The 57626-nt window shown below is 73.3% G+C and carries 50 protein-coding genes, 1 pseudogene and 1 riboswitch (1 of these 52 only partly in view); of the genes and pseudogenes, 15 read left to right on the top strand and 36 right to left on the bottom strand.

Translation table 11 applies throughout. The features are described from left to right. Window positions 1-112 precede the first annotated feature (112 nt). Window positions 113-529, top strand: coding sequence for a CBS domain-containing protein (locus tag H958_RS0120740; protein ID WP_028060048.1), 417 nt, complete (start codon window positions 113-115; stop codon window positions 527-529). A gap of 187 nt (window positions 530-716) precedes the next feature. Here the strand turns inward: H958_RS0120740 and H958_RS0120735 are convergent, their stop codons facing one another. From H958_RS0120735 to H958_RS0120685, 10 genes are all read right to left on the bottom strand, one after another. Further along, window positions 717-1325, bottom strand: a complete 609-nt coding sequence (locus H958_RS0120735) for a SpoIIE family protein phosphatase (RefSeq protein ID WP_028060047.1) — start codon at window positions 1323-1325, stop codon at window positions 717-719. Continuing rightward, window positions 1313-1720, bottom strand: coding sequence for an ATP-binding protein (locus H958_RS0120730; protein ID WP_028060046.1), 408 nt, complete (start codon window positions 1718-1720; stop codon window positions 1313-1315). The genes H958_RS0120735 and H958_RS0120730 overlap by 13 nt, the downstream gene beginning before the upstream one ends. Next, window positions 1713-2084, bottom strand: coding sequence for an STAS domain-containing protein (locus H958_RS0120725; protein WP_028060045.1), 372 nt, complete (start codon window positions 2082-2084; stop codon window positions 1713-1715). The genes H958_RS0120730 and H958_RS0120725 overlap by 8 nt, the downstream gene beginning before the upstream one ends. A 3-nt stretch (window positions 2085-2087) precedes the next feature. Next, a complete protein-coding gene (locus H958_RS39175; protein ID WP_051324593.1) occupies window positions 2088-2996 on the bottom strand; it encodes an STAS domain-containing protein in 909 nt (302 codons plus the stop codon). Then, on the bottom strand, window positions 2996-4426 hold the full coding sequence (locus H958_RS43815; RefSeq protein WP_051324592.1) for a PP2C family protein-serine/threonine phosphatase: 1431 nt from the start codon (window positions 4424-4426) through the stop codon (window positions 2996-2998). Before H958_RS43815 ends, H958_RS39175 begins: the two co-directional genes overlap by 1 nt. 27 nt (window positions 4427-4453) lie before the next feature. Then, a complete protein-coding gene (gene ctaF, locus H958_RS0120710) occupies window positions 4454-4699 on the bottom strand; it encodes an aa3-type cytochrome oxidase subunit IV (protein ID WP_028060044.1) in 246 nt (81 codons plus the stop codon). Window positions 4700-4871: 172 nt separating this feature from the next. Next, window positions 4872-5771 carry a heme o synthase gene (locus H958_RS39165; RefSeq protein ID WP_037410910.1) on the bottom strand — a complete coding sequence of 300 codons (900 nt, stop codon included), beginning with the start codon at window positions 5769-5771 and terminating at the stop codon, window positions 4872-4874. A 5-nt stretch (window positions 5772-5776) separates the two neighbouring features. Beyond that, window positions 5777-7495, bottom strand: a complete 1719-nt coding sequence (gene ctaD / locus H958_RS39160; protein ID WP_231379327.1) for a cytochrome c oxidase subunit I — start codon at window positions 7493-7495, stop codon at window positions 5777-5779. A 9-nt stretch (window positions 7496-7504) separates the two neighbouring features. Continuing rightward, a complete protein-coding gene (coxB, locus tag H958_RS39155; RefSeq protein WP_051324591.1) occupies window positions 7505-8443 on the bottom strand; it encodes a cytochrome c oxidase subunit II in 939 nt (312 codons plus the stop codon). 65 nt (window positions 8444-8508) lie between these two features. Next, window positions 8509-9291, bottom strand: a complete 783-nt coding sequence (locus H958_RS0120685; protein ID WP_028060043.1) for an enoyl-CoA hydratase-related protein — start codon at window positions 9289-9291, stop codon at window positions 8509-8511. Window positions 9292-9332: 41 nt separating this feature from the next. On the opposite strand from H958_RS0120685, the gene H958_RS0120680 reads away from it, so the two are divergent. From H958_RS0120680 to trxB, 4 genes are all read left to right on the top strand, one after another. Beyond that, entirely contained in the window at window positions 9333-10073 is a 741-nt protein-coding gene (locus H958_RS0120680) for a gamma-glutamyl-gamma-aminobutyrate hydrolase family protein (RefSeq protein ID WP_028060042.1), read from the top strand. A 96-nt stretch (window positions 10074-10169) separates the two neighbouring features. Next, window positions 10170-11102: a phosphatase PAP2 family protein gene (locus H958_RS0120675; RefSeq protein ID WP_231379326.1), complete on the top strand. Its 933-nt coding sequence runs from the start codon at window positions 10170-10172 to the stop codon at window positions 11100-11102. After that, window positions 11099-12175 (top strand): lysylphosphatidylglycerol synthase transmembrane domain-containing protein, encoded by a 1077-nt coding sequence (locus H958_RS0120670; RefSeq protein ID WP_028060040.1) that lies wholly within the window; start codon window positions 11099-11101, stop codon window positions 12173-12175. Before H958_RS0120675 ends, H958_RS0120670 begins: the two co-directional genes overlap by 4 nt. 29 nt (window positions 12176-12204) lie before the next feature. Further along, window positions 12205-13224 (top strand): thioredoxin-disulfide reductase, encoded by a 1020-nt coding sequence (gene trxB, locus H958_RS39150; protein ID WP_081686109.1) that lies wholly within the window; start codon window positions 12205-12207, stop codon window positions 13222-13224. A gap of 618 nt (window positions 13225-13842) precedes the next feature. Here the strand turns inward: trxB and H958_RS43810 are convergent. Continuing rightward, window positions 13843-15465, bottom strand: a complete 1623-nt coding sequence (locus H958_RS43810; RefSeq protein WP_028060039.1) for a S8 family peptidase — start codon at window positions 15463-15465, stop codon at window positions 13843-13845. Between the two features lie 148 nt (window positions 15466-15613). Here H958_RS43810 and H958_RS46535 point away from each other — a divergent pair, with 148 nt between their 5' ends. Both H958_RS46535 and H958_RS46530 read left to right on the top strand, forming a co-directional pair. Next, window positions 15614-15868, top strand: coding sequence for a hypothetical protein (locus H958_RS46535; protein WP_028060038.1), 255 nt, complete (start codon window positions 15614-15616; stop codon window positions 15866-15868). Further along, window positions 15853-16287, top strand: coding sequence for an NAD(P)H-binding protein (locus H958_RS46530; RefSeq protein WP_028060037.1), 435 nt, complete (start codon window positions 15853-15855; stop codon window positions 16285-16287). The genes H958_RS46535 and H958_RS46530 overlap by 16 nt, the downstream gene beginning before the upstream one ends. On the opposite strand, the gene H958_RS0120645 is transcribed toward H958_RS46530, so the two are convergent. Genes H958_RS0120645 through H958_RS0120635 form a run of 3 tightly spaced genes read right to left on the bottom strand, consistent with a single transcriptional unit; the run spans window position 16284 to window position 18532 of the window. After that, entirely contained in the window at window positions 16284-16793 is a 510-nt protein-coding gene (locus H958_RS0120645; protein ID WP_051324590.1) for an NUDIX hydrolase, read from the bottom strand. The genes H958_RS46530 and H958_RS0120645 overlap by 4 nt on opposite strands. Before the next feature lie 56 nt (window positions 16794-16849). After that, window positions 16850-17284 (bottom strand): OsmC family protein, encoded by a 435-nt coding sequence (locus H958_RS0120640; RefSeq protein ID WP_231379325.1) that lies wholly within the window; start codon window positions 17282-17284, stop codon window positions 16850-16852. Then, window positions 17285-18532, bottom strand: coding sequence for a DUF1015 domain-containing protein (locus H958_RS0120635; RefSeq protein WP_081686107.1), 1248 nt, complete (start codon window positions 18530-18532; stop codon window positions 17285-17287). It abuts the gene before it with no gap. Between the two features lie 94 nt (window positions 18533-18626). On the opposite strand from H958_RS0120635, the gene H958_RS43805 reads away from it, so the two are divergent. The 3 genes from H958_RS43805 to H958_RS0120620 are packed head-to-tail and all read left to right on the top strand — an operon-like array spanning window position 18627 to window position 21979. Beyond that, window positions 18627-20336, top strand: a complete 1710-nt coding sequence (locus H958_RS43805; RefSeq protein WP_051324589.1) for a GGDEF domain-containing protein — start codon at window positions 18627-18629, stop codon at window positions 20334-20336. Between the two features lie 60 nt (window positions 20337-20396). After that, on the top strand, window positions 20397-20759 hold the full coding sequence (locus tag H958_RS0120625) for a YciI family protein (RefSeq protein ID WP_028060033.1): 363 nt from the start codon (window positions 20397-20399) through the stop codon (window positions 20757-20759). Further along, window positions 20756-21979, top strand: a complete 1224-nt coding sequence (locus H958_RS0120620; protein ID WP_028060032.1) for an RNA polymerase sigma factor — start codon at window positions 20756-20758, stop codon at window positions 21977-21979. The genes H958_RS0120625 and H958_RS0120620 overlap by 4 nt, the downstream gene beginning before the upstream one ends. Here H958_RS0120620 and H958_RS43800 read toward each other — a convergent pair. After that, on the bottom strand, window positions 21951-22571 hold the full coding sequence (locus tag H958_RS43800; RefSeq protein WP_156028114.1) for a CAP domain-containing protein: 621 nt from the start codon (window positions 22569-22571) through the stop codon (window positions 21951-21953). The genes H958_RS0120620 and H958_RS43800 overlap by 29 nt on opposite strands. A gap of 76 nt (window positions 22572-22647) precedes the next feature. After that, a riboswitch (cyclic di-GMP riboswitch) is annotated at window positions 22648-22722 on the bottom strand. Window positions 22723-22918: 196 nt separating this feature from the next. Between H958_RS43800 and H958_RS49145 the strand changes: the two are divergent. Beyond that, a pseudogene (locus H958_RS49145) lies at window positions 22919-23029 on the top strand (LuxR C-terminal-related transcriptional regulator); the annotation flags it as partial. 81 nt (window positions 23030-23110) lie between these two features. After that, a complete protein-coding gene (locus tag H958_RS39130; RefSeq protein ID WP_051324587.1) occupies window positions 23111-25999 on the top strand; it encodes an amidase in 2889 nt (962 codons plus the stop codon). On the opposite strand, the gene H958_RS39125 is transcribed toward H958_RS39130, so the two are convergent. The 14 genes from H958_RS39125 to H958_RS39110 all read right to left on the bottom strand — a co-directional run bounded on the left by H958_RS39125 (window position 25954) and on the right by H958_RS39110 (window position 41050). Then, complete coding sequence (locus H958_RS39125) at window positions 25954-26352, bottom strand: response regulator (protein ID WP_051324586.1); 399 nt, start codon at window positions 26350-26352, stop codon at window positions 25954-25956. The two genes, H958_RS39130 and H958_RS39125, sit on opposite strands and share 46 nt — an antisense overlap. 97 nt (window positions 26353-26449) lie before the next feature. Next, window positions 26450-27616, bottom strand: coding sequence for a sensor histidine kinase (locus H958_RS39120; protein WP_051324585.1), 1167 nt, complete (start codon window positions 27614-27616; stop codon window positions 26450-26452). After that, on the bottom strand, window positions 27613-28242 hold the full coding sequence (locus tag H958_RS0120590; protein ID WP_028060030.1) for a response regulator: 630 nt from the start codon (window positions 28240-28242) through the stop codon (window positions 27613-27615). The genes H958_RS39120 and H958_RS0120590 overlap by 4 nt, the downstream gene beginning before the upstream one ends. Window positions 28243-28351: 109 nt before the next feature. Next, window positions 28352-29074 (bottom strand): spherulation-specific family 4 protein, encoded by a 723-nt coding sequence (locus tag H958_RS48350; RefSeq protein WP_051324584.1) that lies wholly within the window; start codon window positions 29072-29074, stop codon window positions 28352-28354. Further along, window positions 29071-30336 (bottom strand): hypothetical protein, encoded by a 1266-nt coding sequence (locus H958_RS47740; protein ID WP_028060029.1) that lies wholly within the window; start codon window positions 30334-30336, stop codon window positions 29071-29073. Before H958_RS47740 ends, H958_RS48350 begins: the two co-directional genes overlap by 4 nt. Window positions 30337-30385: 49 nt before the next feature. Continuing rightward, window positions 30386-31852: a DUF3492 domain-containing protein gene (locus H958_RS0120575; protein WP_081686105.1), complete on the bottom strand. Its 1467-nt coding sequence runs from the start codon at window positions 31850-31852 to the stop codon at window positions 30386-30388. Next, window positions 31845-32171, bottom strand: coding sequence for a hypothetical protein (locus H958_RS0120570; RefSeq protein WP_028060027.1), 327 nt, complete (start codon window positions 32169-32171; stop codon window positions 31845-31847). The genes H958_RS0120575 and H958_RS0120570 overlap by 8 nt, the downstream gene beginning before the upstream one ends. After that, window positions 32168-34894 carry an Agd3-related carbohydrate deacetylase gene (locus tag H958_RS0120565; protein WP_156028110.1) on the bottom strand — a complete coding sequence of 909 codons (2727 nt, stop codon included), beginning with the start codon at window positions 34892-34894 and terminating at the stop codon, window positions 32168-32170. The genes H958_RS0120570 and H958_RS0120565 overlap by 4 nt, the downstream gene beginning before the upstream one ends. Further along, window positions 34891-35103 carry a hypothetical protein gene (locus tag H958_RS0120560; RefSeq protein WP_028060025.1) on the bottom strand — a complete coding sequence of 71 codons (213 nt, stop codon included), beginning with the start codon at window positions 35101-35103 and terminating at the stop codon, window positions 34891-34893. The genes H958_RS0120565 and H958_RS0120560 overlap by 4 nt, the downstream gene beginning before the upstream one ends. Window positions 35104-35298: 195 nt before the next feature. After that, window positions 35299-37323, bottom strand: a complete 2025-nt coding sequence (locus tag H958_RS0120555) for a GAF domain-containing protein (protein ID WP_196807474.1) — start codon at window positions 37321-37323, stop codon at window positions 35299-35301. A gap of 216 nt (window positions 37324-37539) precedes the next feature. Beyond that, complete coding sequence (locus H958_RS0120550) at window positions 37540-38187, bottom strand: response regulator (protein ID WP_028060023.1); 648 nt, start codon at window positions 38185-38187, stop codon at window positions 37540-37542. Window positions 38188-38230: 43 nt separating this feature from the next. Beyond that, the gene (locus H958_RS0120545) at window positions 38231-39139 is read right to left on the bottom strand and encodes a hypothetical protein (protein WP_196807473.1); all 909 of its coding nucleotides are present in this window, start codon (window positions 39137-39139) and stop codon (window positions 38231-38233) included. Window positions 39140-39201: 62 nt separating this feature from the next. After that, window positions 39202-40611, bottom strand: a complete 1410-nt coding sequence (locus H958_RS0120540) for a sensor histidine kinase (RefSeq protein WP_255325440.1) — start codon at window positions 40609-40611, stop codon at window positions 39202-39204. A gap of 82 nt (window positions 40612-40693) precedes the next feature. After that, window positions 40694-41050: a response regulator gene (locus H958_RS39110; RefSeq protein WP_051324582.1), complete on the bottom strand. Its 357-nt coding sequence runs from the start codon at window positions 41048-41050 to the stop codon at window positions 40694-40696. Between the two features lie 47 nt (window positions 41051-41097). Between H958_RS39110 and H958_RS39105 the strand changes: the two genes are divergently transcribed. Next, the gene (locus H958_RS39105) at window positions 41098-41493 is read left to right on the top strand and encodes a response regulator (protein WP_051324581.1); all 396 of its coding nucleotides are present in this window, start codon (window positions 41098-41100) and stop codon (window positions 41491-41493) included. Here H958_RS39105 and H958_RS0120525 read toward each other — a convergent pair. From H958_RS0120525 to H958_RS0120495, 6 genes are all read right to left on the bottom strand, one after another. Beyond that, window positions 41481-42458, bottom strand: coding sequence for a glycoside hydrolase family 18 protein (locus H958_RS0120525; protein WP_156028109.1), 978 nt, complete (start codon window positions 42456-42458; stop codon window positions 41481-41483). The genes H958_RS39105 and H958_RS0120525 overlap by 13 nt on opposite strands. 126 nt (window positions 42459-42584) lie before the next feature. Next, window positions 42585-44285: a glycosyl hydrolase family 18 protein gene (locus H958_RS0120515; protein WP_028060019.1), complete on the bottom strand. Its 1701-nt coding sequence runs from the start codon at window positions 44283-44285 to the stop codon at window positions 42585-42587. 8 nt (window positions 44286-44293) lie between these two features. Continuing rightward, on the bottom strand, window positions 44294-46141 hold the full coding sequence (gene glmS / locus H958_RS0120510) for a glutamine--fructose-6-phosphate transaminase (isomerizing) (protein WP_028060018.1): 1848 nt from the start codon (window positions 46139-46141) through the stop codon (window positions 44294-44296). Between the two features lie 2 nt (window positions 46142-46143). Further along, the gene (locus H958_RS43795; RefSeq protein WP_028060017.1) at window positions 46144-47127 is read right to left on the bottom strand and encodes a polysaccharide deacetylase family protein; all 984 of its coding nucleotides are present in this window, start codon (window positions 47125-47127) and stop codon (window positions 46144-46146) included. Next, entirely contained in the window at window positions 47124-48437 is a 1314-nt protein-coding gene (locus H958_RS39095; RefSeq protein ID WP_231379323.1) for a glycosyltransferase family 2 protein, read from the bottom strand. The genes H958_RS43795 and H958_RS39095 overlap by 4 nt, the downstream gene beginning before the upstream one ends. Window positions 48438-48493: 56 nt before the next feature. Further along, the gene (locus H958_RS0120495) at window positions 48494-49738 is read right to left on the bottom strand and encodes a nucleotide sugar dehydrogenase (protein ID WP_231379322.1); all 1245 of its coding nucleotides are present in this window, start codon (window positions 49736-49738) and stop codon (window positions 48494-48496) included. A 399-nt stretch (window positions 49739-50137) separates the two neighbouring features. Between H958_RS0120495 and H958_RS0120490 the strand changes: the two genes are divergently transcribed. Both H958_RS0120490 and H958_RS43790 read left to right on the top strand, forming a co-directional pair. After that, window positions 50138-53254, top strand: a complete 3117-nt coding sequence (locus tag H958_RS0120490) for an FtsX-like permease family protein (RefSeq protein ID WP_028060015.1) — start codon at window positions 50138-50140, stop codon at window positions 53252-53254. Next, entirely contained in the window at window positions 53247-54845 is a 1599-nt protein-coding gene (locus H958_RS43790) for an ABC transporter ATP-binding protein (RefSeq protein WP_051324580.1), read from the top strand. The genes H958_RS0120490 and H958_RS43790 overlap by 8 nt, the downstream gene beginning before the upstream one ends. A gap of 32 nt (window positions 54846-54877) precedes the next feature. Here H958_RS43790 and H958_RS43785 read toward each other — a convergent pair whose 3' ends face one another. After that, on the bottom strand, window positions 54878-57626 hold the 3' portion of the coding sequence (locus H958_RS43785; protein ID WP_196807472.1) for a GAF domain-containing protein. 383 nt of this gene lie beyond the right edge of the window; 2749 of the gene's 3132 nt are visible here — the last part of the coding sequence; its start codon lies off the right edge, out of view; the stop codon is at window positions 54878-54880.

Raw genomic sequence — 57626 nt, 5'->3', positions numbered from 1 at the left:
GGCGAAACTCGCCGGCGCGAGGTCTCGGGGCGAAGCCTCGGGCCGCGCCGTGCGTTTCGGTACGCTTGAGACGATCGTTGCAAGCTATCCGGTCAGGTCGGGTGATGCGAGCATGCAGGTACGTGAGGCGATGACCAAGGTGGTCCTCACGGTCGGGCCGGGGCACACGCTGCGCCGCGCCGCGGAGCAGATGGCGAAGCGCAACGTGGGCGCCGCCGTGGTGCTCGACCCCGACGGCATGGGCCCGGGGATCCTCACGGAGCGCGACATCCTGCACTCGATCGCCCGGGGACAGGACGCGGATTGCGAAGCCGTTGGCGACCACCAGTCCGGCGACCTGATGCTGGCAACGCCCGAATGGTCGCTGGAGCAGGCCGCGGCGGCGATGGTGCGCGGCGGGTTCCGCCACCTCGTCGTGGTCGAGCACGGCGAGCCGAGCGGGATCATCTCGATGCGCGACATCGTGCGCTGCTGGACCGACGACGGCGCGATCTGCGACGTCCCCGTCGTAACGTCGCACGCAGGTTGACGACCCGCCGAGCCCGGCGAGACGGTGGCGCCGCGGTCGGCAACCGGAGGGCGAAACCCGTTTTCAACGCAGGTTGACGACCCGCCGAGCCCGGCGAGACGGTGGCGCCGCGGTCGGCAACCGGAGGGCAAAACCCGTTTTCAACGCAGGTTGACGACCCGCCGGAGCCCGGCGAAGCCGGGCGGCGTCATCCGCGGAACCTGACGACGACGCACAGCGCGTCGTCTGAGCCCTTCGCGTGATCGTCGAAGATCCGCTCGGCGATCGCCTGCGCCGTCCCGCCGCCGTCGAGCGCCGCGGCGAAGCCCGCGTCGACGCCGTCGGTGACCATCACCAGCAGGTCGCCCGGGGTGAGCGCGAGCGTGGACGGGCGCACGCGCGGCACCTGGTGTCCGACGACGCCGCCGAAGACGAGCGCCACGTCGTGGCGGCCGCCCTCGCTGGGATGCCACAGCCGCGCGTCGACGTTGCCGACGCCCGTCCACACGAGCTTCGCGTCGGTCACGTCGAGCCACGCCAGCGTCATCACGGCGCCGCGCGAGCCTTTCAGCACCGTGTGGCAGCGGTCGAGCAGCTCCTGCGGCGGCGCCTCGGCGTGGTCGCAGATCACCTCCGCCGCGAGCGCCGACGCGTCGGCGGCCGGGCCGCCGTGGCCGAGCCCGTCGATCAAGCAGACGAGCCCGCCGCGCCCGGTCGGGGCGAACACGGCGAGATCGCCGGAGCGGTCCTCGCCTTCGAGCGCGGCCCCGGCGATCCCGCGTTCGAGCGCCTCGGGCCAGCCGTCTAGCGGGTCCATTTCACCAGCGTCACGGTGGTCCCGGCGCCGGGCGCCGTCTCGATCTCGAACTCGTCCACCAGCCGGCGCGCGCCCGGGAGCCCCAGCCCGAGCCCGCCCCCCGTGGTGTAGCCGTCCGTCATCGCGCGCTCGACATCGGCGATGCCCGGCCCCTCGTCATGCGCGATCACGCGGATCCCGCGCCGCCCGCGGCCGTCGCGGATCAGCTCCAGCAGCACCTCGCCGCGCTCCGCATAGGCGGTGATGTTGCGCGCCACCTCGGAGATCGCGGTCGCCAACAGCGTCTGATCGGTGCTCGGCATCTCCAGCCCGATCGCAAGCTGGCGCGCACGCTGGCGCGCGGTCACCACGTCGGCGTCGGACTCGATCGCGATCCGCTCCTGGGCCTCACCCACCACTCTCGCCCGGCTCCTTCCGGGCCTGCAGCAGCGCCAATCCCTCCTCGAGATCGAGCGCGGTCTGCACGTCCTCGAAGCTCATCCCGAGCTGGACCATCGCGAAGGCGACCTCCGGCTGGATGCCGACGATCACCGTCTCGGCCCCGCGCAGGCGCGTCATCTGCGCGATCCCGCGCAGCGAGCGAGAGACGAACGAGTCCATCACGTCGAGCGCCGTGACGTCGACGATGATCCCGCGCGAGCGGTTCTTCGTGACCTGCGCCATCACGTCGTCGCGCAGCTGGAGCACGTCGGTGTCGGTCAGCGCCGACTGGATGGACGCGATCAGGAACGGCCCCTGCTTGAGGATCGGGACGGCCAACGCCTACCCCCGGTCGTCGGCGGGCATCTCGACACCGCCGCCGATGACGGTGTAGCCGAGCAGCCGCTCGGCCTCCTCGATGCCGCCCTGGAGGTCGCCGACCGCGTTGACCTTGGAGAGGTCGACGCCGAGCGTGACGAGCGTCTGCGCGATCTCGGGCGAGAGGCCCGTGATGATCACCGACGCGCCCATCAGCCGCGACGCGTCGACGGTCTGGACGAGGTGGTTGGCCACCGTGGAGTCGATCGTCGGCACGCCGGTGATGTCGATCACGACCACGCGCGCGCGGTTGGTGCGGATGCCGCGCAGCAGCTGCTCGGTCAGCTGCCGGGCGCGCTGCCCGTCGAGCACGCCGATGATCGGGAGGATCAGCAGCCGCTCGCGCACCTGGAGGACCGGCGTGGAGAGCTCGCGGATCGCCTCCTGCTGCTGGCGGATGATGCGCTCGCGCTCCTGGACGAAGTTCACGCCCACGGTGTTGGCGATGCGGTTGGCGGCCGGCTCGTAGGCGTCGAGCACCTCGTTGAGGACCTGGAAGTCCGCCTGGTACTTCTCGAACAGCGAGCGCGCGAGCACGTCGCGCAGCAGCAGCACGATGCCGAGCACCTCGTCGGTCTCGACCCCGCGGGGGATGATGCGCTCGGAGAGGTTGCGCGCGTAGTCCTGCAGCGCCTCCACGGAACCGGTCTCCAGCACCTCGACGTAGTTGTCGTAGACCGATGTGGCCTCCGAGAAGATCTCGTCCTGCGTGAGCGCGGTCAGCAGTCGCGCCTCGCCGATCCGGCGGGCCCACTCCTGGCGCAGTTGGGTGCGGTTGTTGCGGAGGTGCGCGACGAGCTCGCGGAGGAGGTCGGCACTCGCGTCCTGGTGGCCGTCCGCCGCCGATGCGGCGGCTTCAGTGGGGTCAGCCATCAGTCTCCTTGGGGTTGTGGGGTGGGGCCGAAGGCGAGGATCGCGACGTCGTCGCGCAGCCGGCCCTCAGAAGCGGTGATCACGGCGCTCTCGATGCGGTCGGCGACGGCGTCCGGCGGCAGCCCGCCGCAGCGCTCGAGCAGGGCGACGAGCTCGCGGTGGCCGAACACCTCGCGCCGGCGGCGGCGGACCTCCGTCACGCCGTCGGTATACAGCACCAGCACGTCGCCCTCGGTCAGCTCGACGGCGACGTCGGTCAACAGCGGCTCGATGTCGGAGCCCAGCAGCGTCCCGAGCCGCCCGACGGGATCGACGCGGCCGTCGCGGTGGACGACCAGCGGCAGCGGGTGCCCGCCGCAGGCGAGCTCGACGCCCAGGTGCCGGCGCCCGACGCGCAGGTGCGCGTAGGCGACGGTGCAGAAGCGCTCGGTCTGCTGGTCGCGCAGGGCGCGGTGCATCGTCGTCAGCACGCCGCTGGGGCGGTGCTCGTAGACGGCGGCGGCGCGCATCGTGTGACGCGCCAGCGCCGTCACCGCGGCGGCGTCCGGGCCCTTGCCCTGGACGTCGCCGATCAGCGCCGTCCAGCCGCCGTCGGAGGACCCGAAGAGGTCGTAGAAGTCGCCGCCGAGCTCGATGCCCTCGCCGGCGGGGTGGAAGCGGACGGCGGCCGAGAGCCCCGGGACGGTCGGGAGCGCGCCCGGGCGCAGCGAGCGCTGGAGCGTGTGGGCGATCGTGCGCTCGCGCTCATAGAGCTGCGCGTTGGAGATCGCGACGGACGCCAGCTGGGCCAGCTGGGTCACGATCGCCTCGTCGCGCGGCGTGAACTCGCGCCCGGCACGGTCGACGACGTCGAGCATCCCGAGCTCGCGCTCGCGCGCCCGCAGCCGCGCGGACAGCCGCGCGGGCGCGGGCTCGCCGGAGTCCACGCGCGGGGGAGAGGTGGCGGTGAGCGGGCGCAGGCGCGGGTCGGGCGCGACGATCCCGACCGTGGCGCGGGAGGCCGCCGTGATCGAGCGCGCGGCGTCGGCGGTGAGCTGCAGGATCTCCTCGACCGTCAGCGAGGAGTTGATCGCCACCGAGGCGTCCGACAGGGCCCGCAGCTGCTCCACGTGCGCGTGCTCGAGGCGCGCGGCCTCCTGCACCTCGAGGTAGCCGCGGTGGACGCTCTCGAACGTGGACAGGCTCTCGCGCAGGAAGTCCGCCGACGCCTGCAGTGTCGCCTCGGACGGCGTGGCGCCCGCGAGGGCAGCGCGCAGCGCTTGGTGGTGCGCCTCGGCGAGATCCAGGATGCTGAGGTGCGCGGCGACCGCTTCGCGGCCGAGATCGTAGGCGGCACCGAGCGCCTGCTCGCCTCGGTTCGACAGATATGCGGCGAATGCGGCGGTGTAGCGCGCGGCCAGGGCCGGCGCTCCGTTCTCCGTGGTTCCCACGTCCAGCGGGAAGCCTAGACCTCGCGCCTAATGCTGGCCGTGATCCAAGGGAAGATCGGCGATGTCCCGCCGAACATCCAGGATCCAGCGAATGGCGGAGAGGAGGAAGATCGCGCCGCCCAAGCCGACGAGCCACCAGCTGAGGGTGAGCGAGACGATCGCCACGGCGAGCGAGGCGGCGTTGACCAGCGGGAGGATGCTGTGCGCCGGCATGTGGACGCGCTCGCCCACGGGCGGCGCGCCGGACTGGGTCTGTAGCGGCTCAGAGCTCATTGGATGTAGAGGTAGGCCGCGAGGAAGGTCAGACCGAACATCAGCACTCCGACGATGGAGGCGATGTAGGCGGTGCGGAGATTGCGGCGGGCGAGACGGCGATCCATACGAGGCGGGAGTCTAGAGGTCGAGAAGGCTGGATGATCGGGGTGGGGCGGAGGGGCTGCACCCTCTATAGACGGGCGTCGAGGACCATCGCCGCGAAGAGCACGGCGAGGTAGGCGAGCGAGAACAGGTACGTGCGCAGCGCGCTCGCGCGGTCCGCGCGGCGCTGCAGGCGGAAGGCGAGGACGATGAACGCGGCGCCGAGGCCGGCGGCGATCACGGCGTAGATCGCGCCGAAGAAGCCGAACACGACGGGCAGCAGCGTCAGGAACGTCAGCAGCAGCGTGTACAGGACGATCTGGCGCCGCGTCTCGGACTCGCCATGGACGACGGGCATCATCGGCACGCCGACGCGGGCGTACTCGTCCTTCATGAGCAGCGACAGCGCCCAGAAGTGCGGCGGCGTCCAGTAGAAGACGATCGCGAACAGATACAGCGCGTTCGGCGCGACCGAGCCGGTGACGGCCGCCCAGCCGACGAGCGGCGGGACGGCGCCCGCGGCGCCGCCGATGACGATGTTCTGCGGCGAGCGGCGCTTGAGCCAGACGGTGTAGACGAGCGCGTACCAGATGAACCCGAGCAGCGCGAGGACGGCCGCGAGCAGGTTCACCGCCGCCCACAGGATGGCGAACGACGCGATCTGCAGCGCGAACGCGTAGATCAGCGCCGCACGCGGGGAGATGCGCCCGGACGGCACGGGGCGGCCGGACGTCCGCCCCATCGCCGCGTCGATGTCGCGGTCGTACCAGTGGTTGAACGCGCCGGCGCCGCCGGCCGAGAGGAAGCCGCCGAGGACCGTCACGGCGACGAGCGCGACCGACGGGTCGCCCGCCACGTACATCGTCGTGATCGTGGTCAGGAGCAGCAGCAGCTGCACCTTCGGCTTGGTCAGCGTGACGTAGTCCGACAGGACCTGCCCAAGCGGCGCCGGAACGGCTTGGGACGTCGTCACGCGTGAGGCCTCCACAGCCGCTACCTCTTGACGAACAACGGCTGTCCGGAGCGGTAGCGCTGCTCGGTGCCCGTCCGCTGCTCGATCTCGCGCCGGATGTCCTTCATCGGCTCGACCGAGCGCACGCGCGGCACCGCGTCGAAGTTGTTCTCCGGCGGCGGCGAGGGCGTGAACCACTCGAGCGTGTTGGCCTTCCACGGGTCGGGGCCCGCGATCGCGCCCTTCTTGAACGCCCAGGCGATGTTGCCGATCGTGAGCAGGACGCCGAGGGCGATCGTGAACGCGCCGACGGTGGAGATGAAGTTGTACGCCGTCCAGCTCGTGTCGGAGTACTCATAGATGCGCCGCGGCATGCCCGAGAGGCCTGCCGAGTGCTGGATCAGGAACGTCAGGTGGAAGCCGATGAACGTCAGCCAGAAGCCGACCTTGCCCATCCGCTCGCTGAGCATCCGGCCCGTCATCTTCGGGAACCAGTAGTAGAGCGCGGCGAGCATCGCGAAGGCGGAGGCGCCGAACGCCGTGTAGTGGAAGTGCGCCACCACGAAGTAGGTGTCCGTCAGCTGCCAGTCGATGGGGAACACGGCCAGGAAGATGCCCGTGATGCCGCCCATCGTGAAGGTGAAGATGCCGCCGACGCAGTACATCAGCGGCACCGTCCACTCGACCGTGCCGCGCCACAGCGTGGCGATCCAGTTGAAGATCTTCACGCCCGTCGGCACGGCGATGATGAAGCTCGAGAGCATGAAGAACGCGAGCACGACGGTCGACATCGGCGTAGCGAACATGTGGTGCGCCCACACGAGCAGGCCGAGGAAGGCGATGCCCGCGGTGGCCGCGGCGATCGCCTTGTAGCCGAAGATCGGCTTGCGCGCGAAGACCGGCAGCACCTCGGAGAAGACCCCGAAGGCAGGCAACACGAGGATGTAGACCTCTGGGTGCCCGAAGAACCAGAACAAGTGCTGCCACAAGAGCGCCGACCCGCCCTGCTTGGGGTCGAAGAACGCGGTGCCGAAGTTGCGGTCCAGCAGCAGCATCGTGACCGTGGCGGCCAGCGACGTCAGCGCCAGGATGATCAGGTACGCGTAGATCAGGATCGTCCACACGAACAGCGGCATGCGGCCCCAGCCCATGCCGGGCGCGCGCATGTTGTGGATCGTGGCGATGAAGTTGATCGCGCCCAGGATCGACGACAGGCCGGTGAGGTGGATCATGTAGATCCATGCCTCCTGGCCGTTGGTGCCGGAGTACTGCTTCAGCGAGAGCGGCACGTACGAGAACCAGCCGGCCTCGGGCGGCGAGAAGAACACCGACGCGTAGAGCGCCAGGCCGCCGAACAGGTACATCCAGTAGGACCACGCGTTCACGCGCGGGAACGCGACGTCGCGCGCTCCGATCATCAGCGGGACCAGGTAGTTCGCGAACCCTGCCCAGACCGGCACGATGACGAGGAAGATCATCGTCGTCCCGTGCATCGTGAGCACCTGGTTGTACTTCTCAGGCGTCAGGAGCGTGTTGTCCGGGACGGCGAGCTGCGTGCGGATCAGCAGCGCCTCGACGCCGCCGAGCACGAAGAAGACCATGACCGTGCCCAGGTACATCAGGCCGATCTTCTTGTGGTCGGTCGTGGTGAACCACGAGGTCCAGCCGAGCTTCTGCGGCTCGACCTCGTGGGCGATGATCTCAGGCCGCGCCCGCGTCGCGATCGTGCTGGGCGGCGGAGTTTGTGTCGTAGCTGCCAAGGGAGGTCCTTACTGCGCGCCGGTCTGGCTGTTCGCTTCCTGCTGGGCCTGCAGCGCCTTCTGCTGCTTGGCGACGGCTGTGTGCGCCGCCTGGAGCTCCTGCGCCTTGCGGTCGACCCACGTGTTGAAGTCGTCCGGGCTGAGGCCGATCACGCGGGCGAGCATGTTCGCGTGGTTGCGGCCGCAGAGCTCTGCGCACTGCCCGGTGTAGATGACGGCCTTGAAGCCCTGGAAGGTGCCCTTGCCGGGGCCTTTGTCGAGGTTCTCAGGCGGGATCTGGAACCAGGACTTGTTGTGGTAGCCCGGGATGGCGTCCATCTTGCCGCCCAGCTTGGGAATCCACCATGAGTGCGCGACGTCGTCTGACGTGATGTCGAGCAGCACGGTCATCCCGACAGGGACCACCATGTCCGCGTAGGAGCGGACGCCCTTCTGGGCCTGCGGGTACTGGTAGGCCCAGACGTACTGCTGCCCGTCGACGCGCATGCGCAGGACCGGGCCCTTGGGGGCCGACTGATCGGTCGAGGCGACGAGCTCGCCGTCGACCATCGCGATCTGGGGGCCGCCGGTCGTCACCGAGGGCTTCGGGTCCTTGATCGCCGCGAGCTTGATGAACGTGAAGGCGGTGATGAAGATCAGGATCGCCGCGGCGCCGACCGTCCAGCCGATCTCCAGCGGCGTGTTGCCGTGGATCTGCGCGGCCACGCGCCCCTTGCGGGCGCGGTATCTGATCATCGAGTAGAGCAGCAGGCCTTCGACGCCGATGAAGATGATCAGCGCGAGGATGAAGATCATGATGTACAGCGTGTGAATGCTGTCCGCGTTCGGCGACCCGCCGGACTCTGGGAACAGCAGGCCGGCGTGTGCGGCAGGCGCGGCGAAGAGCGCTCCGGCGATGGCGGCGCAGAGCGCCAGCAGCAGGGAACGGCGTGAACTCAGACCAAGCACGGGCCCGGCAGTATATGGACGGACCGGACGCCCACGCGCCGTGGTCGGGCGCCTGACCGCGGGGCTCAACGCCCCGAGAAGCGCGCCGGGCGCTTGCCCACGAAGGCCGCGACGCCCTCCACGAAGTCGCCCGAAGCGGCCAGTTCGTGCTGGATCGTGGCCTCGAGCTCGAGCTGCTCGCGCATCCGCTGGTACAGCCACGAGTTGAGCTGGCGCTTGGTCCCGGCGTAGGAGCGCGTGGGGCCCGCGGCGAGCCGGTCGGCGAGCGCGCCGGCCTCGGCGAGCAGGGCGTCGTCGGCCACGACGCGGTTGATCATTCCCCACTCCAGCGCCTTGGGGGCGGGGATCCGCTCGCCCAGCATCGCCATCTCGGCGGCGCGCGCGAAGCCCACCCGGGCCGCGATCAGGAACGAGCTGCCGCCGTCCGGTACGAGCCCGATGTTCACGAACGCCAGCAGGAAGTAGGACGACTCGGCGGCGAGCACCAGGTCGCAGGCGAGCGCGAGCGAGCACCCGATGCCGGCGGCCGGGCCGTTGACGGCGGCGAGCACCGGCTTGGGCATCTCGCGGATCCCGGTGATGATCGGGTGATACCGCTCGCGCAGCGCCGCACCGACGTCCGGGAAGCCCTCCGGCGTCGGGTCGAAGCCCGCCTTGAGGTCCGCCCCGGAGGAGAACGCCCGGCCCGCACCGGTGATCGTGACGGCGCGGATCGCGTCGTCGGCGGCGCACTCCTCGACGGCGCCGCGCAGGGCCTCGCCCAGCTCACGGTCCCATGCGTTCATGGCCTGCGGGCGGTTCAGCTCGATGGTGGCGACGGCGCCGCGACGGTGCAGGGAGACGGTCATGGACGTGGATTCTGTCCAGAACCGGGGTAGGTTCGTCTGCGATGCCAGACGAGCGAAGACCGCGGATCGGCGTCTGCGCGGCCCTCGAGCGGGCGCGCTGGACCGTCTGGGACCGCGAGGCCTTGCTGCTGTCGCGGGCCTACATCGACGCGGTGCAGGGTGCCGGAGCGGTGGCGCTGATGATCCCGCCCGACGGGTGGGTCGAGCAGCATCCCGCCGACGTGCTCGACGGGCTCGACGCCCTGATGCTGGCCGGCGGCGCCGACATCGACCCCGGCTCCTACGGCGAGCGCCGCCATCACTGCACCACCAATACGCGGCCGGAGCGCGACCGCGCGGAGATCGCGCTGGCGCTGGAGGCGCTGGAGCGCGACATACCGGTGCTCGGGATCTGCCGCGGGATGCAGCTGCTCAACGTCGCGCGCGGCGGGACCCTGGTGCAGCACCTGCCCGACGACGTCGGCCACGGCGACCACCGGCGGGCGCTGGGCTCCTTCGACGACGCCGATCACGACGTGCGGCTCGAGCCGGGCTCGCTGGCCGCGCACGCGTGCGGCGAGCTGCTCCACCAGACCAAGTCGCATCACCACCAGGCCGTCGACGCGCTCGGGGAAGGCGTCGTGGCCAGCGGCTGGAGCACGCTCGACGGCCTCGTGGAGGCGATCGAGCTGCCCGAGGCGCGCTGGGCGCTCGGCGTCCAGTGGCACCCGGAGGTCGACCCGCGCTCGCGCGTGGTGAAGACCTTCGCGGGCGAGGCGGCGGACACGCTGATCGGCGCCTAAGCGCCCGTCCCCCAGGGGGCCGCCGGAGCGCGGTGGCACGCCGCGAGCGCCCGCCGGCGTCGTCGCGCCGCGCGGGTCGCTATTCTCGCGGCCCCCGTGCGCCGTTCGACCGCCATCCGCGCGGCCGCCTCCACGGTGCTCGCCGCCGGCCTGGCCGCGCCGCTTCTCCGCCGCCGCCTGAAGCTCAAGCCGCAGGTGGTGATCGCCGCCGCAGCCGCCACCCCGTTCGCCGTGACCGCCGTCGTCCCGCGCTCGCGCAAGCGCGACGTCGCGGTGTGCGCGCTGCAGATGTGGGCCTATCTGGCGACCTACCAGATGCCCAACGACGACCCCGAGGCGCTGCGGCGGCGCGTCCGCGTCGAGTACCCGGTCCGCTTCGACCGCTTCATCGGCGCCGGCACGACGCCGACGATGCGCCTGCAACGCGCGTTCGGCACGCCGGGCCGCTTCGCCCGCTGGGAGAAGCTGCTCGTGTGGTCACACTGGCTGTGGTTCGCGTTCCCCCACGGCACCGTCGCCTACGTCCTGCTCCGGCGCCGCGAGGGCTTCGGCCGCGCCGCCGCCCAGGTCTACGCGACCTTCGACCTCGGCGTGATCGGCTACTGGGCGATCCCCACGGCGCCGCCGTGGTACGCGGCCGAGCAGGGTCTGATGGAGGACGGCCGGACGCCCGAGCTGCGCCGCATGATGGTCGAATACGGTGAGCAGTTCTGGAAGTCCGGGTGGGCTCCTCTGTACGGTTTCCTGGGGGGCAACCCTTTGGCCGCCATGCCTTCGCTGCACTTCGCAACGTCCGTGACGGCCGCGCACGTCCTCAGCGACACCGGAAGGGTCGCGGGAGTGCTCGGCTGGAGCTACGCCGCCACGCTCGGCCTAGCGCTCGTCTACCTGGGCGAGCACTACGTCATGGACCTGGCGGCGGGGCTCGCACTGGCCGAGACGGTGCGCCGGGGGACGCCGGTGACCGCGCCGTTCGCGAGGCGCCTCTCGCGCGCCGTACAGGCGATCGAGGCACAGGCGCACGTATGAGCGACGCTCCGGTCGAGACGGCCAGCCCGCCCTCGCCGGACGCCCTGGAGGAGGACGACCATGGGCTCGACTTCAGCGGCCGCACTGTCCTGACGCTGTGCGGCTTCCTCGCGGCTGCGCTCGCGGCGCTGTACTTCCTGCTTCCCAAGCTGGCAGGCCTGCACGACACGTGGAGGCGGATCGAGGACGGCTCGCCGTGGTGGATGGCCGCCGCGCTCGCGTTCACGATCGGCATGTTCGCCGGCTACGGCGCGATGTTCCGCGGTGTCTTCAAGGACGACCGGATCGGCTGGCGCGCGAGCTTCCAGATCACGCTGGCGGGCCTGGCCGCGTCGCGGATCTTCGCCGCCGGCGGCGCCGGCGGCCTCGTGCTGCAGGCCTGGGCGCTGCGCCAGGCCGGGCTCACGCGCCGCGTCGTGGCCGACAAGACGATCTCGTTCCTCGTGCTCACCTACGCGCCGTACGCGTTCGCGGTGATCGTCTGCGGCTTCGGGCTGCGCTTGGGGGTGTTCCCCGGAGAGGCGCCGCTCTCGATGACGCTGGTGCCGGCGATCATCGCGCTCGTGATGGTCGCGCTCACGCTCGCGGTGGTGCTCGTCCCGCCCGACCTGCACCACCGCCTCCCGACGGGCCGGCTCACGCGCAAGCTCGCGCACGTCCCCGCCTCCAGCTCGGCGGGCGTGCGCGACGCCCTCCGCCACCTGCGCTCGCGCGACCCGGCGCTGCTCGGGGCGACCCTCTACTGGGCGTTCCAGCTCGCCGTCGTCTGGGCCGCGTTCCACGCGTTCGGCGACCCGCCGCCGCTCGCGGTGCTGATCCAGGGCTTCTTCGTCGGCATGCTCGGCAACCTGCTGCCGATCCCGGGCGGCGTCGGGGGCGTGGAGGGCGGCATGATCGGCGCCTATGCGGCGTTCGGCGTGGATGCCGGCCTGGCCGTCGTCGCCGTGCTCGTGTTCCGCGCGTTCACCTTCTGGCTACCACTGATCCCAGGAGTGATCGCGTTCTTCCGGCTCCGCGGCACGGTGGACCGATGGCGCCGGGAACGCGGCGCTACTATACAAAGTAAAGCGTAACGCCCACAGGCGGAGAGAGACTGAAGAGCATGGCGAACGTCGAGAACGTGATCATCATCGGCAGCGGTCCCGCCGGCTACACGGCCGCGCTCTACACGGCGCGCGCCAATCTCGAGCCGCTCGTGATCGAGGGCTTCATGTGGGGCGGCCTGCTCCAGCAGACCACCGACGTCGAGAACTTCCCGGGCTACCCCGAGGGGGTCACGGGCCCGGAGATGATGCAGCAGCTGCGCGACCAGGCCGAGCGCTTCGGCACGCGGTTCATCACCGACAACGCGACGAAGCTCGAGCCCGGCAAGGACGGCGCTCCGCACAAGGTCTACATCGAGGACGAGGTCTACGAGGCCCGGGCGGTGATCCTCTCGATGGGGGCCGAGCACAAGAAGCTCGGCGTGCCCGGCGAGGAGGAGCTCGGCGGCCGCGGCGTGTCCTACTGCGCCACCTGCGACGCCGCGTTCTACAAGGACCGCACGACGATCATCGTCGGCGGTGGCGACAGCGCGATGGAGGAGGCGATCTTTCTCGCCAAGTTCTCCTCCAAGGTCACGATCGTCAACCGTCGCGACGAGTTCCGCGCGTCGAAGATCATGCTCGACCGCGCGCGGGCGACCGAGAACATCGAGTTCCTGACGCCGTACGTCGTGGACGAGTTCGTCGCGGGCGACTCGGGCGTGCTCGACTTCGCGCGCGTGCGTCATCTCGAGACCGGCGAGACGCGCGAGCTGCCGATGTCCGGCGCCTTCATCGCGATCGGCCATGAGCCGCAGTCGGAGATCGTGCGCGGCATAGTGCCGACCGACGACGGAGGCTACGTCCTCACCCAGGGCAAGTCGACGCGCACCGACGTCGCCGGCATCTTCGCCGCGGGCGACCTCGTCGACCACACCTATCGCCAGGCCGTGACCGCCGCGGGCTCGGGCTGTATGGCGGCGCTGGACGCGGAGTGGTACCTGCGCGACAACCCGGCGGTGCCGACGCCGGCCGCGCTCGAGGGCGACGGCGACCTCGCGGAGGCGCAGTGGGCGCCTGCCGCGGTGGAGCAGCGCTAGGCCCTTCTGCGGCCGGCGGGGGCGTGGCGGCCGTGAGGCCGCCGAACCGCTCCCGCACGCGGTGATCTCGCCACGCCCCGATCTCCGGGCGCAACGCGCCTCGTCACGCCAGCTGACCAGAGTCGCGCTCGGCCCCGTTCGTCTCGTCTTGCTGCAGCCGCGCCGCCCGGCGGCGCGCGCGGCCGCGGCTCGCCCCGTCGCGCTTCGCCGCCTCCCCTCGCCTCGCCACGCGGCGCCTCTTCTCGCCGCGGTCCGGCAGGTCCGGCGAACTGCGCTGGTAAGGGAGCGGGTCAGATTGTTTGTGCGGTTCGCGGGGCCGGGTGATCTGTTCGGGGCCGCGACGCGAGGGGTGCCTCACGAACCTTCGAATAGTTCGAAGGTTTGTGAGGCACCCCTCGGAGACTTCGCGCGAAGATGATCGAACGTGCGCGAACGTGCCACCGCGATGATCGATCGTGATCGTCAGTCCGCGGGGCCGGATAGACCCGCATTCCCTCACCCGCGTGGTTCGCCGATCCCGGAACGCGCGCCCGAGGGCCGCCGTCGGTGCTGATCAGCGCGTCGCCGGCGAACTGCCCGCCCGGCGAGCTCCAGGCCGACCAGCGACCCTGCGAGGCCTCAGCCGATCCGCAACGTGTACGCGCGGTCCTGATAGACCGACCGGCCCTGCGGCTCGACCTCGACGTAGAAGGAGTGCGCCTTCTTGCCGCGGTTGACGATCGTGACCCGCTCGGTGGTCTTGGAGCCCGAGCGGCTCGAGCGGGCGGCGCGGCCGCGCGTGTCGTTGATCGACACCGCCGAGGAGCGGAAGATCGACAGCGACACGTCGCCGAAGCGCGGGATCGCCGAGATGCGCGCCGAGCGCCGGCCGCCGAGCACGACGCGGTAGACGTCGACGGGATCCTCCTCCTTGTCGAGCAGCGCGTTGAGCCGCACGGCGTGGCCGCCTGACCAGATCGCGGCGGCGGGCTTGCCGCCGAACGCGCGGCCGTCGACCCAGACGAGGTTGTCGTTGGGCTCCGCCGGGTCGTGGATCGGGAGCTTGCTCTTCGCCACCGAGAGCGCGGCGCGGACGTCGAGCAGGCCGAAGCCGGTCAGCGCGTCCCAGCCCTTGCGACCGAGGTCGTGGGCGGAGAGGCGCACGGCCTGGACTGCCTGGTCGGGACTGAGATCCGGCCGAGCCTGGCGGATCCAGGCCATCGCGGCCGAGACCATCGGCGCGGCGAAGCTCGTGCCCGAGAGGGCCTGGTAGCCGTCCTGTGTTCCGTCGTCGTCCAGCGCGATCGGCACGGCAGTCAGGATGGCGACGCCGGGCGCGCTCAGGTCGACCGCGTCGTTGGCGTTCGAGAACGCGGCGCTCTTGCCGCCGGCGTCGGTCGCGGCGACGGTCACGACGTGCGGGAGCGAAGCGGGGAACTCGAGCGGGTTGCCCTGCTCGAACTCGTTGCCGGCGGCGGCGACGGGGATCGCGCCCTTGGCGATGCCGTAGTAGATCTGGATCTTCTCCGCCGTGCACTCCGACGTCGAGCCGTAGCTCATGTTGATCACGGCGGCTCCGGCCTGGACGGCCTGGCCGATCGCCGCGGCGGACGCGGCGCAGCTGATCTCTCCGTCGGTGCCCGGCACGGTCTTCAGCGGCACGTTGAGCGCGCGGGCGCCGGGCCATACGCCGAGGATGCCGGTGCCGTTGGCCGGCGCGGCGGCCACCGCGGCCGTCGCCGTCCCGTGCAGGTTGGTCACCGGGGTCCCGGGGATCGTGGTGAAGTTCGGGTCGTTCGCCCACTCCGGGTGCGTCGTGTCCGCGGCGGCGTCGACGAGGGCGATCAGCGGGCTCTGCGGCGTGACGGCCGGCGGGTCGATCGACGGGTCGGCGACCGTCCGGCGCCAGTCGTTGGGCGGCACCGAGAGCGGGTCGTCGGGCACGGCGTCCAGCCGCGTCAGCGCGTTCGGCTCGGCGTAGACGAGCCGCTCGCGGAGCGCGCGGGCGAACGCGCGGGCGCGCGACTTCGCCACGACGTAGCTGCCGGTCCCGCGCGCGCCGGCCAGGCGCGCGCCGTAGCGGCGGGCGATCGCGGCCGAGGCCGCGTCCGGGCGCGCGCCGACCATCCACGTGTCTGCGTCCGCGCGCACCGAAGCGGCGTCAGCGTCGCCGGGCAGCTTCATCGGCAGCTCGTCCGCCTGCGCGACCGGTGCGGCGACGAGCGCGATCAGCGCGGCGAGAATGGCGGGGCGTCGGGTCACGAAGGAAGGCAACACGCCCGCGAGCCGATCGGAGCGCAGACACGAGGCTAGCGGGCGCCGCTGAACCTCGTGGCGGCGGTGCCGACCCGCTCGTGGCCGCCCCCTGACTCGCGCCCACTCGCCCGTGCGGGCGCATACACTCGCCCCCGTGGACGTGTTCACGGTCGTGTGCGGCGGCTTGCTCGCCTTCTTCGTCGTCACCACGGTGCTGCTGGGACTCTTCTCCAAGCGCTCGGCCGTGGAGATCCTCGACTGGCGGCCGACGCGCTCGCCCGAGGCCGAGGCGGAGAGCGAGATCGACGACGTCGCGCAGATGATCGAGGCGCAGAACGAGATCCGCGCCCGCCGCGGCAAGCCCCCGCGCACGCGGGAAGACGTCGAGCGCGAGTGGCGCGCGTCCTGATCGTCGGCTGCGGCTGCCGCGGCCAGGCGCTGGCGCGCGAGCTGCGAGCCGCCGGGCACGCCGTGCGCGGCACCACGCGCGATCCCGCCAAGGCCGAGGCGATCGCGGCCGCCGGCGCCGAGCCCTACGTCGGCGACCCGGACCGGATCGCGACGCTGATGGACGCGCTCACCGGCGTCACGATCGTGATCTGGCTGCTCGGCACCGCGCCCGCTCCCGCTCTGCACGACGGCCGCCTGCGGATGATGTTCGAGAAGCTCGTCGACACGCCCGTCCGCGGCTTCGTCTACGAAGGCACGCCGCACGGCGAGGCGCTCGCGCGCGCGTGCGCGGACACGTGGAGGATCCCGCTCGAGGTCGTCGCGGCCGGCGACGGCGCGGCGGCCGCCACCGCCGTCGACCGCCTGCTGGGAACCTAAAGACCTCTGAGGCGTTCGAGGAGGTCGGCGACGATCCGTGCCGTCGCGCCCCAGATCACGTGTGAGCCGACCTCGTAGGTGTGCGTGCGGAACGTGATCCCGCGGCGCTTCATCTGACGCTCGCCGGCGCCCGCGACGAGCGCGGCCAGCGGCAGCTCCAGCACCTGGGCGACCTCCGCCTCGCCGATCACCCACTCGAACCCCGGCTCGATCACGCCCACGAAGGGGTAGATCGCGTAGTTGGTCACGTAGGTGCCCACGGGCTCGAGCGCGCCGACGACCTGCACCACGCCCGACGGCAGGCCGATCTCCTCGTGCGCCTCTCGCAGCGCCGTCTCGATCAGCTCCTCGCCCGGGTCGCGCCGCCCGCCGGGAAACGAGATCTCTCCCGCATGGCGGCGCAGGTCGTGGCGGCGCTCGGTGAAGACGGCGTGGGTCGCGCCGCCCGCGTCGGCGAACAGCGGGACGAGCACGGCCGACTCCTCGCGCCCGCCCTGGACCTGCATCGCGAGCGCCTCCTCGGGCGCGAGCAGGACGCCGTCCAGCTGCTCCGCGAGCGCGCTCAGCTCAGCTCGACCCGCTCGTCGAAGGCCACTTCGCCCTCGAGCGTGCGGTGCACGGGGCACTTCGCCGCGATCACCTGCAGCCGCTCGACCTGCTCCTCGCTCAAGTGGGGCGGCATCCGCATGACGAGCTCGAAGCGCGTCGGGCAGCCGCGCTCGGCGGGGGAGTAGCGGGCCTCGACCTCCAGGCCCTCCACGCTCCACCCCTTGCGCTTGGCGTACATCTCCATCGTGACCGCGGTGCACGACGCGAGCGCGGCGGATAGGAGCTCCTGCGGACTCGGGCCCATGTCGTGCCCGCCTTGGTCCGCCGGCTCGTCGGCGGTGATCTGGTGGTTGCCCACCGTGATGTCGTGCGTGTAGCCCTCGCGCTGCTGGGCGGTGGCGCGCATCGCGCGCGTGCTCGAGCCGGAAGAACGGTTGATCAGGGCCATCTAGGACTCCTCCAGAGGATTGAACACCATCCCGGTGAGGACCTTCGGGAAGAAGTAGGTCGACTTGGGAGGCATGTTCTCGCCGGCCGCCGCGACGTCGCGCACCTGCGATACGGGGGTGGGGGCCATGAAGAAGGCGGCGTCGGCATCGCCCGCGTCCACGCGCTCGCGCGCCTGCGCGGCCGTGCGCGCGTAGTCGAGGCCGTCGAGATGCGAGATGTCGTCCTCGGTCATGCCGAGGGCGCCCTTCAGCAGCAGCGCCTCGAGCACGGCGGTGTCGAGCCGCCGGTAGGGCTCGGGCTTGCCGGGCAGCGCGGCCGCGGCGATCGCCGGGTCCTTCAGCGTCAGCATCCGCGCCCCGCCGCCGTCGTAGTAGCCGATCCGCACGGCGTCGCTCGAGGCCGGCTCGAGCTCGTCCGCCGGCTCGCTGTCCCAGTCGCGCTCGAGCGCCTCGCGCAGGGCGGCCTTGCGCGCCTCGTCGAGGCCGAGCACCAGCCGGTGGGTGGGGAAGACGGTCAGCCCGGGATCCTGCAGCGCCACCAGGCACATCAGCACATGATCGGAGCCCGGCGCGGCGCCCGGCTCCTGCGCGTACACGCGTGCGGTCTCGTAACGGTGGTGGCCGTCGGCGATCAGCAGCTCGACGCCGGCCAGGGCCTCGCGCACCGCGGCGATCGCGGCGACGTCCTCGACGCGCCAGACGCGGTGGCGTGTGTCGTCGGAGTCGGTGACCTCGCCCCAGGGCTCGCCCTGGAGATGGGGCGCGAGCGCGCGCCACGCGGCACCGGCGGGATCGTCGTAGAGGCTGAAGATGGGGGATAGGTTGGCGCGCGTGGCGCGCGTCAGCCGCAGCCGGTCCTCCTTCGGACCTGGATGAGTGCGCTCGTGCGGGCGGATTCGCCCGGGTCCGTAGTCCTCGACGCGCACGCGCGCGAAGACGCCGTGGCGCGTGCGGGCACGGCCGTCGGGTCCCGTGTAGTCCTGCGCGAGCGCCCACAGGGCCGGCCGCGGGTCGCGCACGACGATCCCGTCCGTCGTCCAGCCGCGCAGCACATCCGCCGCGTGGGCGTACGGATCCCCGCCGTTCTGCGGCAGGTCGATCTCGACGACGTTGTACGGCGAGCGCGCGACGAGCTCGGCGCGCTGCCGCGCGTCGATCACGTCGTACGGCGGGGCGGCCACCGGCTGCAGGCCACCCACCCGACCGAGGTCGTAGTGGAGCGCGTGGAGAGGTTGGACGTCTGCCATCTGACGGCCAGGCTAGCGCGGGGGAGGGCGCCAGGCTGGGCTCCTCGCACATGCGTCCATAAAGGTTCGGGATCGGTCGGCCGATAGCGGACGCGTGGGGGACTCCGCAGACAGCCAGCGGTCCAAGGTCGAGCGGCTGCTGGAGCACTGGCGCCCGTACCGCCCGCGTCGCCTGACGCGGCGCGAGGTGCGTGTCGAGGCCGTGTGCGCGGCCGGCTTCGCCGTCGTCGCGCTCGTGCTCGCGCTGGCCGTGCCGTCGCAGCGCTCGGCCGACCCGTGGGTCGCCGCCGGACTGGTCGCCGCGCTGGCGCTCGCCTCGCGCGTGCGCCTGTACCTGGGCGCCGGCTACGCGATGCCGACGCAGCTCGTGCTCGTCCCCATGCTCTACCTGCTGCCGGCGCCGCTCGTGCCGCTGTGCGTCGCGGTCGGCCTCGTCGCCGGGAGCGCGATCGGGCGTCCGCATCCGGAGCGGCTCGTGGTGAGCGTGAGCAACGCCTGGCACGCCGCCGGGCCCGCGCTGGTCTTCCTCGCGGCCGGCGAGCCGGCCGCGCGGCTGGACACATGGCCGACGCTCGCGCTCGCCCTCGTGGCCCAATGCGTCACCGACCTGACGGTCGCGACCGCGCGCGAGTGGCTCGGCCGCGGCATCCCGCCGTCGCTGCAGACCCGCGTGCTCGCCGTGGTCTGGGGCGTCGACGCGTGCCTGACGGCCGTCGGCCTCGCCTTCGCGGCTTCCGGGCACCTCGGCTTCCTCCTCTCGCTGCCGCTGGTGGCGCTGCTCGCGGCGCTGGCGCGCGACCGCCGGAGCCGCATCGAGCAGGCCGTCTCGCACGTCGAAGCGCTCGGCCGCGAGCACGCGCGCCTGGACCGCGCGATCCGGCGCATCGGCGAGGCGTTCGCATTCCAGCTCGACCGTGCCGCGCTGCTCGACCTGATGGTCCAGACCGCCGTCGAGGCGCTCGACGCCGACCATGGCCGCGTCGGCGACATCGCATGGTCGGCGCAGCCTTCGCTGCGCGAGCCGGTCGACGTGCTGACGGCGGCCGAGGACGCCGCGCGCGCGGGCCGGACGCTCGGCGCGGTGCGCGCGGGCTCCCACGTGGCGATCGCGCATCCGCTCGACGGCGATCGCATGCTCGCGGTCGCGCGCCGCGGGCGCGAGTTCGGGGCCGAGGAGCGCGCGCTGCTCGGCTACCTGGCGCGGCAGACCGCGGTCGCGATGGAGAACCTCTCACTGCACGACGCGCTGCGTGATCAGGCGACGCGCGACGACCTCACCGGGCTGTCGAACCACCGCCGCTTCCAGCAGGCGCTTGCGCACGAGTGCGCGGTCGCCGACCGCACCGGCGGCCTGCTCGGCCTCGCGATGATCGACCTCGACGACTTCAAGGCCGTCAACGACACCTACGGCCACCTCCAGGGCGACCTCGTGCTCCAGCACGTGGCCGAGATCCTGCGCCGCTTCGCCCGCGTCACCGACGAGCCGGCCCGCTACGGCGGGGAGGAGTTGGCGGTCGTGCTGCCGGGCACCGACCTCGACGGCGCCTACACCGCGGCCGAGGCGATCCGCAAGGCGGTCGAGCGGCTGGAGGTCGAGCTGCCGGACGGCGGCACGCTGCACGTGACCGTCTCGATCGGCGTCAGCGCGACCGACGGCGGCGTCACGGATCCCGCTTCGCTGATCGAGGCGGCCGACGTCGCGCTCTACCAGGCCAAGCGGAGCGGCAAGAATCGCACGGCCCGCGGCGGCTGGGTGCGCGAGGGCGAGCGCCGCTTCGTGCGCCATCCCTCGCCTCGCGTCTAGCTTGTAGAGAACTGGGGCGCGGCTCCGACCTCCGGGTGAACCGACCGCTAGGAGGACGCCATGAAGTACATGCTGCTGATCTACAACAACCCCGACGCGCTGCAGTCGCTGCCGCGCGAGCAGCTGGACGGGATCTTCGACGAGGTCGGCACGATCATGGCCGAACTGAAGGAGTCCGGCGAGCTCGTGGGCGGCGAGGCGCTCGCACATCCCTCCCAGACGCGCACCGTGCGCGTCCGCAACGGCGCGCCGGCGACGACCGACGGGCCGTTCGTCGAGGCCAAGGAGCAGTTCGCGGGCTACCTCGCCGTCGACGTGGAGAGCGAGGAGCGGGCGATCGAGATCGCCGCGCGCTGGCCTGACGCGCGCTACTGCGCGATGGAGGTGCGCGCCGTCATGCACACGTCCGGCGGCGAGGTGTGAGCACCGAGTTCGAGGGCCTGCTGCGCCGTCTGGCGCCGCAGGTCCTCGGCGTGCTCGTGCGCCGCCACGGGCGCTTCGACGCGTGCGAGGACGCCGTCCAGGAGGCGCTGCTGGCCGCCGCGCTCCAATGGCCGGAGCAGGGCGTCCCCGAGAACCCGTACGGCTGGCTGATCACCGTCGCCTCGCGGCGGCTGACGGACGAGCTGCGCGCCGAGGCGGCGCGCGTGCGGCGCGAGGAGACGGTGTTCGCGCTCGACCTCGCGACCGACCCCGGGCCCGACAACGACGACACGCTGACGCTGCTGTTCCTCTGCTGCCACCCGGCGCTCTCGGGGCCGTCTCAGGTCGCGCTCACGCTGCGCGCCGTCGGCGGGCTCACGACCGCCGAGATCGCGCAGGCCTTCCTCGTGCCCGAAGCGACGATGGCGCAGCGCATCAGTCGCGCCAAGGCGACCCTGAAGAAGTCCGGCGTCCCCTTCGCCGCGCCGGCGCCAGAGGACCGCGACGACCGCCTGCGCGCGGTGCTGCAGGTGCTGTACCTGATCTTCAACGAGGGCTACACGGCGACCTCCGGCCCGGTGCTGCTGCGGACCGACCTGACCGCCGAGGCGATCCGGCTCACGCGCATCGTGCACGCGCTGCTGCCCCGCGACGGGGAGGTCACGGCGCTGCTGGCGCTGATGCTGCTCACCGACGCGCGCCGCGCCGCGCGCTCGGCGCCAGACGGCGGGCTCGTCCCGCTGGCCGAGCAGGACCGCTCGCTGTGGGACGACGCCGCCATCCGCGAAGGCGTCGCGCTCGTCGAGGCGGCGCTCGCGGAAGGGCCGCTCGGCCCTTACCGCCTGCAGGCCGCGATCACCGCCGTCCACGCCGAGGCGGCGAGCGCGGAGGAGACCGACTGGCGCGAGATCCTCGCGCTCTACGAGTTGCTCGAGCGGGTCGCGGCAAACCCTGTCGTGACGCTCAACCGTGCGGTCGCGCTGGGGATGGCACGCGGCCCGCGCGCGGGCCTCGACCTGCTCGGGACGCTGGAGGCCGACGACCGCGTCGGCCGTCATCATCGCTTCTTCGCGGTCCGCGCCCACCTGCTCGAGCAGGCGGGCGAAGACGCGGCGGCCGAGGCCGCCTACCGCGAGGCGGCGCGCCGCACGACCAGTCTGCCCGAGCGGCGCTACCTGGAGGAGAAGGCGGCTAGCTCTTCACGCCGAAGTCGGCGGTGAAGGTCGCGCCGACGCCCGCGTCGGAGGGGACGCCGAGGTGGATGCCGATGCCGATCTCGCGGTAGTTGCGCTTGAGGATGTTGGCCTTGTGGCCGGCGGAGTTCATCCAGGCGTTCATGACGCCGGCGGGCGTGGAGAGGTCGCCGGTGCCCCAGGCGAGGTTCTCGCCGAGCGACCAGCCGTCGGTCTGCTTCGCGTAGCGCGCCGAGAGGATCCGGTCCACGAACGTGTCGCCGTCGGGCGCGGTGTGGTCGAAGTAGCCCTCGGTGACCATGTCGTCGGAGTGGCCGGCCGCGGCCTTGCGGAGCTTGGCGTTGTCGTGGAGCGCGGGCAGGCCCTTGGACACGCGGATCTGGTTGTGCAGGCAGAGGACGGCGGCGCGGACGGCGTCGAGGTTGTCGGCCGTCGGCATCAGGTTCGCGTTGGCGCACTCCTGCGCGGCGCGGGCGCGCGGCGGGCGCTTGTCGCCGAGCGCGACAGTCGCCGTAGGGCCTTTGTGCTTCTTCGGCGTCGCCTTGGCGTGGGCGGCGGCGGGCACCACCAGCATCGCGGCGGCGAGTGCTGCGGTGATCAAGTGGCGGGCGGCGGGCACGGCGGACGACCTCCGTGGTCTGTGAGCGGGTCAAGCGGTTCCCACCGACCCGACGTGCCGCCTGGCACGAGTTTCCTTCGGTAGCCCGGCTAGCTCGGAGAGCCCCGTGGCTTTGCGCCCCGCCCTCGCGGACGGTTTGCCCTTTCGGGAGGGAAGAACCTTGTCCCTCACATAATCGGCAGCCGCCGCATCGGGCTGAGACCCCTGTGGACGACCGTTCGACCCCTGACTTGAGCCCGGGTCACCGAATCTCTCCGCGGGCGAGCCGCCACCCCCCGATGGCGAGCGGGATCCCGAGCCAGACGAGCAGCGTCGACCCGGCGCGTACCCACTCCCCCGCGCCCGAGCTGCACATGAGCGTCGCGACCGTCAAGGCGCACGTCTCGCGCCTGCTCGCCGAGCTCGAAGCCGACAACCGCGTCCAGATCGCGCTGCTGGTCCAGGAAGCCAAGCGCTGAAGCGCTCGACCGGCGGTCGAGCGGGATCGGACCGCCGGGCGATATCTGAGGACCCGCTGTGACGTGAATGATCCGCGCCCCATGAGATCGCCTGCCATCGCCGCCGGCGCGCTGCTCGCCGCCCTCGCGCTCGCGCCGCCCGCCGCCGCCTTCAACTACGTCTCGGACTCCAACGGCACCTGGTGGGGCGTCCAGGACGTCGCGCCGCCGCGCGTCGACACCGGCAGCATCCGCGCCACGCAGGTCGGGCCGGGGCAGAGCCCGGCCTACAGCACGACCATCAACGGCTACGGCGGCATCAAGGTGAAGGTGCCGTCGAGCCCGCGCTTCAACGGGGAGCTGATGCGCGGCTTCGGGCTCACCTACGACGGCGACGCGGGCTTCAAGACGACGCAGGCGGTCGACCTCGGCGGGATCGAGATCGCCCGCGCCGTGCGGATCGAGCGTGCCCCGGCGGCCGGTGTGGCGAGCTGGGGCCGCTGGCTGGACACGTTCACCAACACGACCGCCGCGCCGGTGACGATCAAGGTCGCCTTCGGCGGCCAGTCCGGCTACAGCGCGTCCGGGAGCAACTCGAGCGCGCTGGTGAACACCTCCAGCGGCGACGCGGCCGTGTCGGCCGCGGACACGTGGGCGGAGGTCGCGACGCCGCTGTCGGGCACGACGCTCGTGGGCGGTCCGCAGGCGACGGTGATCGGCACGCCGGCGCCGTTCGGCGGCGCGATGACGTTCACCGGCAACTGGCTCTACGACACGTTCGACAACCCGCTGGCGACGAGCGGGCACGAGGGCAACTTCCAGGCCTACGTGAACACGGTCACGATCCCGGCGGGCGCCTCGAAGTCGGTGCTGCACTTCATCGTGCTCGGGCAGCGCGTGACGGCGGCCGGCTCGGACGCCGAGCGCCTGAAGGTCGAGACGACGGCGGGCACGCTCGCGGCCAGGCCGGATCTGACCGGCCTGATGCCCGCCGAGGTCTGCTCGATCGACAACTTCTCGATCGCCGCCGGCTGCGCGAGCGCCGGGTCGATCCCGCGCATCGCGGCTCCGGCCAAGCCGAAGCCGGTGTCGAGCTCCGGCTACGACGTCGTCGACAAGACGATCCAGCAGCTGCGCGCCGACATGGAGTCGGGCCTCACGACCTCGCAGGCGATCACGCAGGCCTACCTGGACCGCATCCGCGTCTACGACCAGGGCCAGTTCGGCCTCAACTCCTACGAGGTCGTCGCGAGCGATGCGCTCGAGCAGGCCAAGGCGGCCGACGCCAAGCGCAAGGCCAGCGACCGCAGCCCGCTGCTCGGCATCCCGATCGCGATCAAGAACCTCTACGACACCAAGGACATGCCGACGACCAACGGCAGCCTGACGTTCGCGGGCTTCCGGCCAAAGAAGGACGCGTTCCAGGTGGCGCGGCTGCGGGACGCCGGCGCCGTGATCATCGGCAAGGCGGCGCTCGAGGAGTACGCGACGAGCGGCAACTACTCCAACGACCCGTGGGGCCAGGTGTGGAACGCCTTCCAGCCGTCGAAGTCGGCGATCGCGTCCTCCGGCGGCTCGGCGACGGCGACCGCCGCGAGCTTCGCGGCCGCCGCGCTCGGCTCGCAGACCGGCGACTCGCTCTACGGGCCGGCGTCCGGCGCGAGCCTCGTCACGCTGCGCGGCACCGACGGGCTGGAGAGCGGCACCGGCATCATGCCGCTGTCGTGGCTGACCGACTTCGGCGGCGCGATGGCGCGCTCGGTGCCCGACCTCGCCGACATCCTCAACGCCGTCACCGGCACCGACCCCGAGGACCCGGCCACCGCGCCCGCCGACGCCGAGCGCCCGGCCGACTGGCGCTCGGTCCTCGAGCCCGACGCGCTGGAGGGCAAGCGCATCGGCTACATCCCGTCGACGTGGGAGGACCCGTTCGGGACGACCGGGACGGTGGCGGCCTCGAAGGCCGCGCTGAAATACCTGACCGACGCCGGCGCCACGATCGTGGAGGTCGGGACGACCGTCGGCGACGCGACCAACGCGCCCGTCGCGCCCGCGACCAACCCGACCGGCAACACGTCGCAGGAAGGCTGGATGCAGTACATCGACGCGCATCCGGAGCTGGCCGAGCAGGGCTTCCAGATCCGCAACGCCGTCGACGTCAGCTGCTCGCAGAAGAAGGTCTGGTACGTGCGCGCCGACCCGAGCGCCTGCGCGGTGGCGCCCGCGCCGCGCATGACGGCGGACGAGATCGCCGCCCGCCGCGCATGGCGCACCGACTACAAAGCCAACGCGAAGGCGTGGTTCGACACCCTCGGCGCCGACGACAAGGGCGTCGACGCCGTCGTCTACCCGGGCCTGCTGAGCGACATCAGCCTCAACGACGGCGGCGGCGGGAAGGCGAGCTTCGGCCGCCGCGACACGCCGGGCGCGGCGTCCGGAATCCCGACCGTCGTGTTCCCGGCCGGTTACAACGACCACGGGCAGCCGATCAACCTCCAGCTGCTGGGCCGCGCGTGGGACGACGGCGAGCTCGTCGGCATGGCCTACGCGTACGAGCGGCTCGCCGGCAAGGACGGCAAGGGCCACGTCGCGCCCACGACCGTTCCGGCGCTGCCGTACGAATCCTCCGCCACCGGCACCGCCGGCGGAGCCGTGCCCGCCACGCTCGCGCTCACGCTCGGTGCCCCGGCGACGTTCGGCGCCTTCACGCCGGGCCTCGACGCGGAGTACAGCGCCGACACGGCCGCCAAGGTGATCTCCACGGCCGGCGACGCGATGCTGAGCGTCTCCGACCCCGGCCATCTCGCCAACGGCGCGTTCATCCTGCCCGAGCCGCTGCGCGTGGACATCGCGCCAGCGTCGTGGACCGGCCCGGTCGCCAACGCGCCGGTGGCGATCCGGTTCAGGCAGCACATCGGCCAGACCGACGCGCTGCGCACCGGGACCTACTCGCGGACGGTGACGTTCACGCTGTCGACGACGAGCCCGTAGGCGGCGTCGAGCGCCGCGACGATCTCCTCGCGCGAGCAGTCCTTGCCGATCAGCACGGCCGCGCCGCCGGCCAGCGCCTGGTCGGCGAGCTCGGCGTGCGGGAAGGCGGTGAGCATGACGACCGGCACGCCGACGCCGCCGCGGCGCAGCCGGTGCAGCACCGCCAGGCCGTCGAGCCCGGGCATCCCGAGGTCGAGCAGCGCGACGTCCGGCCGCCGCGCCTCGATCAGCTCGGCGGCGGTGCTGCCGTCGCTCGCCTCGGCCTCGATCCGGTAACGGCCGGTGTCCAGCAGCGCCCTGACGATCCCGTCGCGGTAGACGGGGTGGTCGTCGGCGACGACGACGGTGACCATGGCGGGCACGATGCTCACTCGCGGCGCGTCTGAACATCGGCCGGGCGCAGCCAAAGCGGGAGGGGCGCGGGATCACCCGATCGGGGGATACGTGACGTCAGCCACGTGTGGGAACGCTGGCGTCGACGACGGTCCCGCCGCCGAGCCGGCTGTCGATCGCGACCTGCCCGCCGACGGCGCGGATGCGCTCGGCGATCGACGCCAGGCCGATGTGCCCGGCGGCCAGCGCCTGCTCCAGCCGCGCCGCGGGAAAGCCGCCGCCGTCGTCGGCGACGGTCAGCCGCACGCGGCCTTCGCCGACGCGCACGGACACGTCGACGCGCGTGGCGCCGGCGTGGCGCGCGGCGTTGGCGAGCAGCTCCCGCGCGGTCGACATCAGCAGCTCGTCGTGCATCCCGGCGGCCGCCGGATCGACGTCCACGCGCGCGTCGAAGCGCCCGCGCCGGCCGGCGTCCTCGGCGAAGCTGCGCAGCACGGCGGCCAGCCCCGCGCGCTCGAGCCCGACGGGATGCATGGCGAACATCTCCTCGCGCAGCTGGCGATGGACCTCGTCGAGCGCGTGCCGCGCGCGCTCGGCGGACTGCGGGACGCCGCGCGCGACGTCGGACACCTCCTGGCGGGCGACGAGCACGTTCTGGATCGCGTCGTCGTGCAGCGCCTGCGCGAGCCGGCGCCGCTCGCGCGCCTCGGCGTCGAGCGCCTCCCTGACGAGCCGGCGCCCCGCCGCCGCGAGTCCCTGCAGGTTGCGCTCGCGCCGCTCCACCAGCCCCGACAGCATCGCCGCGGCGGCGCCGACCCAGGCCAGCGCGAGGGCTTCGCCGGCGACCACGTCGAGGTCGCCGGGCAGATGCGTGCCGGAGTGGGGGAGCGCGACGGCGAGGTACGCGCCGACGGCGAGCGCCGCCCACGCGACCGTGAGCCGCGGCGTCAGCCGCAGCGCGGCGGCGATCGGCATCGCGAAGAACGCGAAGCACAGCGGGGAGCGGGCGCCGCCTGAGGTGTACACGAGCGCCGCGATCAGCACGAGGTCGGCGAGCGCCGCGGCGAGCGGCAGCGGCTCGCGGCGCCCGCGCGCGAGCGTCACCCCCAGCGTGGCGATCGCGTAGGCGGCGAACACCGTCAGGACGGCGGGGAACGCGCGCGCGTCGACGTCCGCGTCGAGCGTCTGCACGACGGCGACCGGGACGAACGCGAGGCGCAGCAGCGCGATGCCGCGAGCGGTGGACCGGGGATCCGGCACGGCGCCGGGATCCGCCGCCGTCACTCCAGCAGGCCTACGCGCATCGCCTGCGCGACGCATGCCGCCCGGTCCCCGACGCCGAGCTTCTCGTAGAGATGCGCCATGTGCGTCTTCACGGTCGCGGGCGCGAGGAACAGCTCGCGGCCGATCGCGGGCGCCGACAGGCCGTCGGCGATCAGTCGCAGCACCTCGGCCTCGCGGCGGGTCAGCGTCGGGCGCTCGACGGCCGTCCCGCGCGTGCGGACCTCCTCGAGCAGCCCCGCCTGCAGCTCCCGGTCGAGCACCGCCTGACCGCGGGCGACGGCCGCGACGGCGTCGCACACCTCGACGCGGTCGGCGCTCTTGGCGAGATATCCGGACGCGCCGGCCGACATCGCCTCGTGGACGACCGAGCCGTCGGTGGCGGCCGACAGCACGAGCACGCGCGTGGGCAGGTTCTCGCGCCGGACGGCGTTGAGGATCTCGATCCCTCCGAGCCCGGGAAGACGCAGGTCGATCACGGCGACGTCGGGGCTCAGCTCGCGGATCGCCTCCAGCGCGGCACGGCCGTCGCCTGGCTCCGCGACGAGCTCGAGCTCGAGCCGGTCGCGCACGGCCCGCGCGATGCCGTCGCGGTAGAGGGGGTGGTCGTCTGAGACCAGGACTCTCAGGCGCCGTCCCACGGTCAATTGCTCCGTAAAGCCGGCATGGGCGCGGGCAGATTTTGACCGCTCCCGATGAATGAGGGCAGAGAGAAAGGCCGCCTCTTCCCCGAACGGGTCAGCGCAGTTCCGCGTCGAGATAGCGCGGAAGCGCCGACCACGGGTCCGGCAGCGTGCCGGAGGTGACGTAGAGGTAGCCGGCGCGATGCGCCTCCACGAGCGCCCGCGCTTCGCGCTCCGGCGCGCCATGGACGAGGTATGCGGCGCGGTCCGCAGGCAGCCAGGATGGCGGCCGCAGCCGCGCTCGGGCATCAGCGAGCGAGCCTTCGTAGGTGACGATCACGTCCGCGGCGGCCTCGTACCCCCGATCCGGCGGCACGCCGGGGTTGATCGCCAGCAGCCCGGGGATGTGCGCGCGCAGCGAGCGGTAGTACGCGAGGTGCTCGCGGGTGTGCGCGGCCTCGTCGAGGAAGATCCCGTCGACGTGGTACCAGGCGGCGTAGCGCTCCGCGTCGGCCTCCACGTCGGCGGCCGGCCGGGCGCCGTAGCCCGTGGGGACGTAGCCGATCACCTTCCACCCCGCCGACTGGGCGGCGCGCACGGCGCGCGCATAGGCGGGATCAGGCGCCGCACCGGGCCCGCTTGCCGGGTTGACGATCAGCACCGAGCCGTTGCCGCGATGCGCCGCGAGCCGCTCGATGCCGGCGGGCGGCAGGTAGGCCGGGATCAGCGCGCGGTGATGCTCCTGGTCGGCACGACCCCCGCTCACGAGCAGGATCGCCGCGACCACCGCCGCGACGCCCGCGCACCCGGCGATGACCAGGCGCGCCCTGCCGCTCACGCGATCCAGACGGTGGTGGCGACCGTGGTCGCCGGGCGCCGCAGCGGCGCGACGGCCGCCGGGAGCAGGACCGCCACGGCCACTGCGGCCCCGGCGATCAGGGCGCCGCCCGAGACCGGCGAAGCGACGAGCGCCTCCACCAGCGCTCCCGCGCTGACGGCGGCCAGCGCCCAGCGCCCGCGGGCGAGCGACTCGAGCAGGCCGGCCAGGAGCGTCACCAGCGCCAGCAGGCCGAAGCCGAGCAGGGTGCACGCCCGCGCCGTGCCGGACTCCCGCAGCGGGAGCGCCAGCGCCGCGATCAGCGAGAGCGCCGTGCACGCTAGAACGGTACGCGCCAGCGCGCCCGCGAGCACCCGCAAGGCGGTCGTGCGCGGCCGCTCGCCGATGCCGACGCCCGCGAGCGAGGAGGGCAGCGCGTGGGCCAGCCGCCACACGTGCGCGCTGCCCCAGCAGCCCGCCATGATCGAGGGGACGAGCAGGAACGCGGCCGCCGGCCCCGCGGTCCAGCCGAGGCTGCGGTCGCCGACGAGCAGCAGCCCCAGCGCGGCGCCGATCAGCGCGGAGCTGAGCGCCCGCTCCCAGCGGCCGAGCGGCGCGTGCGCGCCGACGGGGGCGCGGGGCGCGATCAGCGCTGCGAGCGCGATCGTCCCGGCCAACCAGGCGAGGACGAAGCGAGGCGCGGAGGCGCCGAGCATCGCCGGTGTGGCCGCCGCGACGAGCGCGGTGTAGCCCAGCGCGCTGCCGCGGCGGATCAGGATCGCTCCGCCCACCCAGACCACGGTCAGCAACCCCGCGACGAGGCCGGCGGCGCCCAGCGCCGCGCTCGGCGCCGCAACGACGACGGCGATGCCGGCTGCGAGCGCGGCGCGGTTGCGGGTCAGCGCCGCCGCGCCGCCGGGCCGGCTGAGGTAGCGGCTGCTCAGGCCCCACTGCAGCGCGAGCGTGAGCGGCAGCGCGACGGTCAGGGCCAGTCCCAGGCCGCCGGCGCCGATCGCCTGGCGCAGCGGCGAGGCCCAGAGGGCGATCGCGACCACGGAGGCGCCGAACGCGACCGCCTCGAAGGCGATCCGCCGCCGCGGCTCGGGATCCGCGAGCCGGCCGGTGCTCCGCCGCGGCGCCGCCGGCGCCGCCGGCATCAGCGCCCGTCCAGCCTCCAGGGCGCGCGAAGGCGGGACGCCCGCCCACGCCTCCAGCACCACGGCGGCCTCGAGCATGTCCTGCGGCGGGCGCCCGAGCCGCGCCTCGACGACCTCCTGGCTCACCGGCAACCACCGCCGCTCGCGCCGAGGGCCGAGGTCGCGTCACCGCCGCTCACGCCGCCACCGCCAGCCGCACGGGCACCGCGGCGGGCTGCTCGCGCTGCCCGGCGGCGGCCGCGTGAAGGAGCCGCCGGTAGCCCTCGACGCAGCCGTCCTGGTCGAACAGGCGCCCGAGCCGCCGGTACCCGAGCCGTCCCAGTCGCGCCGCCAGCTGCGGATAGCGCAGCAGCGTCACGATCGCCAGCGCGATCTCGCGGTCCTTGACCGGTCGCGCGATCAGCCCGCAGCCGCGCACGACGTCGGGCACGCCGCCGACGCCGGTGGCGACGACGGGGCGGCCTTCGCCCATCGCCTCCAGGATCGCCATCGGCAGCCCCTCGGAGATGCTGGTCATCAGCACGATGTCGGCGTCGCGCACCACGCCGGCGGGATCGGTGGTCCGGCCCATGAACTGGAAGCGGTCGCCGAGCCCGAGCCGCTCGTGCAGGATCTCGCACGAGCGCCCATACGCCTCCTCGCCCGGCGTCACCAGCCCGTAGTGCCGGAAGCGCGCCTCCGGCACCAGCTCGAGCGTGGTGGCGGCGGCGCGCAGCATCGTGTGGATGTCCTTGAGCGGGTCGATCCGGCCGACGGAGACGATCGTGGAGTTCCCGGGCGGCGGCGCCGGCTGCGGCGCGTTCTGCAGCCCGTTGCGGATCACGCAGATGCGCTCGGCGTCCAGCCCGAGGCCGGTCTCCCAGTGCGCGTGGACGTCGGTGACCGGGGCGACGGCGTCCGCGCAGGCGTACGCGACGCGCGTCAGCCCGCGCGCGAGCCGCGTGGCGGCGAAGCGCCGGCCCGGGCTCTCGGCGCGCCGGACGGCGGCGAGATAGGCCTCGCGCAGGTACACGCCGTGCTCGGTGAGGATCATCGGCGTGCCGTGCAGCGCGCGGTGGACCGCCGCCGGGACCGACGACCAGCCGGCGGCGGTCGCGTGCAGCACGTCGACCTCCGGCGTCGGCGCCGCCGCCGTGCGGGCGATCCAGTACAGCGTCTGGTAGAGCTCGGCCGCCTCGACCAGGTCCAGCTCCGGCGGCGTCCCGGCCTCGGGGACGCGCTCGGCGAGCACCGCGGCGAGCTCGTCCAGGTACGCCTGCCATGCCTGGTCGGAACGGAACGCCGCCCGCACGCCGGCCGGCGCGCGGCGGCAGCGTAGCCAGGCGGCGACGACCGCGTCGGTGTCGCCCTCCCAGCCGATCAGCTCACGCACCAGCACGGCGGGGAGCTCGCTGTCCCCCCGAGCGCCGCGGCGCCCGCGGGGGCGCCGCTCGGACCACACCTCGATCGGCGGCAGCGCCCGCGCGTGGGGCGGCAGCTCGTACAGCGGCGGCCTGCCGTGCGGCGCGACGATCGGCAGGACCTGCCAGTCGAAGTCCGTCAGCTCGCGCACGAGCAGGTCGCACCACGAGCTGACGCCGCCCAGCTCATACGGATAGGTGCCCTCGGTCAGTAGGAGCACGCGCGTGCGTCGCTCAGGCATCGCCGCCCACGGCAAGCAAGCGTGCCTCCAGCTCGGCCGAGGCCCGCCGCAGCTCGCGGCACAGCTCCACCAGCGACTCGCGGATGACGAGGTTCTCGGCGAGCATCGCCGCGGCCTCGTCGAGCGGGTCCTCGACGGCCTCCGGCGCCCGGCGGATGCGGTCCATCATCGTCGCCAGGTCGGGCGCCCCGCGCGTCTTCAGCTGCCGGTTCTCCTCCTGCAGCAGGGCCAGCTCCGCCTGCAGATCGCTGGTCGTGTCCTGCCGCGCACGTCCCCGCCCGCGCTTGAAGCGGCTCCGGCGAAGCGTCTGGGTGCTCATGCCTGCTTGACCTTCCTCGTCGTGACCGTGAACTTCGCCTTGCGGGAGCCGGCGACCAGCTCGTAGCTGCCCGGAGGCAGCGACCGGCCGCGCAGCCGTCCGCTGAAGTGCGTCCGGCCCTTGCCGGCGGTGACGGAGAGCCCGAGCGTGCCGGCGTGGACCGCCCGCGTGCACGCGGCGCGGCGGCGGTTGGCCCTCGCGGGCGCACGACACGTCTTGCCGACGCGCCGGCCGGCCTTCAAGCGGCGGATCTTCGCGCTGATCGTGCCCTTGCCGCTCGCCGTCCAGGTGATCGTCGTCCCGGCGCGACGGCCGGTCGTGCTGAAGCGCGCGGGGGAGAGCGAGAGCTTCGTCAGGCGCAGCGCCGCCTTGCCCGAGCCGCGGCCCCCGCGCGAGCCACGGGACACGTTGCCGGCCGCCGCCGGCGGCTGCGCGGCCGTCGCGGCGGTGGAGAACACGGCGCTGCCGTTGACGTTCGTCCAGCCGGACCGCGTCCCGCCGTAGACGTCCCCGACGGTCGTCCCGGTCAGCGGCACGTCGAGCGGCTGGGTCGTGGTCACGTGCACCTGGCCGTCCTGCAGGTACGCGCTCACGTGCCCGGCGGCGACCGCCGCGCTCCACGCGTCCTGGCGCGCCAGCTCATCGCCGATCTGCGTCGGCGTGAGCTGCACCAGCGGCGTGTTGAACAGGCCCTTGTACTGGGTGAGCACCTGATCGGCCAGCGCGTAGAACGGGGCGCCGCCGCTGACCGTCGAGCTCGCGAGGTTGGACTCGTGGAAGTAGTGCGGCCGCGGGTCGTCGCCCATGACGTGCCGCAGCATCACCGCGCTCTCGTTGTCGAGCAGCTGCTGCCAGGTGACGTCGCCGGTGTTGCACGTCGTCACGCCGGCGATCGGCTTGCACCCGCGCGAGGCGTTGTACAGGTAGTTGTATTCGTCGAGCTCCTGCGCCTGGGTCTGGGTGTTGTAGTAGATGTTCGTCGGATAGCGCGGGAAGGCGCGGATGTCCCCGTCGAGGAAGCTCGAGCCCGCGGCGAACGTCGTGGCCGCGGGAACGGCCGCGGTCGGCGGGTTCGGATAGGCCTTCGAGGCGTCCGTGGCGGTGTACTTGACGCCGGCCGCGTCGAGCGCGGCGACGAAGTTGGGGTTCTGCGCGTACGGGCTCTCGGCCGCGGCGTTGGCCGCCGGCGGGGTGCCGGCCGCGCCGGCGGCGCCGGTGTCGGTGAAGGTCACGTCGACGGGCCCGGCGTCCGTGAACGCCGTCGCCGGCTGATTGACGATGCCGATCAGCGACCACGCCCCCGCTGCGGTCGTACCGGCCGCGGAGGTGCGGCGGTAGACCTTGTAGGTGCCGGCGTGGCAGACCGCCTGCCAGGAGAGCGCGACGGACTCCCCGGCCGCGACCGAGACGGTGGTCTCCGACGGGATCGTCTCGCCCAGCGAGGTCGTGCCGGTGACGCCGTAGTCGTAGGAGCCCGCGGCGAGCGTCGCTCCGGCCGCCGCGCCCGCCGTCGCGTCCGACAGCGACGGCGGGTCGATCGTCCCCGGGTTGCCCGGCCGGGTGTTGGCCAGGCCGGAGTGCTCGCCGGTGACCAGCTCGGTGCTCGCCGCCGGCAGGCCGTTGGCCTTGGCCCACGCGGTGTTGGAGGCGATCTCGTTGGTGATGAACGGCGCGGTCGAGCAGTCGAGGTTGGGGTGATCCCACGTGTGGTTGATCCACCCGAACTCGCTCGCGTGCCTCTGGAACCCGGCGAGTACGCCCGCGGGGTCCGTGCCGCCGCCGTTGAACACCATGTCGAGGCGCAGGCCGCTGGTCCTCATCCAGTTGGCGGCGGTGTCGACGTCGGCGGGCTGGAGCTGGATCTGGTCCTCCGGGCACGGGCTCGTCGTCTCAGGCTGCGGCGTGCACGTGCGGCCCGCGGTGTTCGTGACGCCGCCCTGCGGGATCCACGCGTCGTCGCCGAGGAACGTGTCGTCGATCTGGAGCTCGAGGTAGTTGCGCTGCGTGCCGAAGTGCACGCCGCGCGTGACCCAGTCGATCATCCCGTGGCGCAGCAGCTGGCTCTGCGTCTCCGTGGCGCTGCCGGGCACCGTGTCGACCAGGTCCTGCGTGCCGTCGGGGCGCGTGTAGACGCCGACGTAGGCGGAGCCGTCGGGCCCCGACACGAGCGTGTCGAAGCTCGCGCCGGCGGCCGGCTTGGCCTGGTAGCCGAACGAGGGCGTGGCGATCGGCACCGTGCCGGTGAGGTACGGGAACACCACCTTGCCGCCGGCGGTCAGCGTGCCGGTCTGGCCGCCCTGCTCGCCGGAGGAGACGAGCGTCAGCCCGTGCGCGGCGGACGCGACGTTGTCGCTGATCTGGCGCACGCCGAAGGTCTGCTCGAGCTTCGTCAGCGCGGCCTGCTCGGTGGGGGTCAGCATGTCGCCGTAGGCGAGGATCACCGCGCCGTACTTCGCCTCACCCGCGGCGTAGTCGGCGAGCATCGCGTCGGTCAGCGGCGCGGACGCGCTCTCCACGTAGGTGTCGAACGGCACGCCCTCGCGCTGCAACGCCGCCTTCCACGACGCGGCGACCGCATCGGTAGAGGACGGCGTCGCGAGCAGCACCTTGAGGTCGATGCGCTGCCCGGGCGCAGGGCCGGCGGCTTGTGACGCGGACGCGGCCACCGGGGCCGCGACCAGACAGGTGAGCAACACGAGCAGCGCTGCGCGATGTCCTCTCAATGCGATGCCTCCTCCTCGGGAACGGTCACGGCGCCGAGCGTGCGCTCGAGGCCCTGTCCCAGCGGGTCCAGGCACGTGCGGCGCACCTCGCCGGCGTGGACGAGGCCGCGCGTCTGGCGCCCGGCCGGGTCATCCACCGAGTGGCGGACGCGGGGCTCCTGGTGCGAGCCGACGAAGCGGGCGCCTCCGGTGACGCGGACGCGGGTCATGCGCGGAAGGGCAGCGGCGCGCTGCGGCGATCGGTCCTCCGTGACATCGACGGCGATGGTCGTCGGATCGGGAGCGGACTCCCATCCGCCGATCGCGTTCCGCCGGGGAGGAGATGCTCCTCCACCGATCGGGGGAGCCTGTGGCGGAGAATCCTGAGCCGAGCAGCGCTTTCGAGCCGCGCCCGGGGCGCGGGCTTAGTCGGAGAGCAGCGGCAGCGTCGCGTGGATCGCGGTGCCGCGGCCCTCGGGGCTCTCGATCCGGAAGGTCCCGCCGAGCGCCTCGACCCGGTCCTCGAGCCCGCGGACGCCGCTGCCGTGCGGATCGGCGCCGCCGACGCCGTCGTCGAACACCTCGATCTCCAGCACGCCTTCGCGCGCGCGGATCACCACCTCGACGCGCGAGGCGCGCGCGTGCTTGGACGCGTTGGTGAGCGCCTCGGCGATCAAGAAGTAGGCTCCGGCCTCGATGTGTGACGGGAGGCGCTGCGACGTCGCCCGCACGTTGACCGGCACGCGGCTGCGCTGGGCGAGCGCCTCGATCGCGGCGCGCAGCCCGCTGTTGGTGAGGATCGCGGGGTGCATGCCGGTCGCCAGCTCGCGCAGCTCGTCCAGCCCCGCCCGCGACTGGGAGAGCGCGTCGCGCAGGAGCGTGCGCGCGCCCTCGGGATCGGTGTCGAGCTGGCGGTCGGCGAGCTGGAGCGACACGATCGCGGTGACCAGGCGCTGCTGCGCGCCGTCATGGATGTCGCGTGCGAGCTTGCGCCGCCCCTCGTCGGCGGCGGTCACGAGCCGGGCGCGCGAGGCGAGCAGCTCGGCGCGGGTGTCGGCGTTGGACACGGCGGTGGCGATCAGCTCCGCGAAGCCGGCCACGCGCTGCTCGCTGCGGCGCGGGAAGGTCCCCTCGCGCAGGCCCGCGATCAGCGCGCCCCAGACCTCGCCGTCGACGATCACCGGCGCGCCGATCTCCGTTCGCACTCCGAGCCGGCGCAGCAGGGCGGCCAGCTCGCCCTCGACGTCCGCGTAGTCCTCCACCCGGCCGGGCGCGCGCTCGCGCTGGACGATCACGTTGATCACCTCGCCCTCCATCGGCAGGCACACGCCGGCGGGGACGTGCGAGCCGTCGCGGCTCCAGCCGGCCACCGTCGTGGTGCACCCGGCCGGAGCGAAGCGGGCGAGGTTGACCGTCGAGCTGCCGATGATCCGCGCCGCCTCCTCGCAGACGGCGTCGAACACGGCGTGGGAGGGCGCGCCCTGCGCGACGAGCGTCGCGAGGCGCCGCAGCGCGTCCTGCTCGTCGGCGAGCTTGCGCAGGCCATGGCGTGCCTCGCTGTTGGCGATCGCCACCGCGAGCAGCTCGACGAAGTCGCGCAGCCGCTCCTCCGTGGTGCTCGGGAGCGGGTCGGGCGCGCGCGAGCCGATCGCCATCACGCCCCACAGCTTGCCGTCGACGCTGACGGGAACGCCGACGCCCGTGCGGATCCCCGCCCGGTCGACGCTGGAGCCGAGCGCGCTGGGGTTGCCGGAGTAGTCGTCGATGCGCTGCGCCTCGCGGGTCGCCTTGATCTTGGAGGCGATCGAGGGTCCGTCGAGCGGGAAGCGGCTGCCGATCGGGAACGGCACCTCGCCCCAGCCCGCTACGACCGTGACCGCGTCGTCGGGCTCGTAGCGCAGCAGGTCGACGATCCGCACGTCGAGCACCTTCGCGACCTCCTCGGCGGCGGCGGCGAACACCGCCGCGGGCCTGGAGCCCTCCGCCACGAGCGTTGCGAGCCGGCGCAGGGCGGCTTGCTCGTCGGCCAGCACGCGCAGCTCGTCGCGCGCCTCCGTGTTCGAGATCGCGGCGGCGACGAGGTCGGTGAAGTCGGCCAGCCGGCGGGCCGTGTCCGCGGGCAGCGAGTCGTCGCCGATGGTGATCGCGATCGTCGCGCCCCACGTCTTGCCGGCCACGACGATCGGGACGCCGACCGTGGAGTGGAACCGGGCGGCGCGCGCGACCTTCCCGACGACGCCGTCGAGCTGCGAGTAGTCGTCGACCCGCGCCGGCCGGCCCGTCGCGTACACCTGCGCCATCACGCTCCGGGGATCCAGCGGCCAGCTGCTGCCGACCGGGAACGGGGGGTCGCCGTACGCGCCGACCACGTAACCGGTCCTGTCAGGGCCGAAGCGCACCATCACGATCAGCGGCACGTGGAGCAGCTGCGCGAACTCGCGCGCGAGCACCGCGAACACCTCTCCCGGCGCAGAGCCATGCGCGACCGACGTTGCGACCCTTCGCAGCGCGCCCTGCTCTTCTGCGAGGAATCGTGAGTCTCCGTGCACCTCATCCGATTGTCCAACACCGTCGTCGTGTGAGCGGAAACGCGCCATCTGCAGATGCCCCGAAAGAGCCTGCATCTCCGGCATGCTTTGACGGCGGGGAGGCGAACGTCCTGGGCGCTAGCTCGCCTGCTCGCCTTCGTAGTCGAAGAGCGAGTTGATCAGGCCGATCGCGACCGCCTGCGCCGAGGTCCGCGCGCCCAGCTTGCGCCGGACCTCGGACAGATGCGACTTGACGGTCTCCTCGCCGATCCCCATCTGCTCCGCGATCCGCTTGCGCTCGTTCCCTTGTGCGAGCAGCCGCAGCGCCGCCAGCTGCTTCGGCGAGAGGTCGTCGAAGTCGCGCTGGTCGGCGCGCGCGACGAACACCGGGGAGATGTAGGACTCGCCGCTGGAGGCGAGCAGGACCGCGCGCAGGAGGTTGCCGGCGGACTCGCCCTTGGAGACGACGCCCTTGGCGCCGGCGTCGATCGCCTTCTGCGCGAGCCCCAGCTCGTCCATGCCGGTGTAGAAGACGACCTCGACGTCGGGCAGCTCGGAGCGCAGCCGGCGGCAGAGCTCGAAGCCGTCGAGCTCGGAGCCCTCGAGCGCGACGTCGAGCACCGCGACGCGCGGGTGCTTGCTGCGGCACGCGGCGAGCGCCTCCCCGGCGTCATGCGCGAACGCGACGACCTCTACCTCGGGACGGTTGTGGAACAGCGTGCGCAGGCCGAGGACGACCATCTTGTGGTCGTCCACGAGAGCGACGGGGATGGCGAGCGCCAACATGGCCGGGCCAGGCTAGCTGCCCGCGATGTCGAGGGGCTGAGCCTCAGCGCGACGGCGCCGCGGGCAGCGTGAGCTCGATCCGCAGGCCGCCGTCCTCGACGCACTCGGCGTGCGCGGCGCCGCCCGCGGCCGCGGCGATGTGGCCGGCGGCGGCGACGGCGCCGAGCCCGCGCCCGGTCCACGCCTGCGGCTCCCCGCCGCCCGCTCGCCCGGCGCGGACCCTCCAGCCGTCCGGATGCGCGGCGACCTCGAGCGCCGCGCCCGCGAGCCGCTCGTCGTGCGCGAGCGCCTCGGCCAGCAGCCGCGCCGCGGCGCTCCAGCCGGCGCCGGGCACGAGCACATAGGGGCGCTCGCCGTCCACGCCGGCGACCGCGGCCCCCGCGCCGGCCGCCTCCAGCTCCGCGCGCAGCGTCTCCAGCAGCGGCTCCGGGCCGGCGGGAACGTCCGGGGCGAGCGCCGTCATGACCTCCCGCGCGGCGGACAGCTCGCGCTGGGCGGCGCTGCCGACGGCGGCGATCTCGGCCGGCAGCTCGGCGAGCTCGTCGGGCGCGAACAGGTCCGCGGCCGCGCCCTCGGCGACCGCTTGCAGCGTGCTCACGTCGGTCCGCAGGCGATGCGTGAGGCGTTCCAGCAGGTCGGCGCCTAGCGCGGCGCGCTGGGCCGCCAGCCGCTGCAGCCGCAGCGCGCTGTGGCGCTCGACCGCGCGTTCGAGCACGGCCCAAGCGCGCTCCGGGTCGGCCGGCCGTGCGGCGGCGAGCAGCCAGCCCGCCGAGTCGCCGCAGTGCGCGTCGGCGATCCACGGCGCGGCGGGCGGCACGGCCTCGGCGTGGCGCGGCGCGAGTGGACCGCCGTGGATGCGCACCGCGGCGCGGCCGTCGAGCCCGTAGCGCAGCTCGAACGGGGTCGCGCCGAACAGCGGCGCGAGCGCGGCGGCCGCGTCGTCGAAGACCATCCACGGGTGGTAGCAGAGCACTCCTCCGGAGCTCGTCGCCGGCGCCGCGGAGGCGCTCGCGCTCAGGCCGGCAGGCGGACCATGAACTGCGAGCCCTGCCCCGGACCCGCCGAGACGGCCGAGAGCGAGCCGCCGTGGCGCTCGAGCATCCGCCGCGCGACGGCGAGCCCCATGCCGGTGCCGGGGACGCCCGGCTGGGCGCGCTCGAAGACGCCGAAGATCCGCGACCGGTCGGCCTCGGAGAGCCCGACGCCGTTGTCGGCGACGCGCACCTCCAGCTTCCCGTCGCTCTTGGACCCGGTGATCGTGATGCGCGGCGCGACGTCGCGCCGGTGGTACTTGATCGCGTTGGCGATCAGGTTCTGCATGACCAGCGACACCTCGGCGCGCGGTACCCTTGCAGCCGGCAGCGGGTGCACGTCGATCACCGCCGCCGACGCGTCGGCGGCGGCGCGCAGCGCGTCGACCGCGTCCTGCAGGGCGACCTGCACCGGTACGAGCTCCTCGGGCCAGGCGCCGAGCGCCACCGGCGCCACCTCCATCAGCCCGCGCACCTGCGCGCTGAGCCGGGCGGCGGTCGACTCGATGTGCTCGAGCAGCTCGCGCTCTTCGTCGTCGAGCCGGTCGGCGGCGGTGGCGATCACGGTCGCGGCCCCGAGCTTCATCGACCGCAGCGGCTCCTGCAGGTCGTGGCTGGCAGAGTACGCGAAGCGCTCGAGGTCGGCATTGGAGCGCTCGAGCTGCGCGGCGCGCTCTTCCAGCGCCTTCTCCGCGGCTTCCAGATCGCTGATGTCGCGCACGATCGCGAGCGCCCCGCCGCCGGACCCGAGCGGCGCCGCCGAGATCTGTGCCGGGAAGCGCGACCCGTCGGCGCGCATGCGCACGTCGCGCAGCGTCAGCATGCGCCCGGCGCGGATCTCCTCGCGCAGCGCGGCGTAGCGCGCGCGGTCCTCGGGCGGGATGAGCGTCTCGCGGTAGTCGCGGCCGATCGCCTCCTCGGCGGTCAGCCCGAACATTCGCTGGGCGCCCGGGTTCCAGGTCGTGATCCGGCCGTCGCGATCCTGCGTGATGATGGCGTCGGGCGCAGCCTGCACGAGCGCGGCGAGCCGGGCACGGTCGCCGCGCCGGCGGTCGGAGACGTCGAGCACGGTCACGGCGGCGTCGCGGGTCTCGCGCTCGGCGGTGACGTCCTCGAAGTGCGCCAGCAGCGTCGCGTCGTCGAGCGGGCGGACGCGGCAGCGCAGGTAGCGCTGGGTACCGCCGCGCCCGCGCACCGCGAGCTCCTGGTCGGCGGTGGTGGGATCGCCGCCGAACACGTCCTGCCAGCGCGACCGCGCGAGCTGCGACGGCGAGCGGCCGGCCATCCGCCCGAGCGCGTCGTTCGCGCGCAGGAAGCGTCCGGTGCGGGCGATCAGGGCGACGCCGGAGGGCGAGTCCGCGAACGTGTCGAAGACCTGCTCGGCGACGGGCAGGGGGACGGCTGTGGGCTCCGCGGACAGGACCGCGAAAAGGTTAGAAGCCGGACCGGTGGCGATCCTCGAACGGACGGAGTCGTCAGCCGCCGGTGACCCGCGCCAGCGCGGCGAGCACGCCGTCGGCGTCGCCCTTGAGCGCGACCGCGTCCACCAGATCCCGCACCGCCGCGACCGCGGGCGTGTCGTCGTCGGCCGAGTGCAGGACGAGCGGGACCCCCGGCGCCCGCTCGCGGAACGCGACGACGAGCTCCGGCCCGCTCAGGTCCGGAAGACGGAGGTCGAGCAGGATCGCGTCCTGGCCGGGCGCCTGCTCGAGGCCCGCCGCGGCGGTCGCGGCGCTGCCCGCGAGCTCGAAGCGCCCGTCGACCCTGAACCTGAGCTTGAGGGCGAGAGCCACGGCCGGGTGATCGTCCACCACCAGCACGCGCTTGGACATGAGATCGATTGTCCTCCGCGGCGGAAAATGGGAAGAATGCGTGAGACATGACGCACGTGCTGATGGTCGAGGATCAGCCTCTCCAGGCGCGGCTGCTGCGTCGTGCGCTCAGCGCTCGCCTGCCCGACTGCACCTTCGAGCTGTTCGCCGACGGCCTCGAAGCCTCGCGGCGGCTGGCCGATCGCGGGGGCGCTCCGCCCGACCTGCTCGTGCTCGACCTCACCGTTCCGGGACGCTCCGGGCATGATCTGCTCGGCGACCGCGCCCGCGACGCGCGCCTCGCCGCCGTGCCGGCGGTGGTCGTGACGTCCTCCGAGGCTGCCACGGATCGGGATCGCTCGCTCGCCCTCGGCGCGGACCTGCACCTCAGCAAGCCGGTCGACGCCGACGGCTACTCTCGCCTCGCCGAGCGGCTCGCGTCGCTCATCGCTCAGCGCGCTTGAGCGCGGGCGCGGGCGTGCGTCCGCGCCGTCTCCAACCGCCGCCAGAAGCGCTCCGGCTCGCGGCCGAGCGAGAACAGCCCGATCCAGCGAGCACCGGCGGCGCGCGCGGCGCGGGCGCCGGCGCGGAGCTCGGCCGTGGTGTTGTAGACGACCGTCTCGCCGTCGGTGTTGAAGCGCCCGCCGCGGCGCACGTTCTCCGCGTCGACGGTCGAGATCATCTGCCCGCGGCCGGAGGCCGGCCAGCGGTAGCCGAACGCGCCGAGGACCGGCACGGCCTTGCGGCGCCCGGCGGCGGTGAGGGCGCGATCGACGACGTCGCCGAACCCGCGCGCTGTGGTCACCGGACCCGGGCGGCCTCCCGCCCAGTGCTCGTTGTAGCCGGATGCCAGCAGCAGGTCGGCGTGACGCGACAGCCCGCGCCAATCGTAGGCGGCGCCCGCCACCGGGCCCGGCCGCGGCACGTAGACGGCGAGCTTGCGGTGGACCGCGTGCAGGCCGGCCGCGGTCTCGCGCACCAGCGCGCTGAACGTCGCGCGCTGACCGGGCCGCAGCTCCTCCATGTCGAGCGTCACGCCGCTCACGCCGGGGCTCAGCGCGGCGGCGCGCAGCGACGCGGCGATCCGCGCGCGCACCACCGGCGACTCCCACGCGCGCGAGCTCCCGGTCAGCGCATTGACGGTCGGCCACACGCGCACGCGGCGCTCGCGCGCCGCCGCCAGCAGCGCGTCGGCGTCGCCGCGCAGCGGCGTCGTCAGCTCACCCGAGCCGACGTCGACCGTGTACCAGTTCGGGGCTATCACGTCGATCCGCGACCCGATCTGCTCGAGGCGCGCGAGCTCGGCGCCGCCGAGGCCCGAGACGAACGCGAACACCTTCGGCGGCGGCCCCGGCTTGCGGTGCCCGCCGCCTCCGGCGACGACGGCGACCGCCGCGACGAGGGCGGCGGCCGCGACGACGGCGGTCATGGGTGCGAGCATCAGCCGCACGCGGTCACGGCCGCGGCGAGTGTCCCGCGAGGCGCAGGGCCGGCTCGGCGGTGAGGACCTCGCCGGCCGGACCGCGCACGCCGTCGGTGCCGAACAGCGAGCGGCTCATCGCGTCACCTCCGGGTCGGTCCAGATGCGCTCGTCCTCCTGGCCGATGCGCCAGAAGCCGATGCCCAGACCGCGCTCGCGGGCGAGCGCGACGCGGCGCGCGACCACCGGCGCATCGCTGTACCAGACGTCGTGCGGCACGCCGGACGCGTCGGTGTAGGCGAGGTGCCATGAGTCCTTGCCGGCGTCGTAGACGGGCTGGACGCCGTACTGCGCGGCCAGCGCCTGGATCTCGTCGTAATGGAGCGCGGTCGCCCGGTGGCCGGGTCCGCCGCCGGAGGGCCAGTCGGAGCCGTAGAGCATCGTGCCCATGACGAACTTCTGCTTGTTCGGCATCGACGCGACGTAGTCGGCGACCTGCCGCACCCAGCTGAGGTCGTCCTGCGCGCCCGGCGCGCTGGTCGCGTAGTGGATCCCCCACGCCATCACGAAGACGTAGTCGTCGTACTGCGACAGCGCCTGGTAGTCGAACGCCGTCGAGCGCGGGTGGTTCGGGACGTCCCTGAACTTGCCCGAGACCGACTGCGAGAGGAGCTTGCCCTTGGCGTGCAGGCGCCTTGACAGGTCGGCGATGAAGGACGTCAGCGCGTCGCGGTCGGAGGCGGCGATCGCCTCGAAGTCGACGTTGACGCCGTCGTAGCCGTACTGGTCCACCAACGCGGCGATCGTGTCCAGCCAGCGCGCGCGGGTCGCCGGATCGGTGAGGATCGTGTGCAGCATCGTCGTGGACTGGCAGTTGAAGCGCGGCAGCACCTTGACCTTGCGGTCCTGCGCGTAGCTGACGATCAGGCGGTTGTCGGCGCCCTCGATGGCGCCCGTCTGCAGGTTGCAGTCGAAGAACGTCGGATAGACCACGCCGATCTGGCGATAGTGCTTCTCGAACGCCTGGAGCGACGAGTCGGTGGACGCGAGCAGGAACGCGTGCGCCTCACCGGTCGACGGCGGCGGGTCCTTCTGCACGACGCGGGTGACCCGCGAGGGCGCGGACACGTAGCCGCGCGTGTCGACCGCGGCGACGCTCCAGTCGTGGCTCGACTTCGGCGCGAGGTTCGTCAGGTCGGCACCGGCGGCCGGGACCTGCCTGACCACGACGCCGTCGCGCATCACGCGGTAGCCGCGCAGGCGGGAGCCGGCCGGGAGGCCGGACGCGGTCCATGCCAGTGACAGCGTGGTGTCGGTCACCGACGTGGCGCGCGGCGTGCCCGGCGCGGCCGGAGGGTCGTGGCCGGTGACGACCTTGATCGGGCCGGAGCGCTTGGACGCCCAGCCGAACGAGTCGAGCGCGATGACCGCCTTCGACCTGCCCCACGAGAGCGTGGCGGCGCCGGAGGTGACGTTCGTCGCGGCGGCCGCGACCGGCGCTCGCGGCGCCGAGTGGCCGCGCACGACGATGACGGTGCGCGAGCGGTGCCCGAGCCGGCCCTTGCCGTTGACGGCGGCGACCTGGTAGCGCGCCTTTGCCCTGGTCAGCCGGACCTTCAGCGTTCGCGCCTTGACGTCGCGGACCTTCTTGCCGTGGCGCAGCACGCGGTAGCGGGCGGCGCCCGCGGCCGCGTCCCAGGCGAGCGTCGCCGACAGCTTGCCGGCGGGGCGGGCGGACAGGCCCTTGACCGGCGCCGGCGACGACGGCGCCGCCTGAGCGGCGGGGGGCAGCGCGGCGAGCGCGAGCGCGGAGAGAGCGAGGGTTCTGCGGATCACGCGGCCTCCTACTCGACGGTCACGGTCTTGGCGAGATTGCGGGGCTGGTCGACGTTCAGCCCGCGGGCGACGGCGACGTGGTAGGCGAGCAGCTGCAGCGGCACGACCGCCAGCAGCGCCTGCAGCTCCGGCGACGCCGCCGGCACCCGCACGACGTCGTCGGCGTGCGCGGCGGCGGCGGCGTCGGCCTCGCAGGCGACGGCGTGCACGCGCGCGCCGCGCGCCCGCACCTCGGCCATGTTCGAGTGCAGCTTGTCCTGCAGCGGCCCGGACGTGGCCACGCAGACGACGGGCGTCTCGGCCGACAGCAGGGCGATCGGGCCGTGCTTCATCTCCCCCGCGGGATAGGCGTCGGAGGGGATGTAGGACACCTCCTTCAGCTTCAGGGCGCCCTCCATCGCGATCGCCGCGCCGCCCTGGCGGCCGAGGAACATCACCATCGGCGCGTCCGCGAAGGACGGTGCGACGCGGGCGGCCCAGCGGTCGGCCTCGCCGACGGCGCGCTCGATCAGGTCCGGCAGCGTGGCGAGCTCGCCCGCCAGCTCGCGCCGGCGAGCGGCGTCGAGCACGCCGCGGGCGTTCGAGAGCCGCAGCCCGAGCGCGGCGAGGGCGGCGACCTGCGCGGTGAACGTCTTCGTCGCGGCCACGCCGATCTCGGTGCCGGCACGGGTCAGCAGCACCGCGTCGGCGTCGCGCGCGGCCTGCGAGTCGGCGTTGTTGGTGAGCGCCAGCACGCGGTTGCCGCGCGCCTGCGCCTCGCGCATGGCGGCGAGCGTGTCGGCGGTCTCGCCGGACTGCGTGATGCCGATCAGCAGCTCGCCCTCGGCGCCGGGAGCGGCGCGGTGGCGATGCTCGGAGGCGACGTCGACCTCGACGGGCAGATCCGCCCACGTCTCGATGATCTCACGCGCGGCCAGGCCGGCGTGGTAGGAGGTGCCGCAGGCGACGATCCGCACGGCGCGCAGTGCCGCGAGCGCCTCGGCGGGGATGCCCAGCTCGGGGCCGTCGCCGTCGGCGAGGTGCTCGAACATGGTCGCGGCGACCGCGTCCGGCTGCTCGGAGATCTCCTTGCGCATGTACGTGTCGAAGCCGTCCTTGTCCGGCGCGCGGTGGCCCGCGGAGGCCGTCACTGCCTGCGCGGCCGCGCCCGGGCGGCCCGCGACCTCGACGCCGCGGGCGGTCATGGTCACCAGCTCGCGGTCGGCGATCTCCAGCACGCGGCGCGTCTGCGACGCGAACGCGGGGACCGCGGAAGCGATGAAGTTCTCGCCGTCGCCGAGGCCGACGACGAGCGGGGCCTCCTTGCGGACGCCGACGATCGTGCCTGGCCGGCCGGCGGCCATCGCCGCGACGGCCCAGTGGCCGCGGAGCTTGCGCCTGGCGCGGTCGACGGCCAGCTCGAGATCGCCGCGGTAGAACGACGCGATCAGGTGCGCCACGACCTCGGCGTCGGTGTCGCTCGTGAACTCGGCCCCGCCGGCCTCCAGCTGCAGGCGCAGGTCGAGCCAGTTCTCGACGATGCCGTTCAGGACGATGTGGACGCGCCCCGCGTCGTCGGTGTGCGGGTGCGCGTTCTCCTCGGTCACGGCGCCGTGCGTCGCCCAGCGCGTGTGGCCCAGCCCGGCCGTCGGCTCGTCCTCGACGGAGAGGCCGCCGGCGCCCGCCGGGACGCGCTCCGCGACCGCGGCGCGCAAGGCGGCGAGGTTGCCGACCGACCGGACCGTGTCGACGGTCCCGTCGGCGTGGCCGGCGGCTATGCCGGCCGAGTCATAGCCTCGGTATTCGAGCGCAGAAAGCCCGTCGAGCAGCAGCGGCCGCGCCGGGCGAGCGCCCGTATAGCCCACGATTCCGCACATGTCTAGTTCCTCTTGTCGTCGGTCTTGGAGTGCCGGCTCAGCCAGCCGTACAGGTCGTCGAGGCTCGTACCGGTGCGCAGCTCGTAGCGCCACGCGGCGCCCCTCCGCGGCGTGGTGAAGCCCGGGTCGTTGTCGTCGGCCTGGAGGAAGAAGTTGCCGAACTGCCGGGTCAGCAGCCCGCTGAGGAGTCGCGGGATCCGGGGATCGTTCGCGGCCCGCCGGCCGTAGTCGCCGAACGGCACGGCGAAGGCGTGCGGCTGCATTCCCTGCGCGGCGAGGCGCTTACGCAGCGCCGACAGGTCGGCGCTCACGCGCGCCTTCCAGCCCTGGAGCGACTCGCGCCCCTGCGAGCGGGTGAAGCGGCGCGCCGCGTAGAACGGCGCCTTCGCCCCGGTCGCGGAGACGGCGACCTCGACGTGGCCCTCGTGGGCGTGCGGCTCGATATCCCAGCGGCCCGAGTCCTGCATGCGATGCAGCTCCGCCCAGGTCAGGTAGAACGGGCTGCGCTTCTCGATCTCGCCGGTGATGACGAACATCGCCGCGCGCATTCCCATGCGCTGCAGGACGGCGTCCGCGCCGCGATAGGAGTCCAGCCGGCCGTCGTCGAAGGTCAGCAGGATCGGCTTGGCGGGGAGCCCGGCCGTCTTGCCGGCGCGGAAGGCGGCCCACTCGCGCGTGGAGATCGTCGTATATCCGAGGTGCTCGAGCAGCGCGAGCTGTCGGGCGAACGCGCGCCGGCTGGTCGAGTAGCCGTCGCGCGCCGGGCCGATGCCGTGCCACGCGAGCACGGGAATCGCGCCCTTGCGCGTATGCAGCGGCGCGTAGCGCGCGCGCTCAGCGGCGGTCAGGGCGACGTGCGGCGCAGCCAGCGGGCCCATGTCGTGCTCGCGCTGGAAGCGCTCGTGCGAGTGCACGATGGTCGGCACGATTCCGACGAACGGGACCATCGAGAGCGGGATCAGCATCAGCGAGAAGAAGCGCTTCATGAGCTCCCTTCGATCCCTGCCGTCGACGGCCGCGTGCCCCACGACGCCGAGCGCGCGGTGAGGATCGCCCAGTACGTCTGCCAGAGCAGGAAGAACAGGTAGAAGAAGCAGAAGACGACGCCGAAGATCCACAGCGAGTCGTACCGCGGCCTCTTCGCCGCGTAGTAGAGGCCGTAGGCGATCGCCATCGAGTAGACGCCGAGCAGGTAGACCAGCGGCGCCCCTGAGCCGTGAACGATCGGTCCGAACAGCGTCGCGCGGACGGCGATCAGCGGCGCGATCAGCGGCAGGACCATCCCGATGTAGGCCGAGACGGCCGCGATCGGGTGCTTGCGCCAGATGAACGTGCCGACGATCAGCGACTCGCGCGTCCAGGAGCGCTTCCAGCGCAGCTGCTGCGTCATGAACTGCTTGAACCGCCCGGGGACGAGCGTGTGCGAGACCGCGCGGGACTCGTAGCGGACCTGCCACGTGCGCAGTACGCAGTTGGTCAGCGAGCGGTCGTCGCCGAACGTCGACGGCCGGCCGAGGAAGCTCTGGTGCTCCCACCAGTCGAGGTGCGGCAGGATCGCCTCGCGCCGGTAGGCGGAGAAGCAGCCCGAGCAGCACGTCACGGCGTTGAAGACCGACTCGGCCGCCTTGACGACCTTGAACGCCACGAAATAGCGGACGGCCTGCATCTTCGTCAGCCACGTCTCGTGCAGGTTGAGCACGTCGGCGTGGCCGCAGATGGCGCCGACCTTCTCGTTCGCGAAGCCCTGCACGAGGATGCGCAGCGCGTCAGGCTCGAGCACGGAGTCGGAGTCGACGAAGGCGATGATCTCCGCGTCGGTGGCGCGGATGCCCGCCGCCATCGCCGCGCGCTTGCCCTGGTTGGTGCCGAGGTCGATGACGTTAACGCGGCCGTCGGCATGCGCCGCGACGGTGTTCATCTCGCGCAGCGTGCCGTCGGTCGAGCCGTCGTTGACGGCGACGATCTCCAGCTTCGCGGCCGGATAGTCGAGCGCCAGCAGGCTGTGCAGGGAGTTGCCGATCGCCTCCTGCTCGTTGAAGCCCGGCATCACGATCGCGACGCGCGGCTCCAGGCCGGCGTCCTTCGCCGGCCGGTAGAAGAGGCTGAACACGAAGCGGCTGACGATGTAGGCGCAGACCACGAGCCCGTACGCCGCGAACAGCGGGTCGACCACGAGGGCCTGCAGGAACGCGCCCTTGTAGGCGACGACCGCGGCCAGCACGATCAGCAGGTAGACGACCGACAGGCCGCGCGCGATGCGGTCGACGACCGTGCTGCGCGAGCGCTTCGGCGCCACCGGAGCGGCCGGCTCCCGCTCGGGGGTGAGAGGCGGGGGTGTGAGCGTGGCGGGGCTCACAGGGCGTGGCGGACCTTGCCGCCCGAGGTCTTGTAGGTCGCATCCAGCAGGTGCTCGGCGTCGGCCAGGTACTCGTAGGAGTGGCCCGGGTGCACCACGGCGACCAGCACGAGGTCGTACTGCGAAGGGTCCGGAGCGGCGACGTTGTGCAGCACGCCGGCGCCCTCGACCTCGACCTCGGCGATCAGCGGATCGTGGTAGGAGACCTGGGCGCCGCGCGCGGCGAGGCGGCCTGCGATCTGCAAGGCGGGCGACTCGCGGAAGTCCTCGACCCCCGGCTTGTACGCGACGCCGACGAGCAGCACGCGCGCGTTTGCGTCGGCGATCCCGCGCGAGCCGGTGATATCGAGGGCGCGGTCCGCGACGCTGCGGGGACGGCCGGCGACGCTCGCCATCGCGTTCTCGACGACCGGCGACGCGACGCCCGCGTCGCGCAGCGGCGTCAGCAGGTAGTACGGGTCGACCGGGATGCAGTGGCCGCCGACGCCGGGGCCCGGATAGTGCGGCAGGTATCCGTAGGGCTTGGTGGCGGCCGCGTCGATGACCTCGACGGGGTCGACGCCATAGAAGCCGGCGGCCGCGGCCATCTCGTTCGCGAAGGCGAGGTTGACGGCGCGGAACGTGTTCTCCTGCAGCTTCGTGAACTCCGCGGCCTCGACCGAGGAGACGACGTGCAGCTTGGACGCCGTGGCGGCCAGCACCGCCGCGGCGGCGTCGGTGCAGGCGCTCGTGACGCCCCCGATGACGCGCGGCACGGCGGCCTGCTCCCACAGCGCGTCGCCCGGGTTGATCCGCTCGGGCGCGAAGGCGACGTGGATGTCCTCGCCGATCGTGAAGCCGCGCTCGCGCAGCGGCTCGACGAGCAGGTCGCGCGTGGTGCCGACGTAGGTCGTCGAGGTGAGGATCAGCGTCTGGCCGGCGCGTGCATGCTCGACGGCGGAGGCGCACGCGGAGCGCACGGCGCGCAGGTCGGGGTTGAGGTCGTGGTCGACCGGGGTCGGCACCGCGATGAGCACCGCGTCGACCGCCTCCAGCGCGCGGAGGTCGGTCGTGAGGCCGAACTGGCCGGACTCGAGCGCGCGCGTCAGGCGCGGGCGGTCGCGGTCGAGCAGGTCGACCGAGCCGGCCTCGATGTGGCGCAGGCGCCGCTCAGAGATGTCGACTCCGAGCACCCGGAAGCCGGCCTCGCGCAGCGCAAGGCTGGTCGGGAGCCCGACGTACCCCATCCCGAGCACGGCCACGGTGGGGACGTCCGGGATTCGAGGTACTTGGGCAAGCGTGTTCAAGTCACTGAAGACAGCGGTCATTGGCACCTGGGGGTCGCGAAGGACGAGGGAGGGCTGAGGAGGTCGCGAGCGCAGCGGGCACGCCGCGCCGGACGAGCTCCAGCATCAACGGCGCGGCAGCCGGTTCCAACGGCGGCTCCCCCCTAGGTGGGAGCCCCTTGAGCAGGGCTCCCCCAACCGGGGGAGGGACACGTCCGCAAGCGCTTCCGAACGAGCCGAGCCGGGCGAGCTGCAGATGCGCGCCGAGACGGTCGCAGCGCTCGTCGATCTCTCATTGCTCGCATGGTGTGACCCCGCTTGAACAACGCCGTACGCTTCGGCTTCATGCTTGCGGGGAGGTCGCCACGAGCCGCCGTGACCCTTGGTTCGCTTGTCGTACGACGGCTCGGACGTCGCAAGCGCGTCACCTCGGTCGTCGCCGCCGCCGCGGCGCTCGCCGCGTTCGCGCTGCTCGGCGCGCGCGTCGCGGCGGATGCCGCGCGCGACACCGCGTTGGACGACGGCATCGCGGCCGCCACCCACGCGCAGCGCGGCGCCCGGGTGTCCGTGTTCGAGACGTGGGCGGGCGGGAACGACCTCGCCCGGTCGGGCGCTTCCGGCGAGCGCGACGCGCGCATCCTCGCGCGCTATCGGGACCGCATCGACCCCGGGATCGTGCGCGCGCTTCCGCGCGCCGGCTTTGGCCGGCGCGTGGTCCGCAGCGTCGTGGTCTCGCTTCCGGCGGCCGCCGGCGGGGCGCCGGTGCGCCTAGTGGCGGTCGACGGCGCCCGCGCCTGGGTTCGCCTGGACGCAGGCCGGATGCCGAGCGGACCGTGCGATCCCCGCCGCTGTGAGGCGGTCTACCTCGGCGGCGGCAAGGAGACGGGCGCGGACGCGCGGCGCGCGGACGTCGCCCTGGACGTCGTCGGCCGGGGACGGATCGATCCGGCGCCGGCGGGGAGGATCCCACCGACCAGCGCGACCGACATCGGCGCCGGGGCCGCGTTCTACCTGGTGTCGGGCGTCCGCGAGCTGGCTGAGATGGAGCGATTCGTCAAGCGCTCGCGCACTTACGGCTGGTTCCGTGAGCTCGCGCCGGGAGCCGTGCACCCGTGGAACGAGCGGGCCGTGCTCGATGGCGTGCGTGCGGCTCGCAATCGCCTGACCGGCGATCCTGGGGTGACCGTTCGCGGACCCGAAGTGCTGATCGACGCGCTGCGGCAGCGCGGGCGCTCGACGTCGGCACTGTTGCTGCTGATCGTGGGTCAGACGGCCGGGCTGCTGATCTGCTTCGCCGCCTTCGCCGCGGCGCAGCGCCGGCGCGACGTGGGCGGGGAGCTGGACCGTCTGCGCGACGTCGGCGCGACGCGGCCGCAGCTGGTCGGGTTCGTCGTGCTCGAGGTGGCCGCGGTGGCGCTCGCGGGGATCGCGGTCGCCGTGGCGGCGCTCGTCGCGTGCGCGCTCGCGCTCGGCGCGGGCGGGCCGCTGCGCCATGCGCTGCTGTCGGCGGGCGGGGCGGAGCTCGCCGCCGTCGCGCTCGTCGCCGCGATCGTCGGGCAGCTCGCGGTGCTGCGCGAGCGGCCGCCGCGGCGGGCGCGCGTCACGGTGGAGGCGGCGATCGGGCTGCTTCTGGCGGTCATCGTGTGGCAGACGCTGTCGCGCGGCGGGCTCGATGCCGGGGAGCTGGCGGCCAGCTCGGGGCTCGATCCGGCGATCCTCGTCCTCCCTACGCTCGTGTGCGTCGGCGGGGCGCTGGTCGCGTTGCGCGTCCTGCCGCTGGTGCTGCACCTGCTCGAGCGCTCGACGCGCCAGGCGGGCGCGGGCCTGCGCCTGTACGCGCTCGGGCTCGCGCGCGACGCCAGTGCGGCCAGCGCGACCGTGGCGGTCGTCACGCTGTGCGCGGCCGGCGGCTTGTTCGCGCTCGCGTACCGCCACGACCTCGCGGTCGGCGCGGGCGAGCAGGCGGCGTTCGCGACCGGCGCCGACCTGCGTGTGAGCGAGCGTTCGGAGTCGGGGCAGCCGGAGCCGGACGTGCTGCCGTTCGCGCGCTACGGCGCGCTCGCGCGCCAGGCCACGGCGGCGCCCGTGATCCGCTTGGACGCCGGCGAGGTCGCGGCCGGCGGACAGGCGGCCGGTCGTGTCGCGCTGGTCGGTATGCCGTCGTCGCTGGTGGCGACGCTGCCGGGTTGGCGCGCAGACTTCTCCTCGCTCACGCCGGGCGCCGTCTCCCATGCGCTCGGCCCACCGGCGCCGCTGGCGCTGCAGGGCCCGCGGCTCCCGGACGACGCGAAGACACTCTCGGTGCCCGTCGAGCTGACCGGCGGGGGCGCGACGGTCACGCTCGTCGTGCAGGCGTCCGATGGCCGCCTGCTGGCCCTGAAGCTGGTGGGATCGCTCACCTCCGGGCGCTTCGACGTCGAGACGACGGTGCCGCGCGAGGCCAGGGGAGGACGTGTCGTCGGCATCCGGACGACGCTCCAGCAGGGCGGCTCGTTCACAAGCGACATCGGCAGCACGACCCTCGGCACCCTGCGCGTCGACGGCAGGCCGGTCACGCGCTTCCTCGACGGGTGGGCGCCGACGGATCAGGCGCGCGTCGGCTACAGCGCCGGCGGCCAGGCCCGCGTCGAGCGCCGCCGCGGGCGCGCCGTACTGAGCTACCCGACCTTCAGCGCCAAGCCGACGTACGCGATGGGCTACGCGCAGGAGCACGCCGCCGAGCCGCTGCCGGCGCTCGTCGATCCCGCGCTCGCTCGCTCGGCCGTCAACGGCGTGGTGACGGTCGGCGTCGCGGACGGCCAGCAAGTCCGGCTCAGGCCGATCGGCACCGCCTCGCGGTTCCCGACGATCGCCGCCGGGATCAGCTTCGCGGTGGTCGACGCCGGGCGGCTGTTCGCCGCCGTCAACGCCGCCGCGCCGGGCGCGGCACTGCCGAGCGAGGCGTGGCTGCAGCTGCGTCCGGGAGCGTCCCGGGGCGCCGTCGTGGAGCGGCTGCGACGGCCGCCGTTCCGGCTGGCCGCAGTCGCCGAGCGAGACGGGAGGGCTCAGGCGCTCCGCGACGACGCCCTCGCGCGCGTGACGCGCTCCGTGCTCGCCGCCACCGCTGCCATCGCCATGGCGCTCGCCGTGCTCGCGCTGGTCCTCTCCGTGCTCGCCACGCTGCGCGACGACGCGGGCGAGCTCGGCGAGCTCGAGGCGCTGGGGATCGAGCCGCGCCGGCTGCGGCGCCTGGTCTACGGGCACACGGCGACGGTCGCCGTCGTCGGCGCCGTCCTGTCCGTCGCGACCGCGTACGCGCTCGTGCACCTCGTGGTCGCCATCGCGCGCGTCGGCGCGGAGGGCCGGACGCCGGTGCCGCCGCTGCGCGCCGCCATGACCTGGCCGTCGGTCTCGGCGATGCTGCTCCTCGCCGCGGTGGTCGCGGCTGCGGTCGTCGGCGCAGCGACGACACACGCGCTGCGCGGCCATCGACTCGGGCGGCTGCATGGCTGAGGCGATCCGAGCGCACCGGCTGTTCGCCGCGCATCCCGCGCGCGGCGGGACGGTCGTCGCGCTGCAGAGCCTCAGCCTCACCGTCGAAGCCGGCGAGCTGCTGGCCGTGATTGGGCCGAGCGGCTCCGGCAAGAGCACGCTGCTGCGCTGCCTCGCCGGGCGCCTGCGCCCGCTCTCGGGCGAGCTGGACGTCTTCGGCGCCGCGCTGCACGAGCTCCGCGACCGCGAGCTCGCCGCCTACCGCGCCGCGACGGTGGCGTTCGTGCAGCAGCACTACGCCCGCAGCCTCTCGCCCGACCTGAAGGCGTGGGAGATGATCGCCATGCGCCCCAGGGTCCTCGGCTGGCCACGACGCCACGCCCGCGCCCGCGCGCTCGAGCTGCTCGAGCGCGTCGGCCTCGGAGACCGGGCGGACGCGCTGCGGACCGAGCTGTCCGGCGGCGAGCAGCAGCGGGTGGCATTGTGCGCCGCGCTGGCCGCAAACCCGCGGCTGCTGCTCGCCGACGAGGTGACGGGAGAGCTCGACGACGACGCCGGGACGCGCGTGCTCGCCGCGCTGCGCGAGCTCGCCGCCGTCGAGGGCACGACCGTCGTCCTGGTCACACACGACCCGAAGGCAACGCGCGTCGCCGACCGCACTGTCACCGTCCGCGACGGCCGGGTCACCGGCGAGCTGCGGCGCGGCGCGACAGACCGGCGCGTGGTGATGATCGACGACGGCGGCGTGCTGCGCATCGATCCCGACGACCTCGCGGCCGCCGGCCTCGAAGGCGAGGCCGGGCTGGGCGTCACCGACGGCGCGGTGGTGCTGCGCCGGCTCGGCGAGCGGCCCGCACCGGCGCCGGTCAGGCGGCGTGGTGTGCAACCGGCAAGGGTCGGGCCCGCCCCTCCTCCCGTGACGCGCGCGCGCGACGTCGTCCGGCGCTTCGAGTCGCGCCGGCGCCCGGCGCTGGACGGCGTCTCGTTCGACCTGCTCCCAGGCAGGCTGCACGTCCTGTCCGGGCCGTCGGGGTGCGGCAAGACGACGCTCATCCACTTGATCGGAGGACTGGACCGGCCCGACGCGGGGACGATCGAGGTGCTCGGTCACGCCCTCGACGGGATGACCCGCGCGCAGCTCGCGGCGTGGCGCCGCGAGCACGTCGCGATCGTTCCCCAGACGACGGCTCTGGTCCCGTTCCTCGGTGCGCTCGAAAACGTCGAGCTGGCGCTGACGGTCCGGGGCGTCGGATCGCACGAGGCGCGTACGCGCAGCCATGAGGCGCTCGCGCTGATCGGCCTGGCGGAGGCCGCGCGACGACCGGCGGCCGACCTCTCGGCCGGTCAGCGCCAGCGCGTCGCCGTGGCGCGCGCGGTCGCCGCCGAGCCGAAGCTGCTTCTCGCCGACGAGCCGACCGCCAACCTCGACGAGAAGGGCTCGGTGATGGTCGCCGGCCTGCTCGCCGAGCTGGCGCACGAGCACGGCGTCACGATCCTGTGCGCCACGCACGACGAGAGCGTCGCGCGGCGGGCGGATGCGGTCATCCGCCTGCGCAACGGCCGCCTCGACGATGCCGCGTCCGACGAGTCGGTCGGCCGGCAGCCCGCATAGGCAGCCGAGAGCGGCTCAGTCGCGCGAGGTCATCACGGTGGGCGTTCGTCGCGTGACTGTGCAGAGCTCGGCGGGATGGGAATCGTGGCCACGATCAGTGTCCCGCCGCCGGCTGGGGTCTCGACGTCGAGCGTGCCGTCGAGGGCGGCGAGCCGGTCCGCGAGCCCTAAGAGACCGGTTCCCCCGCGACGGGCACCTCCGGCGCCGTCATCGCGTACGCGCACCACGAGCGCGCCATCGTCGATGCGCGCGCTGACGCCGGCGCTGCTCGCGCGAGCATGCTTCGCGACGTTGGTCAACGCCTCGGCGACGACGAAGTACGCGGTCGCCTCGATCGTGGCGGGCAGCCGGTCGATGGTGATGTCGACCTCGACCGGCACCGGCGTCCGGGAGGCCAGCTCCGCGACCCCTGCGCGCAGGCCGCCGTGGGTGAGGACCCCCGGAAGGATGCCCTGCGCGAGCTCGCGCAGCTCGGCCGTCGCGCGCTCGGCCTGCTCGAGCGCTTCGGTCACGAACTCAGGGACCGCCGTGTCGTCGGTCTGAAGCGCCCGGCGAGCGAGCTTGAGCGTGATGACCGTGTGAACCAGGCGCTGCTGCGCGCCGTCGTGCAGGTCGCGGACCACCCGCTGCCGCTCCTCGTCGACGGCGGCGACGATGCGCGCCCGGGACGCGGCGAGATCCGACCACGCTTGGACGTTCGAGATCGCCGTGGCGACCAGCTCCGTGAACTCACCGATGCGCGACTCGAGCTCGGCCGGCAACGGCTCATCCCGTCGCGTGGAGGCGGCGATCACGCCCCAGAGCCTTCCCGCGACCACGATCGGAGCGCCGACCGCCGAGCGAATCCCCGCCTCGCGCATCTGGGTCCCAAGGCCGCCGCTGGCTACCGAATAGTCGTCGAGACGCGCGGGACGCCCGGTTCTGAACACACTCGCGGTGACGCTCTCCCCGTCGAGCGGCAGGCGGTCGCCGACCTGGAGCTCCGACTCGCGCGAACGCGCCACGACGGTGGCCGTTCCATCTCCCTCGTAGCGCAGGATCGACGTGCTCCCCACCCGGAGCAGCCGCCCCACCTCCTCGCCGACCGCCGCGAACACCTCGGCCGGGGGCGACTTGCGCGCGACCAGCGTCGCCACACGCCGCAGGCCCGCCTGCTCATCCGCCAAGCGCTCCACCTCGGCCCGCGCCTCACCGTTGGCGATCGCGGTCGCCACCAGCTCCGTGAAGTTCAGGAGGCGCGACTCGGTGTCCGCAGGAAGCGGGTCGTTCCCCTTCAGGTGAACGACCAGACCTCCCCACAAGCGCCCCCCTACGATGATCGGGCTCCCGACTGAGGAGCCCGTCCCGAGCTGCTCACGAACGAAGGCCGCGATGGGTCCCGGAACGCCGGACCAGTCGTCTATCCGGGCCGGCCGGCGAGTCTCCATGAGCCGACCCGGCACGTCGCCGGCCTCGGTCGTCCAGCGGGCTGGGACCGGCGGGTGCCGGCCCACGGCCGCCCACGCGGCCGCCGCGCTCACGGTACCGTCGTCCTCGTAGCGAATCATCCTCGCGAAGTCGGCACCGAGCAGGCAGCCGACCTCCTTGGCCACTGCATCGAAGAGCTCGCTTGGCGGCACCGCCCGTGCGACGAGCGTCGCCACGCGGCGGAGGGCCGCCTGATCCTCCGCAAGCCGTCGCACCTCGCCCTGCGCTTCGCTGTTCGCGATCGCCGTCGCGACGAGCTCCGTGAAGCCCGCGAGACGCTCCTCGGTGTCGCCGGGGAGCCGCCCGGTCGTCGAGTGGACCACCAGATTGCCCCACACGCGGCCACCGACGAGGATCGGGCTGCCGACCGATGAGCTCAGCCCGAGCTGGTTCCGGACGTAGTCGCCGACGGGACCGGCCACGTCGCGCCAATCGTCGATGCGCGCGGACTTCCCGGTCTTCACGATCCGTGGTGCCAGGCTGTCGCCCTCGAGCGGCCACTGCCGCCCGACCTCGGTCTCAGCCTCCACGCCCTCCGCCGTCCAGCTGCCGACGGCGGTCATCACGTCCGGCCCGTAGCGGATCATCGCGGCGGCATCGGTGCCGAGCAGCTGTCCGACCTCCTTCGTGACGGCGCCGAACAGCTCAGGCGCCGGCACGCCTTGCGCGACGAGCGTGGCCACGCGCCGCAATGCCGCCTGCTCGTCTGCGAGCCGCGCCCTCTCCCTCTGGGTCTCGGTATTCGCGATCGCCGTGGCGACGAGCTCCGCGAAGGCGCCGATCATCTCCTCCGTGTCGGCCGAGAGCGGCTGGTCGCCTTTCGACGACACGATCGCGACTCCCCACCGCCGGCCGTCGACGACGATCGGAGCGCCGACCGACGAGCGAACACCCAGCTCGCGAAGCATCGCAGCGATCGGGCCGGAGGCGTCGTGGTAGCTGTCCATGCGCGCAGGCCGTCCGGTCCGGAGCACCAACGAGCACACGTTCTGGCCATCGATGGGAGCCACCGTGCCGATGGGCACCTGGTCGCCGGTGCGGGTCCAGCTCGCGATCAGCGTCGCCCTGCCGTCGGCCTCGTAGCGCCCGACGTGCGTGACGTCGCCACCGGCGAGCAGGCCGACCTCACGCGCCACCGCTGCGAAGAAGAGGTCGCGCGGCGCGACGCCGCGCGCGACCAGCGTCGCGACGCGCCGCAGCGCGGCCTGTTCGTCCGCGAGCCGCGTGAGCTCGTCCCGCAGCGCCGCGTGCTGGGCCGCCAGGGTCGCGTCGGGGTCGCCCACCGCCTCCTGGAGGCGGAGCCGGTCCTCGATA

The organism is Candidatus Solirubrobacter pratensis (genome assembly GCF_000425945.1).
GTDB classification, from domain to species: domain Bacteria; phylum Actinomycetota; class Thermoleophilia; order Solirubrobacterales; family Solirubrobacteraceae; genus Solirubrobacter; species Solirubrobacter pratensis.
Note: the sequence above shows the minus strand (reverse complement) of the source record. Positions and strands in the feature narration are given on the sequence as shown.

Bases quoted from the DNA above. Each gene is read 5' to 3' on its own strand.
- H958_RS0120740 (WP_028060048.1), top strand. From the start codon at position 113: ATGCAGGTACGTGAGGCGATGACCAAGGTGGTCCTCACGGTCGGGCCG.
- H958_RS0120735 (WP_028060047.1), bottom strand. From the start codon at position 1,325: ATGGACCCGCTAGACGGCTGGCCCGAGGCGCTCGAACGCGGGATCGCC.
- H958_RS39175 (WP_051324593.1), bottom strand. From the start codon at position 2,996: ATGGCTGACCCCACTGAAGCCGCCGCATCGGCGGCGGACGGCCACCAG.
- ctaF (WP_028060044.1), bottom strand. From the start codon at position 4,699: ATGAGCTCTGAGCCGCTACAGACCCAGTCCGGCGCGCCGCCCGTGGGC.
- H958_RS0120685 (WP_028060043.1), bottom strand. From the start codon at position 9,291: ATGACCGTCTCCCTGCACCGTCGCGGCGCCGTCGCCACCATCGAGCTG.
- H958_RS0120680 (WP_028060042.1), top strand. From the start codon at position 9,333: ATGCCAGACGAGCGAAGACCGCGGATCGGCGTCTGCGCGGCCCTCGAG.
- H958_RS0120670 (WP_028060040.1), top strand. From the start codon at position 11,099: ATGAGCGACGCTCCGGTCGAGACGGCCAGCCCGCCCTCGCCGGACGCC.
- trxB (WP_081686109.1), top strand. From the start codon at position 12,205: ATGGCGAACGTCGAGAACGTGATCATCATCGGCAGCGGTCCCGCCGGC.
- H958_RS0120645 (WP_051324590.1), bottom strand. From the start codon at position 16,793: ATGCAGGTCCAGGGCGGGCGCGAGGAGTCGGCCGTGCTCGTCCCGCTG.
- H958_RS0120640 (WP_231379325.1), bottom strand. From the start codon at position 17,284: ATGGCCCTGATCAACCGTTCTTCCGGCTCGAGCACGCGCGCGATGCGC.
- H958_RS0120635 (WP_081686107.1), bottom strand. From the start codon at position 18,532: ATGGCAGACGTCCAACCTCTCCACGCGCTCCACTACGACCTCGGTCGG.
- H958_RS0120625 (WP_028060033.1), top strand. From the start codon at position 20,397: ATGAAGTACATGCTGCTGATCTACAACAACCCCGACGCGCTGCAGTCG.
- H958_RS39130 (WP_051324587.1), top strand. From the start codon at position 23,111: ATGAGATCGCCTGCCATCGCCGCCGGCGCGCTGCTCGCCGCCCTCGCG.
- H958_RS39125 (WP_051324586.1), bottom strand. From the start codon at position 26,352: ATGGTCACCGTCGTCGTCGCCGACGACCACCCCGTCTACCGCGACGGG.
- H958_RS0120575 (WP_081686105.1), bottom strand. From the start codon at position 31,852: ATGCCTGAGCGACGCACGCGCGTGCTCCTACTGACCGAGGGCACCTAT.
- H958_RS0120570 (WP_028060027.1), bottom strand. From the start codon at position 32,171: ATGAGCACCCAGACGCTTCGCCGGAGCCGCTTCAAGCGCGGGCGGGGA.
- H958_RS0120560 (WP_028060025.1), bottom strand. From the start codon at position 35,103: ATGACCCGCGTCCGCGTCACCGGAGGCGCCCGCTTCGTCGGCTCGCAC.
- H958_RS0120550 (WP_028060023.1), bottom strand. From the start codon at position 38,187: ATGTTGGCGCTCGCCATCCCCGTCGCTCTCGTGGACGACCACAAGATG.
- H958_RS0120545 (WP_196807473.1), bottom strand. From the start codon at position 39,139: ATGGTCTTCGACGACGCGGCCGCCGCGCTCGCGCCGCTGTTCGGCGCG.
- H958_RS39110 (WP_051324582.1), bottom strand. From the start codon at position 41,050: ATGTCCAAGCGCGTGCTGGTGGTGGACGATCACCCGGCCGTGGCTCTC.
- H958_RS39105 (WP_051324581.1), top strand. From the start codon at position 41,098: ATGACGCACGTGCTGATGGTCGAGGATCAGCCTCTCCAGGCGCGGCTG.
- H958_RS0120525 (WP_156028109.1), bottom strand. From the start codon at position 42,458: ATGACCGCCGTCGTCGCGGCCGCCGCCCTCGTCGCGGCGGTCGCCGTC.
- glmS (WP_028060018.1), bottom strand. From the start codon at position 46,141: ATGTGCGGAATCGTGGGCTATACGGGCGCTCGCCCGGCGCGGCCGCTG.
- H958_RS43795 (WP_028060017.1), bottom strand. From the start codon at position 47,127: ATGAAGCGCTTCTTCTCGCTGATGCTGATCCCGCTCTCGATGGTCCCG.
- H958_RS43790 (WP_051324580.1), top strand. From the start codon at position 53,247: ATGGCTGAGGCGATCCGAGCGCACCGGCTGTTCGCCGCGCATCCCGCG.